Source organism: Microcoleus asticus IPMA8, from assembly GCF_013179805.1.
GTDB lineage: Bacteria > Cyanobacteriota > Cyanobacteriia > Cyanobacteriales > Microcoleaceae > Microcoleus > Microcoleus asticus.
This window is the reverse complement of sequence record NZ_SRRZ01000062.1, coordinates 1-43,036: the sequence shown is the minus strand read 5'-3', so window position 1 is coordinate 43,036 and position 43,036 is coordinate 1. Positions and strand designations below refer to the sequence as shown.

Here is a 43,036-nt window from a genome sequence, read left to right as displayed (position 1 = left end):
TCAAAAAACTAGCGAAGTTAGAGCGGCGGATTGAATTTTCTAAAGTTATGTCATTTTCTTCTTAACAAAAATAGTTTTCTGCACCACTAAGGATGATTGCTACTACTTCAAGTCTAGCCGAACAGAGAAGACTGCTAGAAAACATTAGCTGGCAAACCTTTGAAAGCTTGCTCAAAGAAATAGGCGATAAGCGAGGTTATCGCATAGCTTACGATGAGGGTATGCTAGAAATCATGACTCCTTCATACCTTCATGAAATTTATAAACTTCACTTTCATCGTTTCATTTTCATTTTAGCAGAACAACTAGACATTGAAATTAAAAGTGCGGGTTCAACTACTCTCAAACTCAAAAATGCCAAAAAAGGCATAGAACCAGATAACTGTTATTATATCCAAAATGAAGCAGCAGTTAGAGGCAGGCAAGAACTAGATTTAGAAACTGCCCCACCGCCAGACTTAGCAATTGAAATAGATATTACCAGCAGTTCAGTTGATAAGTTTGCCATTTACTCCGCACTTCACGTCCCGGAACTCTGGCTATATAACGGGCGAGTTTTGAAATTTTATCAGTTGGTAGAAACTGAATATATTGAGCGCGACTTTAGTATTGCTTTTCCCTTTGTATCAGCAGCGGAAATGGCTGGGTTTTTCACTCGCACTCAAACGATGGGGGAAATGGCTTTGCTAAAATCCTTTAGAACTTGGGTTAAGGAGAAAATATAAAAATGGTTTCACATCATGAAAAAATTACTAACTACTACAATTGTTTTTCTCTCCACTGCAATTCCTTGTTTTGCTATGACTCCCTCAGAGCTAGCAATATTTGCGACTAACTATAAATACAATGAGAAGGCTCCGGTAGCTTATTCTTATTATAACAAAGATTGTCAAACGAATGTCTCTGTTTTTTTGGTAAAAACCATGGATTTAGGCAATGGAAGAATCGGAGGAATTACCAATCAATTTCTGTGCTGGGGAGCCACCTACACTTATTTTGAAATGGCTCGCGGTAACTTGCAATCTATTCGAGCCTTTGTGGCAATAGGTGCAGGCAGATCCACTCGCTATACAAACTGGGGCCCAGTTGCCAATCCAGGGGATGATTTAACTCCCAATCAGTTGACATCTGTGGCAAAAACGATGATAGCAAATACAAAATGATTTGTATTTAAAACTCCGTAATTTCAGGATGAACAAACTGATAACCAGCCGCCTTAATCTTTAGATTCGACACCCTCGCATTATAAGGCCGCACGCTAGGACTTCCATCCCAAGAAACTTTAGGCAAATTGTGAGCTTCAAAAATGCGATCGAGCAATTCACCACTAGATAGCGATACATCGCCAACTAAATTATAAATTCCCTGCAATCGATTTTCCAAAGCAAATGTTAACCCCCCAACAACATCATCACGATGCACCCAATTAGTAGCATCTTCTCCCCTACCAGGACGAGTGTTCCCAGCCGAACGTCCAAAGATTTTAACTAATTCTCGCCCCGGCCCATAAATTCCTCCCAAACGGAGAATGCAGACGTGAAGATTGGGACTAGATGCTGCTAATAAAATCCGTTCCGTTTCTGCTAGAATTTCACTGTTTGGATTAGCCGGCGCAACGGGTGAATCTTCATTTACCAATTCACCTTGGCGATCGCCATACACAGAATAAGTACCCGTATAAATAACCTGTTTTACTGTCGGTATCTGCTGTAAAACCGATACTAAAGTTGTCGCAGTCTCTAAATAACTCTCCCGATAAGCCTGAGAATTTGGAGCACCTACGCACAGCATAACAGCATCTTGTTCTTGCAATACAGCCGTCATTGCCTCTTTGTCATTTCCTTTGATCACGGCTACCCGCTGCGCGACACCCTCCAATTCAACTACTCGCGTCGCCGTCGTAGTTGTCGCCGTCACAGTACAATCAGATTTGCCGCGTAAATGTTTGGCTGTCGCAGTACCCACATAGCCGCAGCCGACGATCGCAACTTTCATAAAAAATTCTCCATTGTGTCATCCTCTCTAAAATTATTGCCGGTTTTTGCAGCCCTTGAATGCGAGTGCCGAAATCATTTCGATCTGAGTTTTGTGGTAAAATGCAAAGCGTCGTTATCAATCGGGGTAGCATCATGTCCGAGAGAGATATTTTTGCCACATCCTCAGAAAGCGAACTTTTAGCTTTTTATGGTTCTTTGTTTGCGATCGCAGCCGCCGATGGTTCCGTTGATATTGACGAACTAGATTTGTTGTTTAAAACCATAAATTTAGACAAGTTTTCTGACTCGGCAAAGACTCAAATCCAATCCTACACAGCCACTCCCCCTTCACTCAGCGACTGTTTGCAAACACTCAGCCACTCAGAAGAACCGCTGCGTTTGGGAGTCATGTATTTTTTAATCAACATTGCTGGGGCAAATAAGACGCTGCATCCCGGAGAAAGCGAGGCGATCCAATCCGCAAAAAAACTGCTGGCGGTTTCCGACTTGCAAATCCAAGCCATGCAGGAATTCATCGCAGACATGAAACAAATACGGGAGGGCGCGCCTAATAAAAATCAGGCATCAGCATCTTTCAATTCTGCTGTTTCCCAGCTCAAAAATAAGGGCATCCCTCTCGATTTAATAGACCCAAAAAGAACCACGACCAACCTCAGTGATTCTAATATGAAATACTCCGATGAAAGTTTTTGGGTTAAACTTAAAAATTTTGCTTTAACCGCAGGAAGAGAAGTAGTTGAAAAAGCTTTGATTCTCTACTATACGGCTCAGAACCCAAACGTGCCTGCTTGGGCAAAAGGAGTTGTAGTTGGAGCTCTGACTTATTTTATATCTCCTGTCGATGCGATTCCAGATTTATTAGTCGGCATCGGATTTACCGACGATTTGGGAGTTTTGCTGGCAGCAATAGCTACTGTTTCAGTCTACATTAATGCTGATACTAAAGAACAAGCCCAACACAAAATGAAAGATTGGTTTGGCTAATAATATTATGTCCCGTTGCTGGTATTGTTTTTCTCTGGATCGGCATAATACGATCTGAATAATATAGCACTTTTAAATCGGAAAAAAGGCACGACACGGCAGTGCCGTGTCCCTACCCAATATCTGTAATTCACCCAACTGAAAACTTGATTATTGTGGATTTTCAGTCTTTAATGGGCTTGCCATCTCGATTGACAATACGGCTTTCACCGTCCTTAGCCGTGACATTTTCATAAACCCCTTCATCCCGCTTCACGTACTTGCTGAAACCCGAATTTTTATAATCGGTGTCGGATGTCGGCTTCATCAACCTCGGAGCGCTCAGCAGCCGGCGTACCGGAGCATCTGCGGGAGTCTCCCCGGGTTCGCACTTAGCCAACTCGCACAGTTGACCCCAAGTCGAAACTTCCAGGTTCATGCTGTGCGAAACTTCTAACTTCTGGTTGTTTTTGGGACAAAAATAATCGTATACAGGCATACTAAGAATCTCGTTTGCAACTACTAAAATTACTAATTGCACGGTAATTGAGAATATTATAGCTCAACATTACTAAAAATTCCAGCTAAAAAATCAAACTTTACTATTTTTAACGGTTGTTAAAACCTTAAATCAGCTATATTATTAACCCTGTGTGCTTGCTCCCGGATGCGATCGAGACAAAGCCCAAAAGTACCCTGAAATCCTCTGACTCCATCTAACGATCGCACGATCGACGGCTAGCAAATGCCCGCAAGACTTCCGTGAATGCCGTCAAAGGATCGATCGTCATTTTCAGACTGTACGCAAATCACAGATTCTAAGTTTCAATTTTATTTATTTACTCACCAGCGAGGATTTACCGATGAGCGATTTCAAAGTTACGCCAGAAGTAGAGCTGAACACAGCTCAAATGTTGGAGCGATACCAACTGCAAGATGAGACAAATCTGCGGCGTTGGGCCAAACTGCACGGCATCAACAGCACTCGCGGTTTCTTCTATCCCAGCGAAGTAGATTTGATGGATCACGCTCACCACCATATTTACAATTTGGGAATGAGCATTGCTGACTACCAAAGTCTTTTAGACCGGCGCCGCACCAATTCCAAGACATCAGGCGACCAAAATAAAACAGTAGCAAGTCAAGTTGCTGACGAAGCATACGATGCGATAGAAACCCTGACCGAGCAGTATGCTGAAGCTATTGATTTAATGGGAGAACGTATAGCAGACCATTTCATAGATGAACTCGATTTATCTGTGATGCGGCACCTTTCTAAAAAAGTACAAGACCGCCGCACTCTCAACGGTCAAACTAAAAAGCCTAACCGTTTTCTCCAAGTGATTAAAGCCGTGTTGCAACCTAGCAGCGAAAATACGCTTTTGGTTCCCAAAAAAGAGGATGACTCTAGTTTAGAATTAGAACAGCATCATCGGCTCGGTTAGTAGCCGATTGTTTTGAAAGACTAAGAAACTTTTTGTCAAAATTACTGGTCAAAATTACTGAAAAGCCTGCCCGAACCCTCCCCTTGTCAAGGGGAGGGAGCAAGAGTCAATCGATTTTAGATTTTAGATTTTAGATTTTAGATTAAAGAATTGAAGCATTGACCCCACAGATAAATTGGGGGGGCAAGTTTCATCGGATACAGGTTTTTTATTTCTCCGTCCTGAGTCTGCGAAGGAATGAATCCGGGGGCTTGTATCCTGGATGCTTTCGGTCACATTTTTTATATTATGAAGGGGAACTGAAGAGAATAAATTAACTTTTCCCAGAAGTCTAAATTACTTTTCAACTGATGTTGGGTTTCGCGACTGATCCCAACCTAATATAACTAGGGACAGATTGCGCGATCGCCCAAATTAGAGATAATATCTGCTGAATTGAACCTGTCAACCTCGCCCAAGGTAAAGAAATGATTAAATCCTGGATGGTAATCGGAGGCGTCGCCTTTGTAGTAGCTTTAGCCGCTAACATAATCGCGCCCAGCGACATCCAATGGTTCAACCGCTTGCAGCGTCCGAGATGGCTAGTATTTGAAAAAGCAATTCCCCTAATTTGGACAGTAATTTTTATTTGTGCCGCTTGGTCAGCAGTAATTGTTTGGGAAAAAGAACCCGGAACTCAGGAGACTTGGCTGAGAATGGGTTTGTACCTGCTTTTAGAAATAGTGACTATTTCTTACACGCCCGTTATGTGCAAATTGCGTAGCCTAAAAGTCGGCACAATAATCGGCGGAACGGGCGCTATTTTAAGCGTAATACTAGCTTTAATTGTGTTGCAAGTTTCGGAACCCGCAGCCCTGTTATTGCTGCCTTACATACTTTGGAGTCCGATCGGCACTTACACCACTTGGGCAATGATGCACCTAAATCCGGCGGATGTTTAGGCTCTGGAATTAGTCATTTTAATGGGATTGCAAGCATCGGGAAAAAGCACCGTTTTTCGGTACTATCTAGCTGCAACGCAGGTTTTAGCCAGCAAAGACTTGATGGGAATAATTGTACAGTTGCACAACTGGAAGCTTATGATATCGGTAGCCCAAGCTGCATGAACCAAGTGTGCTTGTCTATGTAACCGCGTTGAAAATGTATTTTGCCACCAACAACATGAAAGAAGCCACAGCCTTGCAGCGTAAAACTTTTGCCAGTTGGTAGGTTGCCACCAAACTCACCTAGAAAGGTGCCGCCACCACTCCACTCGACGATCGCCCACTCGCCATCCTCAAACAAATTCTCAACGTGCGTGTAATTGTCTGGAAAGGCTTGGAAGAAGCTAACAAAACTCTCAAGCAATGCCTCACGCCCATTTAGAGGAGCGCCAAAAGCAACTTGATGGTTCTCTGCATCGTCGTGATAAAGCTCGATCAGGGCGTGAGGGTCACGAGCGTTATAAGCAGAAACCCAGTCTTGGATCACTTGCTTGGGCGTTTTCATTTTTGGTTCCCTAATACAGATCACTAAAGATATTAGTTAGCAGCTTCTCACCCTCAAATTTACCGACTCGCAGGGCTGCTCGGAGGCTCGGTTTCCGGGGGTTCGGGAGGGGGAGATTCAGCATCAGGAGGATTCAGCGACTCCTCCCAAACTTCGATTTGCGATCGAGCTTGCTCAAAAGCCCGAGTCCCCGAGGGAATTTTCTTCAAAGTCGCGATCGCCCCAGCCAGATCCGACGACGACTGTTCCACACCAAGCGCCAAAATCCGCTGACTCCACTCATCAATCGCCTCACTCGCCTGCCACCGGAGCGAACTCGACTCGGGCACCTCAAGGGCCAGCGCAATAGCCGTTTGCAGAGCCTCCGCAGTCCCCGATCGGGCGGCCTGACGGGCGTTCTGCAAACCTTGCTCGCCCTGAAATTGAGCCTCCCAAGTCCGAATGTTCGATCGAGCTTCCTCATAAAGCACCCGTCCCGATCGAATCCGGCGGGCCATCTCAATTGCCCCCGCCAAATTGCCGCCCGCAGCTAGCTGCTGAGCTCTATCCAAAAACGGCTGGTCAACAAGTCGCTGTCTCCTCTCGATCCAAGCTTGAATTTTGGTTTGAGCTTCCACGTAAAGCGCCCTACCTCTAGCGATCCGAGAAGCTTGAGCAACGGCCGCTTCCAGAGCATTCGGATCGCCCGTACTCGCCAAATCGTTCGCCCTTTGCAAATACGGACTGTCTTCCAGCAGCTCGATTTGACGGCTCAAGCTGCTAATTTGACTGCGAGCTTCCTCAGAGCGGGGATTTGATTGCGGGACTGTTTGCAATTGCGCGATCGCAGCCCTCAAATCCTTGACCCCTCCCGGCGCCGCCAGCCTGCTTGCCAAATCCAAAACTTTCACATCCGCCATTTCTTGCTGCCAGCGACCGACTAAATCTTGAGCTTGTTTGTACAAAGGGCGGCCGGAATTCAAATTTTGAGCAATCTCGATCGCCTTTGAGAAACCCTCAACAGAGCCAGTCGAAGCCTGAGCAGTAGCATTCGCCAACTGGTTAAAATCCTCAACTTGTCCCCTTAAATTTGCAGCGTCGGGAATCTTGCTAGCGATCGCGGTCGCCTGCTGCCAATCGCCTGCCTGCAAGCGTTTTTGGGCGATCTCCATAATTTTCTTGCTAAATTCCGCGATCGCCTTATTGGCAGCTTGATACAAATAACTGTTTTGACCAATTCCCTCAGCCAGCTTAATCGCCGTCACCAGATTGTCGAGACCTCCCTCCGAGGCTGTATTCCGGGCTTTTACCAGCTTATTGCCCTCAGCCCGAGTCGTCTGAATTAGCTGAGTCAATTCCTCGTACTTAGCTGATTCCCAGAAAGTATTTCCCAAATCCAAAAGCAAAGTAGCTTGGCGGAAAGCCGGCGCCCACTCTTCCTTACGCAAGTGGTCTTGGGCTGTGCCGTAAATTTTCTCTGCATCGCTCCATATCGACTGCCACTTTTCAATCTGCTTTTCCACCGTCGGGTAAGCGGGAACGTCTTTAGGAACCTTGCGAGCGATCGCAATCGCCTCCTCCAGCTTTCCTTCTTGGAAACTAACATTTCCCAGCCTGACAATATCCTCTGACCACCGATCGATTTGACCGTTAATTCTCGGCCGCAGCGGATGGTCTTGTGGCAAAGCATTCACTAATTCGATCGCTAACAGCAAATCATCCGCCGTCCGCTTGCTTGCTGCTTCTTGAGCGCAAAAAAAGCGATCGTTAGCAGAAGCCGTCGGCCAAAAAATCTTTGAGCAATTCGACTGCGAGGTCAGGTTGAGCAAAGACGCAAGTGCCACAAATCCCATACCCACCGACACGATCGAACTCACAGCCAGCCAAAACTGCCACTTATTCGACCACCTCCGCCACAACTGATTGGGTTCCCCCAGCGGCTGCGAGTTTTCCCCAGACAAATTCGGCGGTAGTTCCAAATGCCCTCCCGGCAGTTTTCCCGAAGTAACCAACTCTCGGAGCTCTTTAAGTCGTTCAGCCCGGTTTTTCCTTGCTGGTACCCGCACCAGCGACGAAGAATCCTTTGTTGATTCCAAGGATTCTGATGCAGACCAACGGCCTGGTGTTTTGCGCTCTTGACTCATATCCTCACCACAAACAACAACCAGCCTGTCTTAATTATTTCAAAACAGCGATCGCTGCTATTGACTGCTCTATAGAATGTATTCATCACTTTTCAATACTCGTGCAGGCGAAAGACTACAAGAGGCGATCGCCAAACCGCAAAAATCAAAATTTTGTGATTAGGTAATTGATAAGGGGTAATTGGCAATTGGTCAAGGCCTTTATCCCTAACTCGCACTCATGATTGCCAATTACCAATTATTATCTCAAGAACCGGAGTTCGATCGCAAATCGCCAATCAGTTCCGCAAGCTGATCGCTGCTAGCTTGGTAAACCTCGTTGCAGAAATGGCACGTAGCCTCAGCCCCACCATCTTTTTCAATCATGTCTTGCAGTTCCGCTTCGCCCAACATTTTCAAAGCTCCCAAAACTCGATCGAACGAACAGCCACAGTGAAAGCGCACCATTTGAGTTTCCGGGAAAATTTCCAGGCCCATATCTCCCAATAACTCTTCAAGAATCTCGTGCAGCGTTTTGCCCGATCGCAGCAGCGGCGTAAAGCCCGACAGTGCAGCAACTCTAGATTCTAAAGTTTGCACCAGTTTTTCGTCCGTTGCCGCCTTCGGCAGAACCTGCAACAGCACACCCCCAGACGCTTGTACCCCGTCCGCCCCCACAAACACCCCCAAAACCAGAGCCGAAGGCGTCTGCTCCGAGGTTGCCAAATAGTGAGTCAGATCGTCGCCTATTTCGCCGGAAACCAATTCTACCGTACTTGAGTAAGGGAAGCCGTATCCAACGTCCCGCACCACGTACAAATAACCGTCACCTATTGCCCCGCCGACATCGAGTTTGCCTTTAGCATTGGGCGGCAATTCCACTCCGGGATTGTCCACATAACCTCGAACCGTTCCATCCAGTCCCGCATCAATCAGAAGTCCGCCCAGCGGCCCATCTCCTTTGATGCGAATATTGACTCTCGATTCGGGTCGCTTCATGCTGGAGGCGAGTAACAGCCCCGCCGACATCGTGCGGCCGAGGGCGGCTGTAGCCACGTAGGAGAGCTTGTGCCTCCGTCTTGCTTCTTCGGTGAGGCGGGTGGAAATGACGCCTACAGCGCGAATTCCGCCTTCTGCGGCTGTAGCGCGAATTAATTGATCGGCCATGAAAAACCTTGCTTTGTCTTTTGATACCTTCTTGAACTATTTTAGAAGTTCTTGAAAATTGTGGCAGCAGATAGCAGCAGTTGACTCGGCGGGCCTGGAAGTGCGATCGAACTTCAGAACTCGCCTCTGTTTTCTCTTTAACCTCGTTCAACTGACTATTTCTTAACTAATATTCTGCGGACTTTTTTAATTTAAATATTTATTTAATCTGCCCCGAATAACGAGTGCAATTTTTTATACACAAGTCAGCTTTTCCTCAATCATTTTATAACAACTAACAACTAATGATTAAAGCTTATCTTGCCGCTAACCAGACGATTACCAAACCTTTACCTTTGTCGGCTAGAGTGAGCAATGTAGGTTTCAGACCAATGTTTTTTAGCTGGAAATAAGGGATATGCCACCAACATCCAAAGCACTTTTAGCGGAAATCCAGCATGACAGCGGAGCGACTCGGAACTTGCATTTTTATGCCAAGGGCGAAACCATTCCTATGATGTCGCAAGGTATATGGCGAGTTTGTCAAGGTTTAGTACAACTGAGTACCCTTTATCCAACTGGAGAAGAAGGACTTTTGGGTTGGGTTGGGCCTTCGATGTGCTTCGGTTTGTGGTTGACAAACTTGCAGACTTACCGAGCTACGGCGACATCAGATGTTTATTTGATGTGGTATTCTATGGTGGAAATCGAAGCTTCTCCTCAATTGTCTCACGAGTTGCTGCCTCAAATGGTACGGCGGCTGCGGCAAATGGAAGCAATTTTAGCGATCGCCGGACAGCGGCGAGTAGATGACCGTTTGTATCAGCTACTGCTATTATTGCAACAGGACTTCGGTCAGCCTGTAGTTGAAGGCACTCGCTTGACTATCCGCTTGACACATCAAGATATTGCTAATGCGATTTGCACGACGCGAGTAACAGTAACTCGAATGCTGGGAAAATTGCAGCAGCAAGGGTTAATCAGTCGAGATGCCGATCGGCATTTAATACTTAACAAAGATGTTTTTGCCACATCGTCTGATTTGTTTGGCTGCAACCCTCAAGCAGTGTAGCAAGCGCAGAAAAAAATCTTATTCTGCTTCGCCAATCAGCGTAAACGCCCCCCAATCTTGAGGATTTGGGTGCATCTTCATTGTAATCAGCATTGCTTGCCGCAAAGCTTGAGCTTTATTCGGGTTTTGCTGTAACTGGCGATAGAATCCTGCCATTAATTCCGCTGTCGAATCATCTGGTACTGACCACAGTGAAACCAGAATACTAGGAACTCCAGCACTAATTAAAGCACGAGACAACCCAACCACGCCATCACCTGTGAGTTTTCCTCTGCCAGTATTGCAAGCACTTAATACCACTAATTCAGCATTTAATTTTAAATCCAAAATTTCGCTCGAAGTCAGCAATCCGTCATCATTTCCTGATGGAGCTAGGGCGATCGCTCCCGGTAAATCTCGGCTCTTCACTTCATTGAGTAATCCGTGAGTTGCCAGATGAATAATCCGGGCTTTTAGCATCTGTTGAGTAATCGATGCTTTAGTCGCTTGAGAGCCTGTAATCGGTTTAGTATTCAGAAGTTGGGCAATTGTAATTGCTTCCCGTTCGCTGCCCGGTAAGGGATCTAATTGGCGCGGCGGGGTGCCTATTTTGGGCATAATTGGATTGCCCACGACGAGGTTATTTGGGAGAGAAAGTTGTCGGTTTTTTTGCCGTGAGTGGCGGGTGAACTGCAAAATTTGAATGGCGGGAGCAGTGAGGATGGTATGTTTTTCAATCAAATATTGACCTGTCGGATCTTGTAAAGCGACAAAGGGAACTAAAAACAGGGATTGATGGGGAATGAAGATGACAGGAGCATTCGGGTCAGTAGGTAAAATATCGGCAATGGGTTGAATGAGTAGTTGATAACTTTGCTGTAATTTGGGGTAGATTATCCGAGAATTAGCAGTGGTAGAAGCAGGGGAATTAGCTGTTTGTGTATTGGCAGTGTCCCCCAATACACCGAGAGCATCGCGAGTGCCGCGAATCATCTCAGCTAAGGCGGTATCTTGCTCGTTTAATCCTCTCCTCCCGGTAGCTGCAGATACTCTTGTCTCTTCGCTGGCTTCGGGTAGATTGATGTCGAGAGATTTGAGGTCAACCCAGCGAAAGGTAATTTCACCAGTCGGCTTGATGACCCAAATATAGAGGGCTTCATTCCTAATAATGGAATACTCGACGAGGGTAGCGTTTTGCTCTTTAGCGATTTGTTGAATTTGCTGGATATTGGGGGGGTTGATAGTAGTTGGGACAGATGCAGATGGGGCTTGGCGAGATGCCAATAACTCCACAAAAGCTCGGGCCCTACCCCGTTCGGCAATTTCTAAAGCGTCATTAGTTTTTTTCTGAGCAATGAAGACTTCTTGTAAAGTGAGGTAGGGGTTAGTTTGAGTTTCAAAGATTGACACTTTATTGACATCGCCTAATCCAGCACGGAGAGATTCCGAAACTTTAATACTATCAAGTAGGGTTTTCTCTGCTGCTGGGAGATTGCCAGATTTGGAGAGAGCGAATCCTAGATTGTTGAGAGCCGTCTCCTCGCTTTGGCGGTCTTTAATTTCTCGGGCGATCGCCAACCACTGCTGAGCGTAGTCGATCGCTTTGGCGTAGTCGCCGAGGGAAAGGTAAGCAATTCCCAGACTTCCGAGAGCTTTCCCCTCGCTTTCGCGGTCTTTAATTTCTCGGGCGATCGCCAACGACTGCTGTTGGTACTCGATAGCTTTGGCGTAGTCGCCGAGGGAAAAGTAAGCAATTCCCAGAATTCCCAGAGCAGCCCCCTCGCTTTGGCGGTCTTTAATTTCTCGGGCGATCGCCAACTGCTGCTGAGCGTACTCGATGGCTTTGGCGTAGTCGCCGAGGTTACGGTAAGCATTTCCCAGATTTCCCAGAGCTGTCCCTTCGCTTTCGCGGTCTTTAATTTCTCGGGCGATCGCCAACGAATGCTGAGCGTACTCGATCGCTTTGGCGTAGTCGCCGAGGGAATCGTAAGCAATTCCCAGACTTCCCAGAGCCCACCCTTCGCCTTGGCGGTCTTTAATTTCTAGATAAATTATTAGTGCCTGTTGCCAAGACTGCAATGCAGCTTGAAATTGACTAATATCATACTGCTGAATCCCTTCCTTTAACAGTCGGTCTGCTTCGGCTTGCTGAGCTTGGGTTTGAGCCAAGGCCTGAGAATTGATGATTTTAAATTGAGAATTAGGGATAAACCGAAACTCGCCTACAGTCAGCCCCGCTAAGATTGAGATCAGTGCCGACAATCCAATTTTTTGCAGTTTCATAACTTTTGACAGGCCTTTGGTTTGAGCATCCGCTTGACACATCAAGATATTGCTAATGCGATTTGCACGAAGCGGTTCTGTTGACTGTTGACTGTTGACCGCAAGATAGCGACCTCTAACTGGAAGGAAGAGGATTGGACTAATAAATAGTCTTCTTTTAATTTCTCCCGATCGGGCTTGGGGCTTTAAACCAATTCTTTCTGGTAACAGTAACGCGAATGCTGGGAAAATTGCAGCAGCAAGGGTTAATCGTTCGAGCTCGCCATCTCGGCATTTAATTCTTAACAAAGGTGTTTTTGCGTCCGCCTCCGATTTGTTTGGCTGCAACCCTCCAGCAGTATAGCAAGCGACAGCCATTTGCATCTACATAATGCTGTCTAATATTAAAGCCCAAATCGAATTGTCTGTCTTGATTTTCCTCCCCCTATCTACAGCAATACATTTGTAGCCGGAAAAGATATCATTAAGGGGTGCATCTATTTAGGAAAAAACTCAATGGCTAACTCAACTCCAGAAACACCGCAACCCGACAAAAAAGAATTAGCTAACATCACAGCTAAACCTCAAGAACAACAAGAAGAACCGCCAAATAAGGGTGACGGGCGGAAATAGTCGATCGACATTCATCTGTGACGGTATAAATCTCGAATTGCCTTAAGATCGCCGACTTCTTTTTTTCTCAAAATCAGTATTCTTCCCTACAATACCGGTTCCTATAAATTGGTATTCTGCCAGTAGTTTTTAAGTAATAAACAAACCCGATTTTTGCCAAAAACCGGGTTTGTTTGCTATTGACAAATTATTCGGTTTGTGCAGTGCCGTTGTTCGATCGCAACTTCGGCTTTCCAGACTTTCCACGGAGGCCGTTTAAAGAAACCACATCAGCCTCAGAACTCTCCCTAGCCACCCGAATTAGCAACCCCGACAACAACAAACTCGCCAACATCGAAGAACCCCCGTAACTAAAAAACGGCAGCGGCAAACCCGTAGTCGGCAAAACCCCCGTCGCCACCCCAATATTCAGCAGCGACTGTCCCACCATCACCACCATCACCCCAATCGCCACCAACTGAGACTCAATATTTCGAGCCTTCATCGCTACCCTCAAAGCCACAGTAGAGTAAGCCGCTAACATCAGCAACAGCGAGAAACCTCCCACCAAACCAAACTCCTCAGCAAACACAGCAAAAATAAAATCGCTGTACTGAATCGGCAAATAAAATAACTTTTGCTGCGACATCCCCAAACCCACACCCCAAATGCCCCCCGATCCCACAGCTAGCAGACTTTGAATCAACTGATAGCCGTCTTGCATCGGATCGGCCCAAGGATTGAGGAAAGACATAATCCGGCGGCGCTGGTATTCCCTAAAAGTAATACTTAAAACCGCCAAAAGCATTCCCCCGATAGCTGTTGCGCCCAACTGCAAGTAAGGTAAGCCAGCCGCTAAAGCCACCAACCACAAAGTCATCCCGCACAAAGCCGTGGTGCTCAAATTCGGCTGCAACAAGATTCCCAACAGCATTGCACCGAAAATTAACAGCCAAGTTAAGCGAACTTTATTTGTCAACCGGGGCCAGTTGCCGAAAATGCGGGCGCTTTGGAGAACAAAAAACGGCTTGATCAACTCAGAAGGTTGAATAATCGGAACCGGGCCCAGAGATATCCAGCGAGTCGCCCCGTTGATAGTGGTTCCCACTCCCGGAACTAAGGTCAACCAGAGCAATCCCAACAGCAACAGGACGCCTAACTGAGCTGTTTTTAGCAGGTAGCGCAGGGGGGAGTACACCATCAAGTTAAAACCTGCAAGTCCGATCGCCACTGCGATTAGCTGTCGTTTAAAATAATAAAGGCCGTCTCCAAATTCATAATTGGCGATGGGATAGGAAGCCGAAAACAATGCTGTCAGCCCGACAAACAGCCACAGAAAAGTCAGCCACCTCAGCCAGCGGGCCTCAGCGGCCCATTGAGACGCGCTGGGGTCAAAAAATGGAATGAAGCGTCGAATGTCATTAGCCATTAGTCATGAGTTTAAAAATTACAGCCATCAACCCGGTTTCTAGGCAAAATATTGGGTTAGCAACGAGAAATTGACGAAGAAACCGGGTTGATGACTAAAATTGCATAAGTCTTATAGTTATTAGGTAAAATCATAACAAACAAAAAAGGTAACTGCTCAGCAGAACTGCGTTGCGGTGATCAGTTAGATAAATTGATGTCATGTCCGGTCGATTAACCATGATTAAACTTTTGCCTCCGGCCACCAACAGAAATGAGCCAAACCACTGAGCGAGCTGTTTGAGATTTAACACTTTTCGACACCGCTGGAATAAAACTGCTTCTAATTCATCTTGCGTTTTTAAAACAGTGCTTAGCTATCGGTTCATTTGTCTGCAGGCCACAGTCTTTCTGCAGGTTGCAGTTCGGGTGAATGTGAAGGCAGATAATATAAATGTATCCCCAAGGGGATTTTCACGCTTTCATTCAAATACCATCGATCTCCATCCACTACTAAAATAACTCTTTTTTTCGGCCCTACTTTCCAATGTCGATATCTCATCTGCTCAAACTCGCTCGAAAAGCTGGCTATTGACAAAGGGTAGTATCCACTCTTTTGGTTTCTCCGGTACTCGGATGTACAAAACCATATAACCACAACCATTGAAACCGCCAGTTAACAACAGCCGTATATACTCAGATGAGGCGCGATCGTAATTCGTTTTGGGTTTCTTTATTTGATGGGGGTGGTGTTCCTGCGGATTATATCACGGTCGATCGACCGGACATAATATAAGGTGACAGTTTTGTAGAAATCTCAATATTCTGGACCAGCAGCAGATTTTGGGTGATCGAACTTGATGCTAGGAAAGGAAAACTTTTTTACGAATTTGGTAATTGCGTCTTTGCGACCTTTGAGGCAAACTGCGGCAGAAGCCGAAAGCCCGATCGAACAATTAACACTTAAGCAGGTTGTGGCGCGGTTTGTGAAGGACGGGAAGATTGGCACAGAACAGGATGTCGATGCCGCGTTTTTGGATTTGTAAGTTAAAGGTCGATCGGCAACACTGGCAAATAATACGTCAAACTCGGCTATTGGGGGCGGTTTCGGGCGCTCGAAAAAAACTTTTGACTTTGGGGTTGACAGACAAAGGAAAACTTGATAAGGTAATTAAGTCGAGCGAAACAGATGCAGCGCATCAAACTTAACGCAGACACAGGATTAAAAGTTTTCAAAGCTTTCCTGGTGCTTATGATGTAATGGAACCACTCCGATCCATCCCGAACTCGGTTGTTAAACGTTGCTATGGCGAAGATACTCGGCGGGTCACTGCCCGGTAAAATAGCTCAGTGCCAGGTTAATAATAAATTAAAGCTCTTTTCCCGCAACAACGGAAAAGGGCTTTAGTTTTTTGGTGAATTATTACTCATCCACACAAAAGCAAGTCTTGGGCCTGCAGGATGCCTAACCCCTACTCTCCACAAGAATTGTTGGAGAGTTCTAACTTGCGAGTTTTGTAGAAATCTCAATATTCTGGGCCAGCAGCAAATTTTGGGTCATCGAACTTGATGCTAGGAAAGGAAAACTTTTTTACGAATTTGGTAATTGCGTCTTTGCGGCATGAGAGGCAAATTGCGGCAGAAGCCGAAAGGGCGATCGAACAATTAACACTTAAGCAGGTTGTGGCGTGGTTGGTGAAGGACGGAAAGATTCGCACACAACAGGGTGTCGATGTGGCTTTTTTGGACTTGTGAGTTAAAGGTCGATCGGTCCCAGTGGCAAATAATACGTCAAACTCGGCTATTGGGGGTGGTTTCGGGCGATCGAAAAAAAGTTTTGACTTTGGGGTTGACAAACAAAGGAAAACTTGATAAGGTAATTAAGTCGAGCGAAACAGATGCAGCGCATCAAACTTAACGCAGACACAGGATTAAAAGTTTTCAAAGCTTTCCTGGTGCTTATGATGTAATGGAACCACTCCGATCCATCCCGAACTCGGTTGTTAAACGTTGCTATGGCGAAGATACTCGGCGGGTCACTGCCCGGTAAAATAGCTCAGTGCCAGGTTAATAATAAATTAAAGCTCTTTTCCCGCAACGACGGAAAAGAGCTTTAGTTTTTTGGTGAGTTACAGATATTTTTGACACTCCCGGGCGCGAACGCACGGGGATTCTTGAGACTTATAAGTGGAAAAATGATCCGTACTTTTGATGCAAAATCGTTATACAGATTTACTTGTTCGGTATCAACCAAAACGGATCGCAAATAAAGCAGAAAACGAGGCCGCGATCGCTCTCGCTTGCGAACTGGAACACCGCCCTATGCGATCGCTGGAGGAAGACCTATTTCTGGAGCTTTTGATAACGCTGATTGAAAAATTTGAATCTGAAAATTATCCAATTCCCGCAGGAAATGCTGCTTCAATGTTGCAACATTTAATGGATGCGAGAAATTTGAACAAATCCGATTTGATTCCTGTTTTGGGAACGGAAACAGAGGTTGATAAAGTTTTTGTTAGCGGAAGGGTGATCGAAATAGATGAAGCCAGGAAGTTAGCCGATTTTTTCCACATGGATATTAGTTTGTTTTTCTAATCGCGAGCTGCTACTTGTTGAGTATGAGTTGCTGATATTCGCTCTCCGGCTGATGATTAGTCATTAGTTTTAAGCGATCGACTTCCTCGAACCTTTTTGCCCAAGCTTTAGCAATATCGTCTGGGAGTTTGGGTTCAGCTATTCTATTTTGGTGCTTGTGCATCACAAAGTCGAGGAAGTCGTTGACTTCTGGCAAGAATGATTCTGGAAGTTGCTGCAATAAGGGCGATCGTAATATCACGAATACTCATCATAATTGCCCATTGCAGTCGTTTTTATTTTAATACAATCATAACAACATCGTGCTTATGATGTAATGGAACCACTCCGATCCATCCCGAACTCGGTTGTTAAACGTTACTATGGCGAAGATACTCGGCGGGTCACTGCCCGGTAAAATAGCTCAGTGCCAGATTAATAATAAATTAAAGCTCTTTTCGCGTAACAACGGAAAAGAGCTTTAGTATTTTGGGGAGTTATTAGTCAATTGATAGCTCAATTAATAGAGTTCCCAGTTGATAATCTTCCATGCACTGTTTGGTGTGCCCCTCATTTCGGGTTCTCCTTTTGAATTCTCATTGATCAAGCGAAAATCAAAGAACTTCTTTACCTCTTTTCCATATTCTTCAAATACTAACTCGGTTGAAATGGTTGACAAACCCGGTGCACTATCAACTATTGAGATGAACTTAAATGACTGTAAAGTTTTAGATTCAAAGATTTTACGAATACTTGTAGGCGCTTTTTTAACGGGTGGCCCCAGCTTAACCGATAAATACTTAGCCATATAGCCGTAGTTTTTCTGTTCCCAGGATCTAAAATATTCAGCAAGCCGCTTCTCAGGAGTTGCATCAAGGAATCGATCTGGGGAACCAGTTTCAGGAACATCAACACCAACTGTAATATCTCTAGATCTCCACTGCTCCAACTTTTCTCTGCTTACTTCATTTTCACATTGTTGTTGTTGAATTTCATTCCATGTTTTCTGAGGTTCCTCTGGTGGAGGCTCAATCAGTCCCTTTTCCACCTTTAATGCCCAATCATGAGTGGCAAACAAAGCTGCCCAAGTTTTTGCTGCGACCATTTTGTTATCGTAACCAAGATCCATACCGTGCATGATTCCGTTACGATATGGAATATCTATTGGCTCAATTCTAGTCGTTTTTCGACTTGTTTGAAAGAGATTTTTTAATACTTGCAAGCCTAGACTATGAGCCGAAATAGAATCCCATGCTGTGAGATCAACCCCTTCAGCAAAGAAGCCGCGCCGTTTCTCGTATAGTTCATTTACTAAACCATCCAGCAATGCCAGCACGACTGGAACACAGGCATGATAGCGTTCTTCCTCGTAATCGACTAAGGCTTTTTGGGCAAGGGGTATTCGTGGGCGGAAGGCATGAATCTCCTTCATGGTTTGCAACTTCCACCTAACTGTTCCTGCGCTGTAATAGTTCACTAAGTCGGTTTCTGCACCATCTATATCACCTGAGTCCGCTTTTGCGATCGCTGCCTTAGCCACCTCAAGGTTGAGTAAGTCATAAATAATCCAGCCCCGTAAAGCAAATAAGTCATTGAAACGATCTGGAATTTGGGACATCTCTTCTATTTGACGAACAAGATCATCAACCTTATCTAAGGCATCATCCATTTTTTTTTCATCAACACCCAACAATTTTAGGAAAGGACGGCAGTAAGGCATGATGCGCTTAAATGCAGCCATATCTCTCGCATTTTTGAGAGCTTTAGCCATGCTGGGAATGTCCTTAATCAGAGAGGTATCTATATCCATAAGATGTTAATTATTAATACAAACGTAGGAAAAGCATCAGTATCCAATAAAATTTTATTTATGACCTATATTTCTTCATATCCTCAAGCGGCTCATCAAAGTCATCGGGCAGCGGTAGAACAAACATTCCTTTCATTGTTCCGACAACTCGACGCTTCTTTGTAGGCTTTTCTTGAGTTGAGTTTTTAGCCTGCTTTTCTATCAAAAACTCAATATAATGAAGGACTTCTGTCTGAAGAGACTCAGGGAGTTCTGCTAATTTTTCTAAAATGACTGGCTGTATCATGTTTCTACTCGCGATCGATACCCATCAACTCCATTAAAGCACCAACACCCAACCTCAGCAACAGAATACCCCCTTTTCTAGTGCGATCGCCCCGCAACCCAAATCCCGATCCCCACACGAGCACTAACACCATCATCATTGTGCAACTTGCCTAAAATCGCCCGATCGACTATTCTTCCTAGTAGATATCATCTTGATATAACAACCAACAAAAACATGACAGCAATATTGCCACCTTGGATAGTTTTAGACTCCCTTTTGCACAACTGGCTACTAGAAGATATCGGTAGGGGCGATCGCACAACATCCGCCTTATTTCCCGCAAACAGCATCCAGGGTACGGCTAAATGGATTGTCAAAGAATCTGGTGTCATTGCCGGATTGCCAATTGCCGATCGCACATTTAAACTTTTAGACAGCAGCCTCAGTTTCATCCCCCAAGTACCCGAAGGAAAACTGTGCGAAAAAGGAGAAGTAATTGCCGAGATTTCCGGCAATTTTGATGCGCTGCTAACGGGAGAAAGAGTAGCATTAAACTTGGCCATGCGTTTGAGCGGCATCGCTACTTTAACTCAGAAATATGTTGACAAAATTGCCGATTTGCCCGTGCAATTAGTGGATACCCGCAAGACGACGCCGGGATTGAGATTGTTGGAAAAATACGCAACTCAAATCGGCGGTGCTTGCAATCACCGGATGGGATTAGATGACGCGGTGATGATTAAAGACAATCACATTGCGGCGGCTGGGGGAATTGCAGAGGCGATCGCCCTAATTCGCAATTCTATCCCCTATCCGCTGACAATCGAAGTCGAAACCGAAACTCTGGCTGAAGTAGAAACGGCTTTGCAGCACAAAGCGGATATTATCATGTTAGATAATATGTCCTTTGATTTGATGCGGCAGGCTGTGGCAATAATTCGCGAAAAGAGCGATCGGGTAAAAATAGAAGCTTCCGGCAATGTTACTTTAGAAACAATTAGAAGTGTAGCCGAAACCGGAGTTGACTATATTTCTACCAGTGCTCCGATTACGCGTTCGACTTGGCTGGATTTGAGTATGAAAATCAATAGTTAGTTGACTGTTGACTGTTGACTGTTGTGATATCAAATCAGGGTTAAATACTCCCTTTATCTCTTAGTCTCGCGTTGCCCGGACTTCGTTTGTGTGCTCGCGTTGGTAGCGGTTTCAACCGCTTAGCGATAAAGAAGTTAATGAACCCGGATTTAGTATCATTAGTCAGTAGTAACAAGGCCAAATTCCAATTCCCAGTTCCCAATTCCCAATTTCCAATTTCCAATTACTTCGAGATAAAATGAACCCAAAAATTCCCGTCAGGTATACAGAGGCTGCGGATTAAGCGATAGGGATAGTGCAAGTAAGCACCGCTGACACTTGTATCGTAGCCACTTCGGAACCACTCGCCATAAGGATCGTGAACGAAGAATCCCTCGCTGTCGTAGCCGGCGGCAACTATAATGTGACCGAATGATGTGAAGTATCCGTGGATGACAGCGGGATTTCCGCTGGCTAGCCAATCTTGAACGTCATCAATAGTTGCATTCTCGGTAAAGAAATCTTGAGCGCCGTAATCTTTAACAATCTGCGCTAAATCGTAGGGGTCCCAGCGACTGTAACCTTTGGCGATCGCATATTCATAGAGTTCGTCTTCATATTGCCCGGTTTTTTGGCGCTGTGGCACCTTCAAAAAGTCCAGACACATCGCTAATGAAGTTACATTGCAAGAACCTGTAGGATTGTTCAAGTTATCCATTTGCGATCGATAAGGAATGCCAAGCCTGACAGTTGGGGGATTCGGTTTGGGATAAAACAGAACCTCGTCTTGAGTAATTTGAGCGTGTGCTCCGAAAACATACCAAATCCCTGAATCTTTGAAAGACTCGTTGCGGAGAGCAACTCTGATGTGACCGCGAGCCGGAGCAAAAGCCAGGATCTCAAACTCTTTTCCTGCTGGTATGAATTGTTTTTCCGAGTCCTGAAGTTGAGAAGACGCCAGCGGTTTTGATTTTAAAATCGTGTCTCTAAGCGTTTTCAGAAGCAGGGGATGTGTAGGAATGTCCCCTGGTTTGGTTTCGATCAGCTTTTTGGCTGTGACTGCTCCCAAAAAACCCGGTTCGCCGCACTTCATCAGAGTTTGAAATCGGTGGAGGGTGGCGGTAGAGAGAGGACCAAATTGGAAGTCTACGGGAGGTTTGAGTAAACCCATGTCAATAAGGCGACTTTGAATTTGGCCGCTGAGTTCGTCGTCAGCAGCGATTGCTTTGGCATCGTACCTAATTTTTGAGTTTAGAAAGTTTTGTAATTTCATTCTTGTCTGCCCGCGTCAATCGATTTTAGATTTTCGATTTTAGATTTTCGATTTTAGAATTACGACCGCAGATAAATCCGGTGGCCCCAGACCCAATTGCTTGATTGTCAATAATTCCCAGTCGATCCTCTCATAAAATTACGGTGATTTTACAGATCGTCCCTACCTTAAAGGCTTGATATTAATTATTTGATACAAAACCTTCAAGGCGAGAGCCGATCGAATTTCAGGCACTATTGACTAAAAATCCCTGGTGCCCGTTGATATTGTTTCCGCAGAATGCCGAATGCCGTTGGATGCCTCAAAAGCAGAGGGAGGGCAGAATTCCCCTGTTGAGGCGATCGTCCGATTTATGCTTCGTCCGGGCGAATTACCACAACACCCATTGCATCGGGAGACAGATATTTGACGGCGGCTTCTCGGAGATCCTGCGCAGTCTGAGCTTGGATGCAGGCTGCATAGTTGAGGGCGGGAGCGATATCTCCTAACATCGACTGATAGTAACCGTACAAACTTGCTCGATCGCTCGGAGTTTCGTTACCAAAGATAAACCGATTTGCTACTTGAGTGCGGATGCGGGAAATTTCGGCATCTGTCACCAGTTCGGTTTGGAGAGTGCGGATGTGTTGGACGATGGCGGCTTCCACTGCTGGCAAGTTTTCTGTCGGTAGTTGAGCGGAAATTGAGAATACGCCGCCGAGTCGCTGAGTCATGTTGCTGACCGAAATTGACGAAACTAGCCCTTTTTCTTCGCGCAAATCATGAACCAAGCGAGTTGTGCGGCCGTGACCCAAGATTGTCGCCAAAACGTCCAGGGCATAAGTCTCGGACATTTCCATGAAACCTGGCACTCGCCACATCACGATCAGTCGCGCTTGCTGAAGGGCAGAGTCTACAAATTCGCGGCGGACTGTTTCTGTAAACGGCGATTCTTGCCCGTAGTTCAGGGTTTGGGGTTCTGGGTGAAAGTTGCCGACATGAGGCACATTTATTTTGTTGTTTTGTGCTGTACTTTTTGCTGCAAAACTGTCTGCGACAATTTCTATTAGTCGATCGACTGGCAAATTGCCGACAGCTACCGCTGTCATGGCCCCGGGCTGATATCTGCTGCTGTGGAAATCCCGCATTTGTTGCGCTGTCAACTGTTCGATTACCGCAGTCGGGCCGAGTACCGGTCGCTTGTAGGGCAGGACTTCAAACGCTAATTCCATCGATCGCTGATAGGTGCGGCGGCGGGGATTGTCTTCCGATCGTCTAATTTCTTCTAAGACTACCAGCCTTTCGCGATCGAAGGCGTCGTCGGGAATGCTGGCGTTGAGCAACACATCGACTTGCAGGGGAGCTAGTTCGGCAAAATCTTTAGGAGCTGTGGTGATGTAGTAATTAGTGTAATCTTGGCTGGTGGCCGCATTGGTGACAGCGCCGCGCTGCTCGATCGCGCGCTCAAATTCGCCACTGGGAATGCTCGGAGTTCCCTTAAAAATCATGTGTTCTAAAAAGTGAGCCATGCCGTTAATGTCGTCTGGTTCGACGGCTGAGCCTAAATTTAGCCATACGCTGAGGTTAACAGCATCGACCGGCAAGTGTTCGGCTATAACGGTGAGGCCGTTGGGGAAATGGCGGACTGTTGGGGCGTTGAGGGGCGATCGGTGGGAGGTTTTGAGCAGGGTTGATGTCATTGTGCTTTTAAATTTATCTTGTTCTCTATATCTTAAAGGGTCTTTAAGGAAGAGCTCAGGCATTGGGCATTTGGGGCGAAAAATGCAATGGGATATGGACGGTAATGCACGCACCGAGTTTTTGGTCTCCCTGGAGCAAGTCCTGTTAACGTATTTCTGCGATCGCGATCGTTAATTTATCCTAATAGTTGCCCAAGTCCTCTGTTTTTTGGTGACAGCATTCGATGGAAAATCGAAGATTGAATAAAAACTTAGTATTTCTACAAGCAGCTTTTCAACGATTTTGGCGATCGACTTCGGGGAAAATCGGCTTAATTTTGACTGTAGCGCTGACGATCTGGGCACTGTTGGCCCCCCTACTTTCTCCTTACGATCCGGCGGTCGATCGAGATTATTTGTTGCGCTTGGTGGCTCCTAGCGCTAAACATTGGTTTGGCACCGACGGTTTGGGGCGAGATTTGTTGGTGCGGGTGTGGCACGGATTGGGGATCTCTTTACTCGTCAGCCTGGTTTCTGTGGGTGCGGGTTTAATTGTGGGAGCGCTTTTGGGGCTGGTGGCCGGCTATTTTCGGGGGTTTCTGGAAATGGCGATCGGCACTTTGGCGGATATTTTGCTAGCTTTTCCTTCGATTTTACTGGCGATCGGCGTTGTTACCGTCACCGGGCCGAGCCTGCAAAGCGTAATTATCGCCGTCAGCGTCGTGCAAATTCCGATTTACATTCGCTTAACTCGCAGTATGGTGCTGTCTCTGCGGGAACAAGAATTTGTTTTGGCTGTCAAGGCCTTGGGCGCCAGCGACTTGCGGATTATTTTTCGCCACATTTTGCCGGGAAGTCTCGCGCCTCTAGTTGTACAAGCAACTCTTTCAACTGGTACGGCGACACTAGAAGCTGCCGGTTTGGGTTTTTTGGGTTTGGGCGCACAGCCACCCCTTCCTGAGTTGGGGACGATGCTTTCTGATGCTTTTAAGGGCGGATACGCTCTTTCGTCTCCTTGGACTATTTTGTTTCCCGGTTTGCTGATTACCTTGACTGTTCTGGGTTTCAACCTGTTGGGCGACGGCCTGCGAGACGTTTTAGACCCCAGATCCAATGCTGCGGCAAGGAAATAGCAATATTCAGGAGTTACGCAGCGGGCACAGTATTTGAGAAATACTGTGCCTCCTCTAAAAATTGTTTATGTATGCTCAAACTTTTGGCGGGATTTGAAGCCATTTCAAAGCCGTAGGCTGGGCCGCAGGCTGAGGTGATACCCGCTATGACTGCCTGCATTAAGATTGACCCGGATAGGCGGCAGTCGTGCCGGATCGCGATCGTTAATTCCGTTGCTGATTTATTGACTTTTTGCACCAGCAAACTCACAAAGGCTTGCCCCAAAATAGTCGCCATTTCCGGGCTGGGGTTAACCTGTTCGTCTGGAACGCCTTCAATGGCGATACCGCGAATGTCTGAACCATGTTGCAGCTTTTTTCAGTTATACTTTTGCATAATAATCAATAGTAACTTTTCAGCTAAGCATCAGTTTACGACAAATTTTAACCATGAATTGTTACATTTGCTACTATCAACAAGTAGGCGAGCTAAAACAGTGAGTTACAAAAGTTATTGACAGCGATCGCAAAGCATGAATTATATCAAATCCGGTTAGATATGAATGATATACAAGTGCGCTCCTCCCGCTCGCTATCGAAAACAAGCCGGGAGTGTGACAGAGTGGAAGGATTTCTCTTCTTCCCTCTTCCCTTTTCCCTATTCCTTCGATATTATGAGATTATTTCAAGGAACAAATCCGTACTTTGACCATCGTGCCACTGCTATTCAAAGCGCACAGAAATCAACTTTTTGGTAAAAGTCCACAGTTGATTTTTCAAACGCTAGTCTAGTTCTTTTGCCTACTTTCGTTTTAATAAATCCTTGGTTTGTTACCTCCCACAGAAAAATTAGGCACGGTTACGCCACTGTGAATCTTCGGTGCAATCTAAAGATACTCATTCTGAATCGCGACTATTGCAGTCATATTCTGCGATTTGAACTTTAGTTTTAGCAGTTTTCCGCGTAAAAGGCGACAGTGGTTGTTGAGTTTCCATCGAATTGAATGGTTTTGCTCCTTTTCAACGAGTCATCGACCTTAGCATCATAATGAACACAGCACAAGACCACTATAACCAGCAACTTGCTGCCGTTTACAGTTGGATGTCAGGAAATCCTGAAGCAGCGATCGAACGAAATCACGCTCTTTTTTGTCAATTGGCGCTCGACTCCGCACCGCGAGGATTAGCCATTGATTTAGGTGCAGGCTCAGGATTTCAATCTATTCCTTTAGCAAAACTAGGCTTTTCGGTAGTAGCTATAGATTTCTGTGATGCCCTACTTTCAGAGTTACGCGATCGCGCTAAACATCTTTCCATCCGTACCATTCACGACAATCTGCTTAATTTCTCGCAACACATTCAGGAACAGGCGCAGCTCATTGTTTGCATGGGGGACACACTTACACACCTAGAATCATTGAGTGCTGTCGATTCATTACTTTTGGACATTGAGCGCTGCCTGATTGAGAATGGGATGTTGATTTTAACTTTCCGCGATTATGTTTCAGCAGAGCTTCATGGAACTCAGCGTTTTATTCCTGTACAAAGTGATGAATTTACAATCCTCACTTGTTTCTTGGAGTATCAGGAAAACAGCGTAGCAGTCCATGACTTACTCTATCAAAAACAGGGCGATCGTTGGTCATTCAGTGCCAGTTATTACCAAAAACTGCGGGTCAATAAAAATTGGTTGTGCGATCGGCTATCTGAAATAGGTTTACAGGTGCTTCAGAACGAGATGATTAATGGAATGGTTTGTATCATTGCCAAGAAATTATATTAGAGACTTTATATTAGACACAATCGAGAGTCGCTGTAGTGACTGTTCCGAAATTTACAGCTCCATCCAAGGCTTAGAAACTGAAATCTCAGGAAACCTGATATGAAACTCCTCCGATGGCTGACATTGTGCTTCTTCTCCTTGACGCTCACCCTCTGGCTGGGCAGTTGCTCCTCCCCACCCCACATCCAGGCGGTGACGCTCAATTTGGGTGCGTCAGCCATGGTTCGCACTGCCGTGGAGGCAATCGATCGACTCTATCAGCAGGAACACCCCCATATCTGGTTGAATCCGACATTTGCCGGAACAGCCGTAATCCAGGCAGCCGTTGAGCAGGGAGAACCTTTAGATGGGGTTTTGTTATCCGATATTTCACCGCTGGATGCGTTGCAAGCCCAAGGGCTGATTCTGCCGGCAAGCCGTCGGGAGTTAGTGACCACCGACATTGTGGTGATTGCTGCGGCTGATTCTGCGGTGCAACTGAATGATTTGCACGAGTTAGCGAGCGATCGCCTCAAAACGGTGGCAATTGGCAACAAAGACCTGACGGTTGGCCAATATAGCCACCTCATTCTCAGTCGGTTAGGCATCCTTCAGGCAGTGGAATCCAAGGCAGTCTGGGCAAAGGTGGATGTGCGGCAAGTCTTGCGAGCCGTCGAGCAGGGAGAGGCAGAGGTGGGCATTACCTTTCTGCCCGAAGCCAAAGCTTTTTCCAAGGTCAAGGTATTAGCCACCGTATCGCCCGACCTCTATGAGCCAATTCGCTCCGGTGCCTCTGTGGTTAAAACCTCTCCCCATCCCCAGCAAATGCAGGCGTATCTGGACTTTTTAAGCAGCGATCGGGCAATGGCAGTATTTCAAAAATTTGGACTCCGCCCTCTGCGGTCTTAGATCGACGAAACTAAGCACGAGACAGACATGATGAAACAACCCTCTAACTTTCTCAAAACCGTTGCCGGGAGCCTGGGAGCAGCCACTTTCCTGGCATTAGCAGTGAGTGGAATCGCATTTTGGAGCGCTAACCGCACCTTAGAAACTAACCGCCAGATCGCCCAACATCTAAAAGCGCTCAATAGTTTGGAAGCGTTGACCAGTGCATTTCAGGATGCTGAAAAGATCCAGCGGCAATACCTGCTCGCGCAAAACAAAAATGACTTCAGGAAATTTGCGCTTCGGACGATCGATGTCGATCAAGAATTGCGACAATTGCAAACCTTGCTAGAGAACGATCCCGGCCAACAGGCAGCTACCAAGCGCCTGGAAGAATTTATCCTGCGCCGCCTGGGAGAACTCCGGCAGGGCGTGGAACTCCGGGACACGAAAGGGCTGGCGGCGGCGATCGATCGCACCCCCCCACGACTGCTCGACGAGATTACGCTGCTGACCCAGCCGATCGAAGCGATCGAAATCGTAGGGTGGCGGCAGAAACAGCAAGCTGCCACCCGCACAACCGTTGAGGCAATGATGGCATTTCTGGTGGGCATCGGCCTCAACCTAGGAATTATTCTGTGGACTTACCGCCTGATTTGCAGTGAAATCCTGAAGCGGAATCAAGCCGAAACCGACCTTCAGCAAAGTAACCAGACGTTTCAAAACCAGACTGGCCTATTGCAACTAATCCTCAACAGCATGAGCGATGGCGTGCTCGTTCTCGATGAAAACGGTCGATTCCTGGTGTTTAACCCCGCTGCCGAGCAGATGTTTGGCAAAATACCCGACAGCCAGCCGGAAGAATGGTCGGAGCAGTATGGACTGTTTCTATCCGATGGGGTAACTCCGCTTCCAACAGAGCAAATTCCCTTAGTGCGGGCCCTTCGGGGTGAGCAGGTAGACAATATCGAAATCTTTACTCGTCATCGCCATGCCCCAAAGGGCTTCTGGCTGACAGCTAGTAGCAGACCTCTGAGAGATGCCAGCGGTGCATTGAAAGGGGGAGTTGCTGTGTGCCGCGATATTAGCGATCGCAAGTCCGTAGAACTAGAGATATTGCGGGCAAAAGAAGCAGCCGAAGCCGCCAACCGCACCAAGAGCGAGTTTCTTGCCAACATGAACCACGAACTCCGCACCCCCCTCAACGGCATCCTCGGCTATACCCAAATCCTCCAGCGCGACCCCGCCACCACCGCCAAACAGATGAAAGGATTGGGGGTGATTTATCAATGCGGTTCCCATTTACTCACCCTGATCAACGACATTCTGGATCTGTCCAAGCTGGAAGTGCAAAAGATGGAACTCTATCCCCAGGATTTCCATCTGGCTAACTTCCTCTCTTCTACTGTGGATATTTGTCGCGTCAAGGCATTACAAAAAGGCGTGGAGTTTCATTACCAGCCCGCCAGCAACCTTCCCACTGCCGTCCATGCTGACGACAAACGCCTGCGGCAAGTGTTGCTCAACCTGCTCAGCAATGCGGTCAAATTTACCGATTTTGGCACCGTCACGTTTCGGGTAGAAGCGGTGGACTCAGAAGACTCAAATTCAGAACTCAAAACTCAAAACTCAAAACTTTCAAGAATTCGCTTCCAAATTAAAGACACTGGCATTGGCATTGCCCCAGAAAAACTATCCACGATTTTCTTACCCTTTGAGCAGGCAGGGAAACGCGATCGCAACATCGAAGGCACTGGACTAGGACTTGCGATCGGTCAACAAATCATTCAGAAGATGGACAGCGAAATTCACGTCGAGAGTGTAATGGGCCAGGGCAGCAGTTTCTGGTTTGAGATCGAGTTGCTTCCAGCATCGGATTGGACAACACAAAATGCGATCGCCAACCACAAGGTTATTGGCTATCAGGGCGAACGACGCAAAATTCTGGTCATTGACGATCGCGAAGAAAACCGTCTTGTGGCAGTGAATATGTTGGAACCGCTGGGCTTTAAGCTGACGGAAGCTGATAATGGGCAGGCAGGTTTTGATACCACTATCCAGACTCGACCCGACTTGATTATTACCGATGTACATATGGCGATTATGGATGGCTTAGAAATGACCCGTCGCCTGCGACAACTGCCAGACTTTGCCCAAACTCCCATCATTGCCTCCCCTGCTACTCTGTCTCAGGTGGATGTACAGGAAAGTCTGGATGCAGGCTGCAATAGCTTCTTCCCCAAACCGATCGAGTTTACTGGGTTGCTTGCCGAATTGCAGCGATATCTAGAATTGCAGTGGATTTACGAAACCGAAACAGAGGCGACTCAACCCGCTGTCAGCAACACCGATGAGGTTAGCATCATAATACCGCCTGCTGCAGAACTGGCAACCCTTTATGCTGCGGCTCAGGGTGGTTTTATGACCGATATCCAGCAGGAAGCCCATCGCTTGAAGAAATTAGCGCCGGAATATATTGCCTTTGCGAACAGAGTTCTAGAACTGAGTCAACAGTTTGATGAGGAAGGCATTCTGCATCTAATCGAGCCACGGGTTTAGCCACTTTATCGATCTACCATTGGCTATTCATCCCTTCAATATATTTAGGAGTTTGCTGATGTCAGTCTATTCTATATCTCAAGAAAACACGATCTTAGTCGTAGATGATACCCCAACCAATCTGCAAGTATTGTTTGATTTGTTGAGCGAACAGGGCTACCGGGTGGCGATCGCCAAAAATGGTGAAACTGCCCTGCAACGAGTGCAATTGTCTGAGCCCAATTTGATTTTGCTGGATGTGATGATGCCAGGGATCGATGGCTTTGAAACCTGTCAGCGGCTCAAAGCTAATCCCGCCACTCGCGATATTCCAGTTATTTTCATGACCGCCCTCTCCGACTCGGTGGATCAGGTCAAAGGGCTGAGCCTGGGTGCGGTGGACTACATCACCAAGCCGATTCAGCATGAAGAAGTCTTGGCACGGATTCGGGTGCATCTCCAACTGCGGAATGCCACCCGGATCATGGAACAGCGCACCAACGAACTCAACCAAGCCTTAGAAAGTTTCAAGCAAGCCCAAGTGCATCTAGTGCAAGGTGAAAAAATGTCTGCCCTAGCCCAATTGGTGGCGGGAGTGGCACACGAAATCAACAACCCGGTGAATTTCATTCAAGGCAACCTGAACTATGTCAAACAATACACTCAGGATCTGCTGGAGTTGGTGCAACTGTACCAGAAGCACTATCCCAATCCGGTAGCAGAAATCCGAGAGCGGGCAGAATACCTGGAGCTGGAATTTTTGCAAGAGGATTTGCGGAAGATGCTGGGTTCGATGAAAATCGGGAGCGATCGGATTGGCCAACTGGTGCTCTCCCTGCGCAACTTCTCCCGCCTTGATGAAGCGGACTGCAAACCCGTTGATATTCATGCCGGTATCGACAGCACTCTGTTGATTTTGCAACACCGTCTGAAAGCCAGACCCGATTTTCCGGCCATCGAAGTCATCAAAAATTACGGGCAATTACCGGAGGTCGAATGCCACCCTAGTCAACTCAACCAGGTATTCATGAATATCCTCAGTAATGCGATCGATGCCTTGCAGACATCTGGTGTCAGGGATAACCAACAACCTACCATTACCATCAGCACCTCGATCGGTAGTGCTAACTCGATCGCGATTAGCATTGCCGATAATGGAGCCGGTATCCCGGAACTCATTCGCTCTAAACTATTCGATCCGTTCTTCACCACCAAACCCGTGGGCAAAGGCATTGGTTTGGGACTGTCGATCAGTCATCAAATCGTCACTGAAAAACACGGTGGCAAGATTGAGTGTGATTCCACTCTGGACAAGGGCACTGAGTTTATCGTAAAGATTCCAGTGCGACAGGTCATGGCACAGGTTGCTTAAAATAAGGGTTACGGTTTCGGCAACAATTATCAATCAATTTGAATACTCTTGATCTTAGAGAATAGTAATTAGGATTTTATGGTAGTAGGACTTACTCACAAACTAATACTGTAGGGTGTGTATTACGCACCTTAACCCCTACCATAACGCATTCAACTATTTTTTGCATAAGTCCTGGATGTATTAGCTGGCGCTACTGCGAAGCTAGTTCCATTAATATCGTTATTCCCATTTCAGCCACCGATAAATCATCATTTGCTGCATCACCGTAATTCGAGAGGATAGCTACTCCTATTTGCTCGCTTTTGTCAAAACCAATGAAGCTCGTCTAGCCACTAAGACTGTTATGCCAATACAATACTTGCTCATTCGGCAGGGTCGAAATCAGCCAATTTAAGCCCATACTGAAAGTTTTAGTACCCTCAAAATATTGTGATTGCGATCGCGCGAAAATCGCAGCCATTTGGGTATTCGCTGTACTGAGATTAGCTTGCAGGAACTTCAACAAATTCTCAGATGTCGAACGAAACGCTCTTGCTGGCATCACCTCAAAATCCCACTTTGAAGTCAGCATTCCATCGGGTGAATGACCGGGTGCAAGGCACTGCTGCTGTTGCGGTGTCAGATGAATCGCCGTATCTGTCATGCCCAGCGGCTGGCAAATGATTTCTGTCACTAATTTTTCATAAGCTTGGGAAGTTTTTAGGCTTAACAAATGTCCTAACAAGCCTATGCCCAAGTTAGAGTATTCGTAGCTTTGACCGGGTTCGCTCAGCAGCGTGATTTCTGCTAGATCGGCATACATTTCCTGCGCCGTGTAGTGAAGGTAAGGATTGCTATAATTTTTGATTTCTGCAAGGAAACGGTCGGGCAAACGCGGCAGTCCAGAGGTATGGGTTGCTAACTGTTGCAGCGTGATGGATTGGACGGCAGGATTTAACTGATTGATGACTTCTACGGGCAAATAGAGACGAATCGGAGCGTCTAGCTCGACATTACCATCATTCACTAATTTAGCCAGAAATGTTAGTGTAAATACTTCAGTCACGGAACCGATTTCGTAAATTGTACCAGCATTAGGAACAGCAGGATCGGTGTTGCTGAGCTTGCCAAATCCTTTGATGTAATGATGTCCTTGGTCAACTACTCCGATCGTTAAAGCCAGGTTTTCTCTCTTGCTTAGATAATCCTGCGTAATTCGATCGATTTTAGACTCAAAATTTTGATAAGCCCTGATTATTAATTATAAATAATTGATAAGTAATTCCGCCGAAAAAACAGAAGACCCAGAACCCCGACTTTTTTAAGAAGTTGGTATCTAAAGCGCGATCGTATTTTACGTTTACAAAACTTACGCAAAGATAAGCCCAGAGGCATCTAAGTTTTACCGTCACTTTCGATAGAATTCTTGTGGGGTGTCCCGCCCGCCCGAAAAATAAAATTTAGATGCCCAACAGCTTACTACCTGTAGGGCGAAGCACACGGCACCTTACCCTAGGCCTACTATCTCGAGATCCATCCTCCCTCGCCGACGATCGATCCCCAATAGCAGTTGCTAATATTCGCCACTCATGTATGACTTGACTGATGTCACGATCTACGCGAAACTTTACATACAACTGATGTATTGCTTCTACCTATTAATAACTTCTGTTAAGTTGTGACTCAAAACCTATCAATTAGTCAAAATTGATATAGCGCTTTGTCAGTCAGCCAACTCTCAAGAAGCTACTTCAGGAGGCATCGTCCCTGGCTTGCTGGTGTCGGTGTCTGATCTCACTATTCCTATTCAGTCAGCCCGGATTATGGAAACACTAGAGTTTGTGATCTATCCAGATGGCCGCGTACAGGAAACAGTCACCGGCATTGTCGGTGCTTCCTGCGCTGAGGTAACGGCTGCAATTGAAGCTCAGCTCGGCGTGGTGCTTCATCAAGAGTCAACATCGGAATATTTCACGCAAGCGCTGCATCAGTCAGCCGAAGCGACGGCCCAAGTGGCTTTTAGCGATTGGTAATTTTTTTTGTTGAGTTCACTTAAATTTTTTTGGAATCACCATGTCACACTTTAGCCAAATTAAGACCCAGATCCGCAATTTGAATTCTTTGGAAGCTGCTTTAACTGACTTGGGTATCGACTGGAAGTCGGGCCCGACTGAGGTGCGCGGCTATCGCGGCCTAACCAGCACCGCTGAGGTGGTTATTGAGCAAGAAAACGGCTACGACCTCGGTTTTAGCTGGAACGGGACTGAGTATGAATTGGTGGCTGACTTGCAGTTTTGGCAGCAAGCTTGGTCTGTAGACCGTTTTCTGAATAAGGTGACTCAGCGCTACGCTTACCATACTGTGGTGAATGAAAGCGCTAAGCAGGGTTTCCAAATTTCTGAGCAAAAGCAAAATCAAGACGGTTCGCTCCGCTTGGTGGTACAGCGCTGGTGCGCTTAATAATTTTGCGAGATTTTTGCAATCTTATCTCATCAAAGTCCGCCTCCGCGGACTTATTTACTATTGTGGGGGTCTAAATGTCTGAGCTTTCTGGACTCGGAATAGATACAGCAAGCGATCGCTCTGGTTTAGAGCCGGAGTTGGGAGGTTTTTTGCGGGATGCGCCCGATCGCTCTGGTTTGGAACCGGAATTGGGCGGCGTGTTGCGCCAAAAAGGTGTCTATGTTGATGAGATTACCTGCATTGGCTGCAAGCACTGCGCTCACGTTGCTCGCAATACTTTTTATATTGAGCCGGATTACGGTCGATCGCGCGTAGTTCGACAAGACGGGGATTCTGAAGAGTTGATTGCTGAGGCGATCGACACTTGTCCGGTGAATTGCATTCACTGGGTTGATTACACCGAACTCAAGAATCTGGAAGAAGAACGCAAGGATCAGGTGATTCCTGTCGTTGGCTTTCCTCTGGAGTATGCGACGATTCGGGCCCGTGGTCGCCAGCGGAAAAAAGCTAAATTGGGCGATCGTAAGTTCAAAGGTAGCCATTGAAATCCCCAATTCCCATCCGCAGCTTGAAACCTGTGGCTCCAACAACAAAAACAGCCCGCCCGGGCTGTTTTTTATATACATTGTATAATTAAATTTATTTGAGAGGATGGTGCTCAGCGAGAATTTTCTCAACTCTAGCTTCGTCGATTCTGGCAGTTAATGTTGTTGCCTCGTTGTTATCCCGAATGGTTTTTGCTAAAGTAAAAGACGAGCCGACTGAAAAAGTTAAACCCATACCCATAAAAGCTTTTTGCCAGGGGTCTACCTGTAAATAAATGATACCTACAGTAGTTGCGGAAAGGGCAACAATAAAAGAAACCCAGCACTGAAGTATCCAAGCATTAGTATCTTTTTGACGTATGATTTGTTTCTGCATAGTGCCTCTAAGTCAAATATATCTTTTGGTTGATTAACTTAAAGAATAGATAGCGTGAGTGAAGCGGTCAGGAGAAGAAGGGACAGTTTCGATAAGTGAACAGTGCGATCGGGCTTTTTACTAAATATTTAAACGCTGTAGATAGGATTTGAGGCTCTCGAAAGACTGGGTGGGAGTAGACAGTTTGGAAACTGGACTAAGGGAGACTGATTTGGGATGATTTACTTAGGGAGCATTTTCAAAAGTTCTTTTCGGTTCTTGCAGGGCTTTACCAAACCCGACTGGTACACCTTAGCGATGAAAGGTGCTTGATTCCCCCGAATAAATCGTTGCATATTTTCTAAGGCATTTACAAAAGCTTGTGCCACTACAACTCCAGGAACATCGCCGCCCACAAATGCAAAAAGCCGTACATCGCCTTGAGCCACGGCTAATAACTCCAAAGGACGGCTAGCGATTTTCTTGTCCTTTGTTAATACCACCCAATTGTGCTCTCCAACTATCCTCAGCCAATCCTCATCCTTCATATCTTGCTTCTTAAAATGATCGTCGTGAATTACTACTGTAGCCCCCTCCTTTCGTAGTGAATCTGCCAGTTTCGTTCCTAAACATCTGTCTATGAAAAATATCTCATTCATACTGCTACTAGCGGAAGTTCGCAGCGAATACCTTCCTCTATTTGGAGCCGATCGCAATTGTAGTCTTCGGCAAGTTCATCGATGGAATCCCCAGCTTTGTAACGTTCCGCCAGTATAGCTGTGGGAATGCCAGTTCCAGCTAAAACTGGGCGGCCAAATGATATTCTGGGGTCAATCATCACTGTTTTAGGTTCGTCCGCACCTGGTAGCTTCGTGAAAGGGTAGAGTTTGAGGGGTAATCCAGCTTCATCTCGTACAATGCGATCGAAATAAGTTTTTAGAATCTGTCTTGCTTCCTTTTCCCTGTCAGATGCTGCAAGCTTCTGTCCGAATCTCTCAAACAAAAGAGGTATTCCCTCGATTTGAAACTCAATTCCACCGTATAATTGAGGAGTCGAAAGATGACTGTTGATGTAGTCGAGTTCAGTGCTAAGTTGTTTTCGGGAGAAGCCAGTAGCCTTAAAAATGGCAATCAAGACATGAGCCTCTACCAAATTTGTGAAAGAAAGTAGTGTAGTTTTGGACTGGGGAAGCAGTTCAAAATTGTTGGGGTGAGGTAACTTAATCAGTGGCTCAAAGAAGGGCTTGTCCGCTTTTGTTTCCGAAGACCAGCCCTTAACCCAAGATCGCAACCTATCCTTCGGCAGCCTGAGATATTGCGCTGCTTCAGGGATAGAATATATAGGAATGTCGCGCGGATCGAAGTAGTTAGTATCAAGCATAGCAGTTGTCCTAATCCTAAATACTTATATTTTTGCACAGTTCGCGGGCGATCGCAAAAATCTCTCCCTTCAATACCCAGATACCCGACTTCTTCTAGAAATCGGGTATCTAAAGCAACCTAATTAGCTCCTAAAAGGGCTACGGATTACTTATTTTTTTGCTGAGTCTTAGCTTGTTCGATCGCAATTTCCCTCACTGCTTGGAAAGAACTCAAATTCGATGCACCTTCAATCGCCTTCACCGCCAAATCTTGAACCTGTTTCAAAGCAGAATCCAGTTGTTTCGACAAGCTAGCAAGGCGCTCATCTTGATTTTGAATTGTCTGCAACATCCCTTGAATTTGCAGTTCATAATTTTGCTTTTGCCCTTCGATATCTTTAGCAGACAAATCAGCCTTAACTTTAGCTTGATAATTGCCAATATTGCGGCCGTTATCTTTCCCGTTCTTGATATTAGCTTCCAGTTCTTTCGGGAAAGCTTCTACCTTAGCTTTAACCTCAGCATAAAGATTTTCTCGTTCCGAAATAGATTTTTCGCGTTCCGCCCACTGTTTCTCCTGTTCCTGCTTAAATTCTTCAATTTCTTTGTACAGCGTTTGCTGGCGCTGTTCGTATTCTTCGATGTCCAGATTTCGCTGAAGATTCAAATCATAATCATACAACTCTTCATCCCGCTGGCGAGATTTTTGCTGATTTTCATTGCGTTCTTTAACGGCCAACTTTTGCAGTTCCTGCTCTTTTTCCCAAGCTTGCCGGCGTTCCAACAATTCCTGTTCAACAGTTTCGCGCTGTTCGCTGAGTTCGCCAGCAAAAGTTTTCGCGCTTTCTTCGTACTGTTGAATTAAAGTGTCCAGCGTATCTTCTGCAACATCTTCTAAACTGTGCAACTCTTGCAGTTGTTGAATTTCCTCGCCCACAGTGCGCCGCAATTCTTCGACTTTAGCAGCTTCAGAAGTTAATTTCTCAGACAACTCACTCACAGCGCCGCCAAAGCCAAATTGCAGCAAAATCAAATTGTCGATTGTAGACTGCATTTTTTGTTTGCTTTCAGTTAAATTCATTGCTTTTTTTGCTGCCGCTATTGCTAGTTCTTTGACTGCGCTTTCTGATTGATAAACATTGGCAGGTTGATCGTTATTAAGCTGCTTCAGTTGCAAATGTAGGGCATTTTTTTCGTTTTCCAACTGTTTGTAAGATTCTAATATTTCAGCCTTCGTATTTTTGTCATTTATTCTCGCCATCGCTTTCATCTCCTAACTTTGTTAGTCCGCGTCGGCGGACTTTGTTTGTGTAGTAACGGTTTCAACCGCCGCTTCTTATCAAAAATTGAGCTACAAACCTTAAGCTTTGGTAGCAAAAGCTTTCATTGCCAAGTCTTGCGCTTGCTTCATAGTCGCTTGCAGTTGCGCGGAAATTTCGGCGATTTGTTCGGTTTGTCGCCCAATTATCTGCTGTAGAGATTGCACTTTCAATTCATATCCCTGCTTGCTTCCTTCCCATTCTTTATCCACTAAATCTGCCTTGACTTTAGCTTCGCGGGAAACTTCTTGAATTGCTTCTTCTTTGGCTTTGACATAAGCCTGTTTGAGTTCTTCTTCAAATCCCGCCGCTTTCTTTTGATTTGCTTCAAACTCAGCTTGATTGTCACTCAGGACTTTTTCCCGTTCCACCCAATTTTTTTCTTTTTCGCGGGTAGATTCTTGCAAATGCCGTTCTAGTTTGCGCTTCGTTTCTTCGTATTCGTCGGTTTCGATTTTGCGGGTGCGCTGTAATTCGTATTGGTAATCGGCTGTTTCTTCCTGACGGTCTTTAGTTATGAGTGCAGTTTCTTCTTGAACTGCTGCATCAAATTCTTGCTGTTCTTTTTCCCAAACCTTGCGTTTTTGGGTCGTGTCTTTATCGATAATTTCGCGCTGGTTGGCGCTGTTTTGTTCGAGCAGGGTCAATTTTTCTCGGTGCTCTTGAGTTAAAATGTGGAGGGCGTCTGCTACAACTCTGATTTGCTGCAACTCTTGCAATTGTTCGGCTTCAATTTCGATCGCACGTTTTAATTCGTCTAGTTTTGAAGATTCCGCCTTGAGTTTTTCGGAAAGTCCGCTGGTGATGCTGCCGAAATCTAATTGCAAGTCGGCCAAGCCTTTGACGATGCTGTCAATTGTGTAGGTGGAAGCGACTTCTAGGACTTGTTTGTTTTTGGCTTTTTCGGCTGACTGTTCTTTGGTTTCGACTTTGGATTCGATCTTTTTTTTGTCGGCTAAAATCTGCTGAAAGTTTTGCAAAATTTGGGATTTGCTATCTTTGGCAGGTGCTAGTGTCATAATGCTTTTTCTCCTGATTCTAACTTTTCGAGACTTTTGAGTGAGACGTTTTCAGTTATTGTGAGTTGCGGAGTTGGCTGAGAATGGCTTGGTATTTTCTGGCGGCATCGGATTTTTCTTCGGGATTGGCGCTGGCTAGAGTTTTGAGAATTTTCCAGCAGCGATCGCACCGATTTCCTTCCCTGCAATCGCACTCATCAATTATACTCAAAAGTGTACCTTTTAGCAATTGATTTTCGGCTAACAAAGCTCGGTAATTCCGCTGGACTGATTCGGCAACTAAAGTCATGTGTTGGAAATCTTCGGTGAGACTTTCGATGTCGTTAACTGCGTCTGTACGAATTTGGTCTAGCAGCTCAAGATTCTCTTTCAAACGGCTTTCTTGCAGGTTTGGTTTGGTTTTCAGGTTGGTTAATTTCTTCATTTCAGTCTGTGGTAACAGTTATGGTAAAGGCGCGATTAAATCGCGCCTTTACAACAAAATTAGAACAAGTCAGCAGTTAATTGGTCTTCGGCTGGCGGTAGCGACATACTGCCGTTGGAATTCAAAGCCATAGCATCGCTTTCACCGCCAGCGTGAGCAGCCATCAAGCAGGCAACTTGCTGCGCCGGCAGGTTATCTAAACACACCATAGCTTTTGTTCCTTCTAAGTCAATCATCCGCGATTGATTGCTAGAATCTGACAAAACTGCTGCGGCTTGGTCGATAACCGCCCAATCTTTCCGCTCGTTCCAAGACCATTTCAAGCTGTAGTAGTTGATCGGTTTTACTACTCCACTATCGTCTGGTTTCTGACCGGAATGTTTGACAAATTCGGGAATAAAAATCCCCGTTGCAGGTTCTACACCGCGAGATTGAACTGATGCTACCAAGCGGTTAAAATCGTTCAAGCTGCGGTTTTTGATGTAGGTCACCATGACAACTCCTTGCGGCAATTCGCCACTTTCTGCGACAAACCACAGTTGACCCCACAGTGTGTGGGAAGTTTGACCGAGGGAACCGAAGAATTTGGAGAATTTGAGGATTGTCATGGAACACTTGGAACCGTAGTCGGTGTCGCCGATCGCCCACTGACCGCTTTGGCAGTTATTGCGGACGGCGATCGGGATTTCTGGTACTAGCAAAGCATTGCTCGGTTTGGCACCAAATACTGAAAACGTAGGTCTTTCTTGTGTTTTAGTCATGGTTCGTTTTTCCTTATTTATTTATTGCTGCTTTACCGGGAATTGGTAATTGGTAATCCGTTAAATCTCGTACATTGCTCGTGGCCGAACTTCGATTACCTAATCAGATGTGTTGTCGCTTTTGGTTCTGGATAGGTATACTCAAGCATCGCCTCTTGTTGAGCTTTGATAATCCGCAGCGCGGCGAGCAAATGCTCTAACGTTTCTAAGTGCGCTGGGGTGAAGTGGATGCTGAAGCCTTCGCCATCCCGCGCGTAGCCGGGACAAACCAGTGAGGCTGAGCTTTGTTCTTCGTGGGTGGCGATGTATAGCCAGTCATCGTCTTCGAGCTTGTAATGCGTGTCTGTCCAGGTTCTCAGCATTTGCGATCTGCTCCTCCTTGTTTGCTGCGTACAAGCGTTTTGACGCCCAGCGCTTCTCACTCCTCTGAATTTAAAGACGCTATATGTAGCTGTTTCCTGGGATAATTTCCCCTTTTGACCCTACCAGGGCGGTTAACCTAGTTGATTAAACCGTCAACTAACCTCATGGTAGCGCGGGTTGATTTTCCCGTCAAGTGTTTTGTTGAACTTTTCATCAAAACAGGCTAGAATGCTTGTCAGGAGGCGAAAAACCGTGGAACAAACATTTGGAAGACTGATCCGTCAAGCTCGCAAGGACAAAGCTTACTCACAACGTGAGCTAGCAGCTATGCTAAGTGTGGACTTTACTTATTTGTCGAAGTTGGAGAACGATCGAGCCGATTATGCGCCAAAAGAGGACGTAATCCGAGCATTAGCGCGGAATCTAGACATAAACGAAGAGGAATTGATTTTCTTGGCGGGGAGACTGCCGCAGCAGTACGAAGCGCTGCTGAAGCAGAATCCGAAGGAAATGCAGGCTCTTTTCCGCCGGATGCAAGAAAATCCAGATTGGCTCAAACAGTCTTTTGAAGCGTAAGAGAGGCCCCTCATAGTGAGTATTTTTAAGCCGTATTGCTTCTATCCCAAAGAATCGATCGAGCGTTTGGCAAATGACATCTTGATGCAGATGCAGAAAACGCAAAATTTTGCTCCGAGATGGCCTTTTGATGCGACAACGGTTGCTGATTTTCTGGATTTGGGCGTAGTTTGGGAGTGCATTGAGCCGGATGAAGAAGGTGCGATCGCGGCGAGGATTTTGCCGCAGCAGCGGTTAATCGAAATCAACGAACAGATTCTCGAAAAACCGCCGGGCTTCATCGAATCGACGATCGCCCACGAAATCGGACACTGGGTGCTACACGTCAATCAAGACGAAGCAGACGGCACTGTCGAACAGTTGGAATTAAACTTGGGCAATCAAGGAAAAACCGCCCAGGATGTCGAGGAACCGTTTGTTTGTCGGGGTGCGAGTGCGGATAATAAGGTTTTGTCGATCGAATGGCAAGCGCAATATTTTGCAAGCTGTTTGTTGATGCCTCGGTGTATTTTGGAGGAAAAAAGACAGGGACGCGATTTAACTAAGTGGTCGCATTTATACAAAATGAGAGATGAGTTGGGAGTGAGCATTTCCAATTTGACAAACCGCTTGCAAGAATTCGATTGGATTTATATTCCCAAGGGAACGCGCGAGATTTATGCCGGGAAAGATGCGGCAAACGGACAGCAGCGGTTGTTTGGATAAAAGTGCGATCTAATTTGAGGTTTGAGATTAGGAAGCGATTCTCTAATCTCAAATCTTTAAATTAATTTCTAATTAAGTTACATTTTATGCTAACCAATATTGAAATCCTGCTGGCAGCTTGTGAGGAATTAAATATCCCTTACGAAATCCTGCATCCTTCCCAAAACTTGATTAGACTCAAACAGGGCGGCGAAGAATATTATTTTGTCAATTACATGACGCCATTTAACAGCGCGTCATTAGCAGAGATTTTTAAAGACAAAGAATATACCTATCAACTATTAAACGGCAAAATAAATACTCCCAGAACTCTCGGTTTTGTGTCGCCTCACTGCGAGGAGAAGTATAAAAAGTATTTGACTTTCCCAGATATTGAATCAATAGTTTTAGAAGTAAACAAAAAGTTCGCTTTCCCGGTGATTCTCAAAAGAAATCGCGGTGCTGGTGGCAACAATGTTTTTTTGTGTGAAACTAGAGAGCAAATTAAAGAAGCCGTAGAAATTATATTTAACGTCAACAGCAAAGATTATGACTATGTAGCCCTAGCTCAAGAATACATCGAAATTGCCTGCGAATATCGGGCTGTCTTCTGCAAAGAAAAGCTAGTTTTGCTGTACGAGAAAGACAAATCTCAGGCTAGATTTGCGGGGAATTTAAGCCCGCTGCACTGGGAAGGTGCAAAAGCCAAACATATAATTAATCCCACTCTAATGTCGGCAATTGAAGATTTTGTTAAACCTGTTTTTGAGGAAATTTCGATTAATTATGCTGGGCTTGACATCGCAGTAGATAAAAACGGAGCATATTGGTTAATTGAAATTAACTCAAGTCCCAATTACGATATTTTTGTCCGAGATAACGATCGCCAAATTGTCGTAACAATGTTTAAAAGCCTTCTGGATAGCTTGGTTGTTAACAAAACGCCTTATTTGAAATGAAGAGTTGAGTAACGAGAACCTTAACCCAACCTACATATTTTGAACTTCACTCCATTCCTTGAAAATACCAGTAGAGGTTAGCAACAGTTAAATCATTGACTTCTTGCCAATTTGAGGGGGCTAAAGCTTTATAGCCAGAGGTAGTTGCTTTCTGACTGATATAAGATTCATGTTGTTGACGCAAGCTAGGTTTTATCAAAAATCGCAATTGATCGCGTAGTGATTTGAAGTGGGATTTTTGCTGCAAGTTTTCGTAGAGCGCAATTTCTTCTGGTTCTGCCACTATAGCAACTTCTTGATTAGTATTTGAAACTGGTGTCGTTTCCATATTTAAACTAGCCAATTGTTTACACTCATCAGCCGATAAACTTAGCATCCAATCTACCTGATTTTGCCAAGAGTTTAAAACTGCTAGATCCTGATTGTAAATCCGTGTGATTTCTGGAAATATAAAATCAATTTCATCTTTTGTGCAGCGCTCAATAACGGTGAGAATGTCTTGGCGTATTCTTTCTTGGAGGTGGGAAAGGGAATTACTTACAGACGCAGGCTCGTTCAGCAATTGATAAGTTAATGAAATTGTCTGCTCAATTGCCCAAGCACATTCAACTCTACGAAGATAGCCTACTGCACAAGTGGCTTTGAATAACTCAGGATTATTATAGTCAGCTAAAGCATTAGCTAAAATGTGTTGTGCGCTTGTTAAGGTAGAATTTCTGGTATGTTTATCTTCCATTAATAAAGCATTTTGAATTAGTTTCTGTGCTTGAGCGAATTTCTGATAAGCTTGACTCAAGATTAAACGATGGTGTTCAAAAATAGTGCTTTCAGCTAACAGTTTAATTTCAGCAATAACTTCTGCTTTATGATCTTTCAGCAGTGCCTCTATACTAATAAAGCCATGTGTAACTGTTAGCTTCAATTCCTTAATATCTTCCCTCATTTTTAAGGTCTGATGAAGGTTAACGGCTGACAGTGCAGCTATTGCCACCACGCCGACACCAATGACGGCAGTAGATGCTGACAGAATGCCCACATTAGCCGAGAGAGAGTTTAAGCCATACTGAATCACATCTAGTCTTTTGTAAGTTTCTTTAAAACCCATATCTGTTTGAACCATTTGCCCTACACCTAATACAAAATCTGGAATAGCTAACAACGGCTCGGCAACCATCCCAATTGCGGCACCTACAAAGTGACCTGTTGCCCTGTCTCTAGCTATTCCCAATAATACTCCTGCACTATTCTTCACGACTTCATAAGTGCCGGAGATGATACCAGCCTGTATGTGAGGAGGAAACACAAAAACCATATTTTTTACCTGAATAGCTACTGGAGTTTAGACTAGGCAGCAAGAAAAGACTCAGCAAAGGTGAGTTGAAAATAAATAGACTTCAGATCTGAAAATCTACACTACTAAGGA

General features: G+C 45.6%; 45 protein-coding genes and 3 rRNA genes. 24 read left to right on the top strand and 24 right to left on the bottom strand.

Annotated elements, in window-relative coordinates; all coding sequences use genetic code 11:
• Nucleotides 1-92 precede the first annotated feature (92 nt).
• Both E5S67_RS17425 and E5S67_RS32520 read left to right on the top strand, forming a co-directional pair.
• Nucleotides 93-725 carry a Uma2 family endonuclease gene (locus E5S67_RS17425; protein WP_172189378.1) on the top strand — a complete coding sequence of 211 codons (633 nt, stop codon included), beginning with the start codon at nt 93-95 and terminating at the stop codon, nt 723-725.
• A gap of 15 nt (nt 726-740) precedes the next feature.
• Nucleotides 741-1,163 carry a hypothetical protein gene (locus E5S67_RS32520; protein ID WP_216670532.1) on the top strand — a complete coding sequence of 141 codons (423 nt, stop codon included), beginning with the start codon at nt 741-743 and terminating at the stop codon, nt 1,161-1,163.
• A gap of 7 nt (nt 1,164-1,170) precedes the next feature.
• Here E5S67_RS32520 and E5S67_RS17415 read toward each other — a convergent pair whose 3' ends face one another.
• Nucleotides 1,171-1,995 (bottom strand): NAD-dependent epimerase/dehydratase family protein, encoded by an 825-nt coding sequence (locus E5S67_RS17415; RefSeq protein ID WP_172189374.1) that lies wholly within the window; start codon nt 1,993-1,995, stop codon nt 1,171-1,173.
• A 101-nt stretch (nt 1,996-2,096) separates the two neighbouring features.
• Here E5S67_RS17415 and E5S67_RS17410 point away from each other — a divergent pair, with 101 nt between their 5' ends.
• A complete protein-coding gene (locus E5S67_RS17410; RefSeq protein ID WP_172189372.1) occupies nt 2,097-2,981 on the top strand; it encodes a DUF1232 domain-containing protein in 885 nt (294 codons plus the stop codon).
• Between the two features lie 163 nt (nt 2,982-3,144).
• Here the strand turns inward: E5S67_RS17410 and E5S67_RS17405 are convergent, their stop codons facing one another.
• Nucleotides 3,145-3,459 carry an FmdB family zinc ribbon protein gene (locus tag E5S67_RS17405; protein ID WP_172189370.1) on the bottom strand — a complete coding sequence of 105 codons (315 nt, stop codon included), beginning with the start codon at nt 3,457-3,459 and terminating at the stop codon, nt 3,145-3,147.
• Between the two features lie 364 nt (nt 3,460-3,823).
• Here E5S67_RS17405 and E5S67_RS17400 point away from each other — a divergent pair, with 364 nt between their 5' ends.
• Together E5S67_RS17400 and E5S67_RS17395 are read left to right on the top strand one after the other, a co-directional pair.
• The gene (locus E5S67_RS17400; protein ID WP_172189368.1) at nt 3,824-4,405 is read left to right on the top strand and encodes a hypothetical protein; all 582 of its coding nucleotides are present in this window, start codon (nt 3,824-3,826) and stop codon (nt 4,403-4,405) included.
• A 467-nt stretch (nt 4,406-4,872) separates the two neighbouring features.
• Nucleotides 4,873-5,346 carry a TspO/MBR family protein gene (locus E5S67_RS17395; protein WP_172189366.1) on the top strand — a complete coding sequence of 158 codons (474 nt, stop codon included), beginning with the start codon at nt 4,873-4,875 and terminating at the stop codon, nt 5,344-5,346.
• Between the two features lie 136 nt (nt 5,347-5,482).
• Here E5S67_RS17395 and E5S67_RS17390 read toward each other — a convergent pair whose 3' ends face one another.
• From E5S67_RS17390 to hslO, 3 genes are all read right to left on the bottom strand, one after another.
• Complete coding sequence (locus tag E5S67_RS17390) at nt 5,483-5,893, bottom strand: ester cyclase (protein ID WP_172189364.1); 411 nt, start codon at nt 5,891-5,893, stop codon at nt 5,483-5,485.
• A gap of 59 nt (nt 5,894-5,952) precedes the next feature.
• Complete coding sequence (locus tag E5S67_RS17385) at nt 5,953-8,016, bottom strand: hypothetical protein (RefSeq protein WP_172189362.1); 2,064 nt, start codon at nt 8,014-8,016, stop codon at nt 5,953-5,955.
• 246 nt (nt 8,017-8,262) lie between these two features.
• Nucleotides 8,263-9,162, bottom strand: a complete 900-nt coding sequence (gene hslO, locus E5S67_RS17380; protein ID WP_172189360.1) for an Hsp33 family molecular chaperone HslO — start codon at nt 9,160-9,162, stop codon at nt 8,263-8,265.
• Nucleotides 9,163-9,559: 397 nt separating this feature from the next.
• On the opposite strand from hslO, the gene E5S67_RS17375 reads away from it, so the two are divergent.
• A complete protein-coding gene (locus E5S67_RS17375) occupies nt 9,560-10,213 on the top strand; it encodes a Crp/Fnr family transcriptional regulator (RefSeq protein ID WP_172189358.1) in 654 nt (217 codons plus the stop codon).
• 18 nt (nt 10,214-10,231) lie between these two features.
• On the opposite strand, the gene E5S67_RS17370 is transcribed toward E5S67_RS17375, so the two are convergent.
• Both E5S67_RS17370 and E5S67_RS17360 read right to left on the bottom strand, forming a co-directional pair.
• Nucleotides 10,232-12,832 carry a CHAT domain-containing protein gene (locus E5S67_RS17370; protein ID WP_425487377.1) on the bottom strand — a complete coding sequence of 867 codons (2,601 nt, stop codon included), beginning with the start codon at nt 12,830-12,832 and terminating at the stop codon, nt 10,232-10,234.
• Nucleotides 12,833-13,274: 442 nt separating this feature from the next.
• Nucleotides 13,275-14,495 (bottom strand): FtsW/RodA/SpoVE family cell cycle protein, encoded by a 1,221-nt coding sequence (locus E5S67_RS17360; RefSeq protein WP_172189356.1) that lies wholly within the window; start codon nt 14,493-14,495, stop codon nt 13,275-13,277.
• 835 nt (nt 14,496-15,330) lie between these two features.
• Between E5S67_RS17360 and E5S67_RS17355 the strand changes: the two genes are divergently transcribed.
• The 5 genes from E5S67_RS17355 to E5S67_RS17335 all read left to right on the top strand — a co-directional run bounded on the left by E5S67_RS17355 (nt 15,331) and on the right by E5S67_RS17335 (nt 17,068).
• Nucleotides 15,331-15,519: a hypothetical protein gene (locus E5S67_RS17355; protein ID WP_216670536.1), complete on the top strand. Its 189-nt coding sequence runs from the start codon at nt 15,331-15,333 to the stop codon at nt 15,517-15,519.
• Nucleotides 15,520-15,715: 196 nt separating this feature from the next.
• Nucleotides 15,716-15,832: ribosomal RNA gene (rrf, locus tag E5S67_RS17350) — 5S ribosomal RNA — on the top strand.
• 207 nt (nt 15,833-16,039) lie between these two features.
• Nucleotides 16,040-16,228 (top strand): hypothetical protein, encoded by a 189-nt coding sequence (locus E5S67_RS17345; protein WP_216670535.1) that lies wholly within the window; start codon nt 16,040-16,042, stop codon nt 16,226-16,228.
• Nucleotides 16,229-16,424: 196 nt separating this feature from the next.
• Nucleotides 16,425-16,541, top strand: a 5S ribosomal RNA gene (gene rrf, locus E5S67_RS17340).
• 143 nt (nt 16,542-16,684) lie between these two features.
• Nucleotides 16,685-17,068 carry a helix-turn-helix domain-containing protein gene (locus E5S67_RS17335; RefSeq protein ID WP_216670531.1) on the top strand — a complete coding sequence of 128 codons (384 nt, stop codon included), beginning with the start codon at nt 16,685-16,687 and terminating at the stop codon, nt 17,066-17,068.
• Nucleotides 17,069-17,078: 10 nt separating this feature from the next.
• On the opposite strand, the gene E5S67_RS17330 is transcribed toward E5S67_RS17335, so the two are convergent.
• A complete protein-coding gene (locus E5S67_RS17330) occupies nt 17,079-17,309 on the bottom strand; it encodes a hypothetical protein (protein WP_339382895.1) in 231 nt (76 codons plus the stop codon).
• A gap of 57 nt (nt 17,310-17,366) precedes the next feature.
• Here E5S67_RS17330 and rrf (E5S67_RS17325) point away from each other — a divergent pair.
• A 5S ribosomal RNA gene (rrf, locus tag E5S67_RS17325) occupies nt 17,367-17,483 on the top strand.
• A gap of 84 nt (nt 17,484-17,567) precedes the next feature.
• On the opposite strand, the gene E5S67_RS17320 is transcribed toward rrf (E5S67_RS17325), so the two are convergent.
• Genes E5S67_RS17320 through E5S67_RS34050 form a run of 3 tightly spaced genes read right to left on the bottom strand, consistent with a single transcriptional unit; the run spans nt 17,568 to nt 19,282 of the window.
• A complete protein-coding gene (locus E5S67_RS17320) occupies nt 17,568-18,857 on the bottom strand; it encodes a hypothetical protein (protein ID WP_216670530.1) in 1,290 nt (429 codons plus the stop codon).
• A gap of 58 nt (nt 18,858-18,915) precedes the next feature.
• Nucleotides 18,916-19,143 (bottom strand): type II toxin-antitoxin system VapB family antitoxin, encoded by a 228-nt coding sequence (vapB, locus tag E5S67_RS17315; RefSeq protein WP_172189352.1) that lies wholly within the window; start codon nt 19,141-19,143, stop codon nt 18,916-18,918.
• A 4-nt stretch (nt 19,144-19,147) separates the two neighbouring features.
• Nucleotides 19,148-19,282: a hypothetical protein gene (locus E5S67_RS34050; protein WP_281363549.1), complete on the bottom strand. Its 135-nt coding sequence runs from the start codon at nt 19,280-19,282 to the stop codon at nt 19,148-19,150.
• A gap of 77 nt (nt 19,283-19,359) precedes the next feature.
• Here E5S67_RS34050 and nadC point away from each other — a divergent pair, with 77 nt between their 5' ends.
• The gene (gene nadC, locus E5S67_RS17310) at nt 19,360-20,220 is read left to right on the top strand and encodes a carboxylating nicotinate-nucleotide diphosphorylase (protein WP_172189350.1); all 861 of its coding nucleotides are present in this window, start codon (nt 19,360-19,362) and stop codon (nt 20,218-20,220) included.
• Nucleotides 20,221-20,443: 223 nt separating this feature from the next.
• Here nadC and E5S67_RS17305 read toward each other — a convergent pair whose 3' ends face one another.
• Nucleotides 20,444-21,472 (bottom strand): C39 family peptidase, encoded by a 1,029-nt coding sequence (locus tag E5S67_RS17305; RefSeq protein ID WP_172189348.1) that lies wholly within the window; start codon nt 21,470-21,472, stop codon nt 20,444-20,446.
• Between the two features lie 350 nt (nt 21,473-21,822).
• Nucleotides 21,823-23,151: a M16 family metallopeptidase gene (locus E5S67_RS17300; RefSeq protein WP_172189346.1), complete on the bottom strand. Its 1,329-nt coding sequence runs from the start codon at nt 23,149-23,151 to the stop codon at nt 21,823-21,825.
• A 239-nt stretch (nt 23,152-23,390) separates the two neighbouring features.
• Between E5S67_RS17300 and E5S67_RS17295 the strand changes: the two genes are divergently transcribed.
• The gene (locus E5S67_RS17295) at nt 23,391-24,263 is read left to right on the top strand and encodes an ABC transporter permease (RefSeq protein ID WP_246276833.1); all 873 of its coding nucleotides are present in this window, start codon (nt 23,391-23,393) and stop codon (nt 24,261-24,263) included.
• 13 nt (nt 24,264-24,276) lie between these two features.
• Here E5S67_RS17295 and E5S67_RS17290 read toward each other — a convergent pair whose 3' ends face one another.
• A complete protein-coding gene (locus E5S67_RS17290; RefSeq protein WP_422614757.1) occupies nt 24,277-24,597 on the bottom strand; it encodes a hypothetical protein in 321 nt (106 codons plus the stop codon).
• 693 nt (nt 24,598-25,290) lie between these two features.
• On the opposite strand from E5S67_RS17290, the gene E5S67_RS17285 reads away from it, so the two are divergent.
• The 4 genes from E5S67_RS17285 (at nt 25,291) to E5S67_RS17270 (ending at nt 30,802) form a co-directional block, all read left to right on the top strand.
• A complete protein-coding gene (locus E5S67_RS17285; RefSeq protein WP_172189342.1) occupies nt 25,291-26,025 on the top strand; it encodes a class I SAM-dependent methyltransferase in 735 nt (244 codons plus the stop codon).
• A gap of 99 nt (nt 26,026-26,124) precedes the next feature.
• Nucleotides 26,125-26,913: a molybdate ABC transporter substrate-binding protein gene (modA, locus tag E5S67_RS17280; RefSeq protein WP_172189340.1), complete on the top strand. Its 789-nt coding sequence runs from the start codon at nt 26,125-26,127 to the stop codon at nt 26,911-26,913.
• Between the two features lie 27 nt (nt 26,914-26,940).
• Nucleotides 26,941-29,451: an ATP-binding protein gene (locus E5S67_RS17275; protein ID WP_216670529.1), complete on the top strand. Its 2,511-nt coding sequence runs from the start codon at nt 26,941-26,943 to the stop codon at nt 29,449-29,451.
• 58 nt (nt 29,452-29,509) lie between these two features.
• Entirely contained in the window at nt 29,510-30,802 is a 1,293-nt protein-coding gene (locus E5S67_RS17270) for a sensor histidine kinase (protein ID WP_172189338.1), read from the top strand.
• Nucleotides 30,803-31,130: 328 nt separating this feature from the next.
• On the opposite strand, the gene E5S67_RS17265 is transcribed toward E5S67_RS17270, so the two are convergent.
• Entirely contained in the window at nt 31,131-32,000 is an 870-nt protein-coding gene (locus tag E5S67_RS17265) for a serine hydrolase domain-containing protein (RefSeq protein WP_339382896.1), read from the bottom strand.
• A 607-nt stretch (nt 32,001-32,607) separates the two neighbouring features.
• Between E5S67_RS17265 and E5S67_RS17260 the strand changes: the two genes are divergently transcribed.
• The 3 genes from E5S67_RS17260 (at nt 32,608) to E5S67_RS17250 (ending at nt 33,792) form a co-directional block, all read left to right on the top strand.
• On the top strand, nt 32,608-32,817 hold the full coding sequence (locus tag E5S67_RS17260; protein ID WP_015176940.1) for a DUF2997 domain-containing protein: 210 nt from the start codon (nt 32,608-32,610) through the stop codon (nt 32,815-32,817).
• A 40-nt stretch (nt 32,818-32,857) separates the two neighbouring features.
• The gene (locus E5S67_RS17255) at nt 32,858-33,244 is read left to right on the top strand and encodes a DUF1257 domain-containing protein (RefSeq protein ID WP_172189336.1); all 387 of its coding nucleotides are present in this window, start codon (nt 32,858-32,860) and stop codon (nt 33,242-33,244) included.
• Between the two features lie 77 nt (nt 33,245-33,321).
• Complete coding sequence (locus E5S67_RS17250; protein WP_172189334.1) at nt 33,322-33,792, top strand: ferredoxin; 471 nt, start codon at nt 33,322-33,324, stop codon at nt 33,790-33,792.
• 94 nt (nt 33,793-33,886) lie between these two features.
• Here the strand turns inward: E5S67_RS17250 and E5S67_RS17245 are convergent, their stop codons facing one another.
• The 8 genes from E5S67_RS17245 to E5S67_RS17210 all read right to left on the bottom strand — a co-directional run bounded on the left by E5S67_RS17245 (nt 33,887) and on the right by E5S67_RS17210 (nt 39,393).
• Complete coding sequence (locus tag E5S67_RS17245; protein ID WP_172189332.1) at nt 33,887-34,168, bottom strand: YiaA/YiaB family inner membrane protein; 282 nt, start codon at nt 34,166-34,168, stop codon at nt 33,887-33,889.
• Between the two features lie 221 nt (nt 34,169-34,389).
• On the bottom strand, nt 34,390-34,806 hold the full coding sequence (locus E5S67_RS17240) for a PIN-like domain-containing protein (protein WP_172189330.1): 417 nt from the start codon (nt 34,804-34,806) through the stop codon (nt 34,390-34,392).
• Nucleotides 34,803-35,528, bottom strand: a complete 726-nt coding sequence (locus E5S67_RS17235) for a DUF433 domain-containing protein (protein WP_172189328.1) — start codon at nt 35,526-35,528, stop codon at nt 34,803-34,805. Before E5S67_RS17235 ends, E5S67_RS17240 begins: the two co-directional genes overlap by 4 nt.
• A gap of 146 nt (nt 35,529-35,674) precedes the next feature.
• On the bottom strand, nt 35,675-36,769 hold the full coding sequence (locus tag E5S67_RS17230) for a coiled-coil domain-containing protein (RefSeq protein WP_172189326.1): 1,095 nt from the start codon (nt 36,767-36,769) through the stop codon (nt 35,675-35,677).
• 99 nt (nt 36,770-36,868) lie between these two features.
• The gene (locus E5S67_RS17225; protein ID WP_172189324.1) at nt 36,869-37,846 is read right to left on the bottom strand and encodes a coiled-coil domain-containing protein; all 978 of its coding nucleotides are present in this window, start codon (nt 37,844-37,846) and stop codon (nt 36,869-36,871) included.
• Nucleotides 37,847-37,901: 55 nt separating this feature from the next.
• Nucleotides 37,902-38,270 (bottom strand): hypothetical protein, encoded by a 369-nt coding sequence (locus E5S67_RS17220; protein ID WP_172189322.1) that lies wholly within the window; start codon nt 38,268-38,270, stop codon nt 37,902-37,904.
• 59 nt (nt 38,271-38,329) lie between these two features.
• Nucleotides 38,330-39,031, bottom strand: coding sequence for a hypothetical protein (locus E5S67_RS17215; protein WP_172189320.1), 702 nt, complete (start codon nt 39,029-39,031; stop codon nt 38,330-38,332).
• A gap of 95 nt (nt 39,032-39,126) precedes the next feature.
• Nucleotides 39,127-39,393, bottom strand: a complete 267-nt coding sequence (locus tag E5S67_RS17210; protein WP_006634886.1) for a hypothetical protein — start codon at nt 39,391-39,393, stop codon at nt 39,127-39,129.
• 253 nt (nt 39,394-39,646) lie between these two features.
• On the opposite strand from E5S67_RS17210, the gene E5S67_RS17205 reads away from it, so the two are divergent.
• The 3 genes from E5S67_RS17205 to E5S67_RS17195 all read left to right on the top strand — a co-directional run bounded on the left by E5S67_RS17205 (nt 39,647) and on the right by E5S67_RS17195 (nt 41,613).
• On the top strand, nt 39,647-39,970 hold the full coding sequence (locus E5S67_RS17205; protein ID WP_172189318.1) for a helix-turn-helix domain-containing protein: 324 nt from the start codon (nt 39,647-39,649) through the stop codon (nt 39,968-39,970).
• A 15-nt stretch (nt 39,971-39,985) separates the two neighbouring features.
• Nucleotides 39,986-40,675 carry a M78 family metallopeptidase domain-containing protein gene (locus tag E5S67_RS17200; RefSeq protein WP_172189316.1) on the top strand — a complete coding sequence of 230 codons (690 nt, stop codon included), beginning with the start codon at nt 39,986-39,988 and terminating at the stop codon, nt 40,673-40,675.
• An 86-nt stretch (nt 40,676-40,761) separates the two neighbouring features.
• Complete coding sequence (locus E5S67_RS17195) at nt 40,762-41,613, top strand: ATP-grasp domain-containing protein (RefSeq protein ID WP_172189314.1); 852 nt, start codon at nt 40,762-40,764, stop codon at nt 41,611-41,613.
• Between the two features lie 46 nt (nt 41,614-41,659).
• Here E5S67_RS17195 and E5S67_RS17190 read toward each other — a convergent pair whose 3' ends face one another.
• The gene (locus E5S67_RS17190) at nt 41,660-42,925 is read right to left on the bottom strand and encodes a hypothetical protein (RefSeq protein WP_172189312.1); all 1,266 of its coding nucleotides are present in this window, start codon (nt 42,923-42,925) and stop codon (nt 41,660-41,662) included.
• Nucleotides 42,926-43,036 lie beyond the last annotated feature (111 nt).

Excerpts from the sequence above, each read along its gene's own strand:
- hslO (WP_172189360.1), bottom strand. The coding sequence starts at position 9,162 with ATGGCCGATCAATTAATTCGCGCTACAGCCGCAGAAGGCGGAATTCGC.
- E5S67_RS17385 (WP_172189362.1), bottom strand. The coding sequence starts at position 8,016 with ATGAGTCAAGAGCGCAAAACACCAGGCCGTTGGTCTGCATCAGAATCC.
- E5S67_RS17195 (WP_172189314.1), top strand. The coding sequence starts at position 40,762 with ATGCTAACCAATATTGAAATCCTGCTGGCAGCTTGTGAGGAATTAAAT.
- E5S67_RS17300 (WP_172189346.1), bottom strand. The coding sequence starts at position 23,151 with ATGACATCAACCCTGCTCAAAACCTCCCACCGATCGCCCCTCAACGCC.
- E5S67_RS17415 (WP_172189374.1), bottom strand. The coding sequence starts at position 1,995 with ATGAAAGTTGCGATCGTCGGCTGCGGCTATGTGGGTACTGCGACAGCC.
- E5S67_RS17390 (WP_172189364.1), bottom strand. The coding sequence starts at position 5,893 with ATGAAAACGCCCAAGCAAGTGATCCAAGACTGGGTTTCTGCTTATAAC.
- E5S67_RS17225 (WP_172189324.1), bottom strand. The coding sequence starts at position 37,846 with ATGACACTAGCACCTGCCAAAGATAGCAAATCCCAAATTTTGCAAAAC.
- E5S67_RS17215 (WP_172189320.1), bottom strand. The coding sequence starts at position 39,031 with ATGACTAAAACACAAGAAAGACCTACGTTTTCAGTATTTGGTGCCAAA.
- E5S67_RS32520 (WP_216670532.1), top strand. The coding sequence starts at position 741 with ATGAAAAAATTACTAACTACTACAATTGTTTTTCTCTCCACTGCAATT.
- E5S67_RS17260 (WP_015176940.1), top strand. The coding sequence starts at position 32,608 with ATGGAAACACTAGAGTTTGTGATCTATCCAGATGGCCGCGTACAGGAA.
- E5S67_RS17410 (WP_172189372.1), top strand. The coding sequence starts at position 2,097 with ATGCAAAGCGTCGTTATCAATCGGGGTAGCATCATGTCCGAGAGAGAT.
- E5S67_RS17400 (WP_172189368.1), top strand. The coding sequence starts at position 3,824 with ATGAGCGATTTCAAAGTTACGCCAGAAGTAGAGCTGAACACAGCTCAA.
- modA (WP_172189340.1), top strand. The coding sequence starts at position 26,125 with ATGAAACTCCTCCGATGGCTGACATTGTGCTTCTTCTCCTTGACGCTC.
- E5S67_RS17190 (WP_172189312.1), bottom strand. The coding sequence starts at position 42,925 with ATGGTTTTTGTGTTTCCTCCTCACATACAGGCTGGTATCATCTCCGGC.
- E5S67_RS17275 (WP_216670529.1), top strand. The coding sequence starts at position 26,941 with ATGATGAAACAACCCTCTAACTTTCTCAAAACCGTTGCCGGGAGCCTG.
- E5S67_RS17255 (WP_172189336.1), top strand. The coding sequence starts at position 32,858 with ATGTCACACTTTAGCCAAATTAAGACCCAGATCCGCAATTTGAATTCT.
- E5S67_RS17335 (WP_216670531.1), top strand. The coding sequence starts at position 16,685 with ATGCAAAATCGTTATACAGATTTACTTGTTCGGTATCAACCAAAACGG.
- E5S67_RS17395 (WP_172189366.1), top strand. The coding sequence starts at position 4,873 with ATGATTAAATCCTGGATGGTAATCGGAGGCGTCGCCTTTGTAGTAGCT.
- E5S67_RS17370 (WP_425487377.1), bottom strand. The coding sequence starts at position 12,832 with ATGGCTGTCGCTTGCTATACTGCTGGAGGGTTGCAGCCAAACAAATCG.
- E5S67_RS17285 (WP_172189342.1), top strand. The coding sequence starts at position 25,291 with ATGAACACAGCACAAGACCACTATAACCAGCAACTTGCTGCCGTTTAC.
- vapB (WP_172189352.1), bottom strand. The coding sequence starts at position 19,143 with ATGATACAGCCAGTCATTTTAGAAAAATTAGCAGAACTCCCTGAGTCT.
- E5S67_RS17250 (WP_172189334.1), top strand. The coding sequence starts at position 33,322 with ATGTCTGAGCTTTCTGGACTCGGAATAGATACAGCAAGCGATCGCTCT.
- E5S67_RS34050 (WP_281363549.1), bottom strand. The coding sequence starts at position 19,282 with ATGATGATGGTGTTAGTGCTCGTGTGGGGATCGGGATTTGGGTTGCGG.
- E5S67_RS17305 (WP_172189348.1), bottom strand. The coding sequence starts at position 21,472 with ATGAAATTACAAAACTTTCTAAACTCAAAAATTAGGTACGATGCCAAA.
- E5S67_RS17240 (WP_172189330.1), bottom strand. The coding sequence starts at position 34,806 with ATGAATGAGATATTTTTCATAGACAGATGTTTAGGAACGAAACTGGCA.
- E5S67_RS17245 (WP_172189332.1), bottom strand. The coding sequence starts at position 34,168 with ATGCAGAAACAAATCATACGTCAAAAAGATACTAATGCTTGGATACTT.
- E5S67_RS17230 (WP_172189326.1), bottom strand. The coding sequence starts at position 36,769 with ATGGCGAGAATAAATGACAAAAATACGAAGGCTGAAATATTAGAATCT.
- E5S67_RS17375 (WP_172189358.1), top strand. The coding sequence starts at position 9,560 with ATGCCACCAACATCCAAAGCACTTTTAGCGGAAATCCAGCATGACAGC.
- E5S67_RS17405 (WP_172189370.1), bottom strand. The coding sequence starts at position 3,459 with ATGCCTGTATACGATTATTTTTGTCCCAAAAACAACCAGAAGTTAGAA.
- E5S67_RS17320 (WP_216670530.1), bottom strand. The coding sequence starts at position 18,857 with ATGGATATAGATACCTCTCTGATTAAGGACATTCCCAGCATGGCTAAA.
- nadC (WP_172189350.1), top strand. The coding sequence starts at position 19,360 with ATGACAGCAATATTGCCACCTTGGATAGTTTTAGACTCCCTTTTGCAC.
- E5S67_RS17235 (WP_172189328.1), bottom strand. The coding sequence starts at position 35,528 with ATGCTTGATACTAACTACTTCGATCCGCGCGACATTCCTATATATTCT.
- E5S67_RS17210 (WP_006634886.1), bottom strand. The coding sequence starts at position 39,393 with ATGCTGAGAACCTGGACAGACACGCATTACAAGCTCGAAGACGATGAC.
- E5S67_RS17220 (WP_172189322.1), bottom strand. The coding sequence starts at position 38,270 with ATGAAGAAATTAACCAACCTGAAAACCAAACCAAACCTGCAAGAAAGC.
- E5S67_RS17360 (WP_172189356.1), bottom strand. The coding sequence starts at position 14,495 with ATGGCTAATGACATTCGACGCTTCATTCCATTTTTTGACCCCAGCGCG.
- E5S67_RS17425 (WP_172189378.1), top strand. The coding sequence starts at position 93 with ATGATTGCTACTACTTCAAGTCTAGCCGAACAGAGAAGACTGCTAGAA.
- E5S67_RS17270 (WP_172189338.1), top strand. The coding sequence starts at position 29,510 with ATGTCAGTCTATTCTATATCTCAAGAAAACACGATCTTAGTCGTAGAT.